Source organism: Acetobacter fabarum (assembly GCF_011516925.1).
Classification (GTDB): Bacteria; Pseudomonadota; Alphaproteobacteria; order Acetobacterales; family Acetobacteraceae; genus Acetobacter; species Acetobacter fabarum.
In genome coordinates, this window is the sequence record NZ_WOTG01000011.1 from 1 (window position 1) to 55,036 (window position 55,036).

61 protein-coding genes and 1 pseudogene (1 of these 62 cut by a window edge) are annotated in these 55,036 nt (G+C 54.2%); 38 read left to right on the top strand and 24 right to left on the bottom strand.

Annotated features, from left to right (window positions below; genetic code table 11):
* A pseudogene (locus GOB83_RS11285) lies at positions 1-304 on the top strand (hypothetical protein); the annotation flags it as partial.
* A 64-nt stretch (positions 305-368) separates the two neighbouring features.
* Here GOB83_RS11285 and GOB83_RS11290 read toward each other — a convergent pair.
* Complete coding sequence (locus tag GOB83_RS11290) at positions 369-1,274, bottom strand: hypothetical protein (protein WP_233129088.1); 906 nt, start codon at positions 1,272-1,274, stop codon at positions 369-371.
* Positions 1,275-1,602: 328 nt separating this feature from the next.
* Between GOB83_RS11290 and aspT the strand changes: the two genes are divergently transcribed.
* The 7 genes from aspT to GOB83_RS11325 all read left to right on the top strand — a co-directional run bounded on the left by aspT (position 1,603) and on the right by GOB83_RS11325 (position 12,233).
* Positions 1,603-3,285, top strand: a complete 1,683-nt coding sequence (aspT, locus tag GOB83_RS11295) for an aspartate-alanine antiporter (RefSeq protein ID WP_165926123.1) — start codon at positions 1,603-1,605, stop codon at positions 3,283-3,285.
* A gap of 33 nt (positions 3,286-3,318) precedes the next feature.
* A complete protein-coding gene (locus GOB83_RS11300; RefSeq protein WP_086646031.1) occupies positions 3,319-4,911 on the top strand; it encodes a bifunctional aspartate transaminase/aspartate 4-decarboxylase in 1,593 nt (530 codons plus the stop codon).
* Positions 4,912-5,379: 468 nt separating this feature from the next.
* On the top strand, positions 5,380-8,433 hold the full coding sequence (gene fdnG / locus GOB83_RS11305) for a formate dehydrogenase-N subunit alpha (protein ID WP_165926124.1): 3,054 nt from the start codon (positions 5,380-5,382) through the stop codon (positions 8,431-8,433).
* A 9-nt stretch (positions 8,434-8,442) separates the two neighbouring features.
* Complete coding sequence (gene fdxH / locus GOB83_RS11310; RefSeq protein ID WP_086646030.1) at positions 8,443-9,378, top strand: formate dehydrogenase subunit beta; 936 nt, start codon at positions 8,443-8,445, stop codon at positions 9,376-9,378.
* On the top strand, positions 9,378-10,031 hold the full coding sequence (locus GOB83_RS11315; protein ID WP_086646029.1) for a formate dehydrogenase subunit gamma: 654 nt from the start codon (positions 9,378-9,380) through the stop codon (positions 10,029-10,031). The genes fdxH and GOB83_RS11315 overlap by 1 nt, the downstream gene beginning before the upstream one ends.
* Positions 10,031-10,951, top strand: a complete 921-nt coding sequence (gene fdhE, locus GOB83_RS11320; protein ID WP_165926125.1) for a formate dehydrogenase accessory protein FdhE — start codon at positions 10,031-10,033, stop codon at positions 10,949-10,951. The genes GOB83_RS11315 and fdhE overlap by 1 nt, the downstream gene beginning before the upstream one ends.
* Positions 10,952-10,970: 19 nt before the next feature.
* The gene (locus tag GOB83_RS11325) at positions 10,971-12,233 is read left to right on the top strand and encodes a molybdopterin molybdotransferase MoeA (RefSeq protein ID WP_264802468.1); all 1,263 of its coding nucleotides are present in this window, start codon (positions 10,971-10,973) and stop codon (positions 12,231-12,233) included.
* A 17-nt stretch (positions 12,234-12,250) separates the two neighbouring features.
* Here GOB83_RS11325 and mobB read toward each other — a convergent pair whose 3' ends face one another.
* Positions 12,251-12,781 (bottom strand): molybdopterin-guanine dinucleotide biosynthesis protein B, encoded by a 531-nt coding sequence (gene mobB / locus GOB83_RS11330; protein WP_165926126.1) that lies wholly within the window; start codon positions 12,779-12,781, stop codon positions 12,251-12,253.
* Between the two features lie 96 nt (positions 12,782-12,877).
* Between mobB and mobA the strand changes: the two genes are divergently transcribed.
* Positions 12,878-13,516, top strand: a complete 639-nt coding sequence (gene mobA, locus GOB83_RS11335; protein WP_165926127.1) for a molybdenum cofactor guanylyltransferase — start codon at positions 12,878-12,880, stop codon at positions 13,514-13,516.
* The gene (gene fdhD, locus GOB83_RS11340) at positions 13,509-14,339 is read left to right on the top strand and encodes a formate dehydrogenase accessory sulfurtransferase FdhD (protein ID WP_165926182.1); all 831 of its coding nucleotides are present in this window, start codon (positions 13,509-13,511) and stop codon (positions 14,337-14,339) included. The genes mobA and fdhD overlap by 8 nt, the downstream gene beginning before the upstream one ends.
* Positions 14,340-14,364: 25 nt before the next feature.
* Here fdhD and GOB83_RS11345 read toward each other — a convergent pair whose 3' ends face one another.
* The 4 genes from GOB83_RS11345 to GOB83_RS11360 form a co-directional block, all read right to left on the bottom strand.
* On the bottom strand, positions 14,365-15,507 hold the full coding sequence (locus GOB83_RS11345) for a major royal jelly family protein (RefSeq protein WP_264802470.1): 1,143 nt from the start codon (positions 15,505-15,507) through the stop codon (positions 14,365-14,367).
* Between the two features lie 76 nt (positions 15,508-15,583).
* Positions 15,584-16,930 (bottom strand): amidohydrolase family protein, encoded by a 1,347-nt coding sequence (locus tag GOB83_RS11350; RefSeq protein WP_165926183.1) that lies wholly within the window; start codon positions 16,928-16,930, stop codon positions 15,584-15,586.
* Between the two features lie 22 nt (positions 16,931-16,952).
* On the bottom strand, positions 16,953-18,146 hold the full coding sequence (locus GOB83_RS11355; protein ID WP_165926129.1) for an arabinose transporter: 1,194 nt from the start codon (positions 18,144-18,146) through the stop codon (positions 16,953-16,955).
* Positions 18,147-18,283: 137 nt separating this feature from the next.
* Positions 18,284-19,501, bottom strand: a complete 1,218-nt coding sequence (locus GOB83_RS11360; protein WP_165926130.1) for a cation:proton antiporter — start codon at positions 19,499-19,501, stop codon at positions 18,284-18,286.
* Between the two features lie 204 nt (positions 19,502-19,705).
* Between GOB83_RS11360 and hmpA the strand changes: the two genes are divergently transcribed.
* Positions 19,706-20,920, top strand: coding sequence for an NO-inducible flavohemoprotein (hmpA, locus tag GOB83_RS11365; RefSeq protein WP_165926131.1), 1,215 nt, complete (start codon positions 19,706-19,708; stop codon positions 20,918-20,920).
* Between the two features lie 366 nt (positions 20,921-21,286).
* A complete protein-coding gene (locus GOB83_RS11370; protein ID WP_086646020.1) occupies positions 21,287-21,520 on the top strand; it encodes a hypothetical protein in 234 nt (77 codons plus the stop codon).
* Between the two features lie 9 nt (positions 21,521-21,529).
* Here the strand turns inward: GOB83_RS11370 and GOB83_RS11375 are convergent, their stop codons facing one another.
* Positions 21,530-22,459 carry a LysR substrate-binding domain-containing protein gene (locus tag GOB83_RS11375; RefSeq protein ID WP_165926132.1) on the bottom strand — a complete coding sequence of 310 codons (930 nt, stop codon included), beginning with the start codon at positions 22,457-22,459 and terminating at the stop codon, positions 21,530-21,532.
* Positions 22,460-22,583: 124 nt separating this feature from the next.
* On the opposite strand from GOB83_RS11375, the gene GOB83_RS11380 reads away from it, so the two are divergent.
* From GOB83_RS11380 to GOB83_RS11395, 4 genes are all read left to right on the top strand, one after another.
* Positions 22,584-23,453: a pirin family protein gene (locus tag GOB83_RS11380; protein ID WP_165926133.1), complete on the top strand. Its 870-nt coding sequence runs from the start codon at positions 22,584-22,586 to the stop codon at positions 23,451-23,453.
* 57 nt (positions 23,454-23,510) lie between these two features.
* Positions 23,511-24,080 carry an NADPH-dependent FMN reductase gene (locus GOB83_RS11385; protein WP_165926134.1) on the top strand — a complete coding sequence of 190 codons (570 nt, stop codon included), beginning with the start codon at positions 23,511-23,513 and terminating at the stop codon, positions 24,078-24,080.
* Positions 24,081-24,295: 215 nt separating this feature from the next.
* Complete coding sequence (locus tag GOB83_RS11390) at positions 24,296-24,568, top strand: hypothetical protein (RefSeq protein WP_165926135.1); 273 nt, start codon at positions 24,296-24,298, stop codon at positions 24,566-24,568.
* The gene (locus GOB83_RS11395; protein WP_165926136.1) at positions 24,565-26,010 is read left to right on the top strand and encodes a PepSY-associated TM helix domain-containing protein; all 1,446 of its coding nucleotides are present in this window, start codon (positions 24,565-24,567) and stop codon (positions 26,008-26,010) included. Before GOB83_RS11390 ends, GOB83_RS11395 begins: the two co-directional genes overlap by 4 nt.
* Here GOB83_RS11395 and GOB83_RS11400 read toward each other — a convergent pair.
* Positions 25,975-26,313: a hypothetical protein gene (locus GOB83_RS11400; protein ID WP_165926137.1), complete on the bottom strand. Its 339-nt coding sequence runs from the start codon at positions 26,311-26,313 to the stop codon at positions 25,975-25,977. The genes GOB83_RS11395 and GOB83_RS11400 overlap by 36 nt on opposite strands.
* 105 nt (positions 26,314-26,418) lie before the next feature.
* On the opposite strand from GOB83_RS11400, the gene GOB83_RS11405 reads away from it, so the two are divergent.
* The gene (locus GOB83_RS11405) at positions 26,419-26,694 is read left to right on the top strand and encodes a metal-sensing transcriptional repressor (protein WP_165926138.1); all 276 of its coding nucleotides are present in this window, start codon (positions 26,419-26,421) and stop codon (positions 26,692-26,694) included.
* 15 nt (positions 26,695-26,709) lie between these two features.
* Complete coding sequence (locus GOB83_RS11410) at positions 26,710-27,819, top strand: S-(hydroxymethyl)glutathione dehydrogenase/class III alcohol dehydrogenase (protein ID WP_165926139.1); 1,110 nt, start codon at positions 26,710-26,712, stop codon at positions 27,817-27,819.
* Positions 27,820-27,882: 63 nt separating this feature from the next.
* Here GOB83_RS11410 and GOB83_RS11415 read toward each other — a convergent pair whose 3' ends face one another.
* Genes GOB83_RS11415 through GOB83_RS11430 form a run of 4 tightly spaced genes read right to left on the bottom strand, consistent with a single transcriptional unit; the run spans position 27,883 to position 30,239 of the window.
* Positions 27,883-29,457 carry a PepSY-associated TM helix domain-containing protein gene (locus GOB83_RS11415; protein WP_165926140.1) on the bottom strand — a complete coding sequence of 525 codons (1,575 nt, stop codon included), beginning with the start codon at positions 29,455-29,457 and terminating at the stop codon, positions 27,883-27,885.
* The gene (locus GOB83_RS11420) at positions 29,454-29,753 is read right to left on the bottom strand and encodes a hypothetical protein (protein ID WP_165926141.1); all 300 of its coding nucleotides are present in this window, start codon (positions 29,751-29,753) and stop codon (positions 29,454-29,456) included. The genes GOB83_RS11415 and GOB83_RS11420 overlap by 4 nt, the downstream gene beginning before the upstream one ends.
* The gene (locus GOB83_RS11425; RefSeq protein WP_086646011.1) at positions 29,746-30,027 is read right to left on the bottom strand and encodes a hypothetical protein; all 282 of its coding nucleotides are present in this window, start codon (positions 30,025-30,027) and stop codon (positions 29,746-29,748) included. The genes GOB83_RS11420 and GOB83_RS11425 overlap by 8 nt, the downstream gene beginning before the upstream one ends.
* Positions 30,027-30,239, bottom strand: a complete 213-nt coding sequence (locus GOB83_RS11430; RefSeq protein ID WP_165926142.1) for a hypothetical protein — start codon at positions 30,237-30,239, stop codon at positions 30,027-30,029. Before GOB83_RS11430 ends, GOB83_RS11425 begins: the two co-directional genes overlap by 1 nt.
* 450 nt (positions 30,240-30,689) lie before the next feature.
* On the opposite strand from GOB83_RS11430, the gene GOB83_RS11435 reads away from it, so the two are divergent.
* The 3 genes from GOB83_RS11435 to GOB83_RS11445 all read left to right on the top strand — a co-directional run bounded on the left by GOB83_RS11435 (position 30,690) and on the right by GOB83_RS11445 (position 34,096).
* Entirely contained in the window at positions 30,690-31,802 is a 1,113-nt protein-coding gene (locus tag GOB83_RS11435) for a L,D-transpeptidase (RefSeq protein ID WP_194301383.1), read from the top strand.
* A 77-nt stretch (positions 31,803-31,879) separates the two neighbouring features.
* Entirely contained in the window at positions 31,880-32,863 is a 984-nt protein-coding gene (locus GOB83_RS11440) for a bifunctional enoyl-CoA hydratase/phosphate acetyltransferase (protein ID WP_198912005.1), read from the top strand.
* Between the two features lie 27 nt (positions 32,864-32,890).
* Entirely contained in the window at positions 32,891-34,096 is a 1,206-nt protein-coding gene (locus GOB83_RS11445) for an acetate/propionate family kinase (protein WP_165926143.1), read from the top strand.
* Here GOB83_RS11445 and GOB83_RS11450 read toward each other — a convergent pair whose 3' ends face one another.
* The gene (locus tag GOB83_RS11450) at positions 34,097-35,038 is read right to left on the bottom strand and encodes a helix-turn-helix domain-containing protein (protein WP_095348812.1); all 942 of its coding nucleotides are present in this window, start codon (positions 35,036-35,038) and stop codon (positions 34,097-34,099) included.
* Positions 35,039-35,275: 237 nt separating this feature from the next.
* Between GOB83_RS11450 and GOB83_RS11455 the strand changes: the two genes are divergently transcribed.
* From GOB83_RS11455 to GOB83_RS11470, 4 genes are all read left to right on the top strand, one after another.
* Positions 35,276-36,241: a thiamine pyrophosphate-dependent dehydrogenase E1 component subunit alpha gene (locus GOB83_RS11455; RefSeq protein WP_086646004.1), complete on the top strand. Its 966-nt coding sequence runs from the start codon at positions 35,276-35,278 to the stop codon at positions 36,239-36,241.
* A gap of 25 nt (positions 36,242-36,266) precedes the next feature.
* A complete protein-coding gene (locus GOB83_RS11460; protein ID WP_086646003.1) occupies positions 36,267-37,298 on the top strand; it encodes an alpha-ketoacid dehydrogenase subunit beta in 1,032 nt (343 codons plus the stop codon).
* A gap of 3 nt (positions 37,299-37,301) precedes the next feature.
* Positions 37,302-38,423: an acetoin dehydrogenase dihydrolipoyllysine-residue acetyltransferase subunit gene (locus tag GOB83_RS11465; RefSeq protein WP_165926144.1), complete on the top strand. Its 1,122-nt coding sequence runs from the start codon at positions 37,302-37,304 to the stop codon at positions 38,421-38,423.
* Between the two features lie 379 nt (positions 38,424-38,802).
* Positions 38,803-39,639 (top strand): transporter, encoded by an 837-nt coding sequence (locus GOB83_RS11470; protein WP_242005844.1) that lies wholly within the window; start codon positions 38,803-38,805, stop codon positions 39,637-39,639.
* Positions 39,640-39,669: 30 nt separating this feature from the next.
* Here the strand turns inward: GOB83_RS11470 and GOB83_RS11475 are convergent, their stop codons facing one another.
* Positions 39,670-41,001 carry an Nramp family divalent metal transporter gene (locus GOB83_RS11475; protein ID WP_165926146.1) on the bottom strand — a complete coding sequence of 444 codons (1,332 nt, stop codon included), beginning with the start codon at positions 40,999-41,001 and terminating at the stop codon, positions 39,670-39,672.
* A 279-nt stretch (positions 41,002-41,280) separates the two neighbouring features.
* On the opposite strand from GOB83_RS11475, the gene GOB83_RS11480 reads away from it, so the two are divergent.
* Positions 41,281-41,778 carry a peptide deformylase gene (locus GOB83_RS11480; RefSeq protein WP_165926147.1) on the top strand — a complete coding sequence of 166 codons (498 nt, stop codon included), beginning with the start codon at positions 41,281-41,283 and terminating at the stop codon, positions 41,776-41,778.
* A 268-nt stretch (positions 41,779-42,046) separates the two neighbouring features.
* Here GOB83_RS11480 and GOB83_RS11485 read toward each other — a convergent pair whose 3' ends face one another.
* The 6 genes from GOB83_RS11485 to GOB83_RS11510 all read right to left on the bottom strand — a co-directional run bounded on the left by GOB83_RS11485 (position 42,047) and on the right by GOB83_RS11510 (position 43,856).
* Complete coding sequence (locus GOB83_RS11485; protein WP_165926148.1) at positions 42,047-42,286, bottom strand: helix-turn-helix transcriptional regulator; 240 nt, start codon at positions 42,284-42,286, stop codon at positions 42,047-42,049.
* The gene (locus tag GOB83_RS11490; protein WP_165926149.1) at positions 42,283-42,576 is read right to left on the bottom strand and encodes a helix-turn-helix domain-containing protein; all 294 of its coding nucleotides are present in this window, start codon (positions 42,574-42,576) and stop codon (positions 42,283-42,285) included. Before GOB83_RS11490 ends, GOB83_RS11485 begins: the two co-directional genes overlap by 4 nt.
* Positions 42,576-42,809 carry a hypothetical protein gene (locus GOB83_RS11495; protein ID WP_165926122.1) on the bottom strand — a complete coding sequence of 78 codons (234 nt, stop codon included), beginning with the start codon at positions 42,807-42,809 and terminating at the stop codon, positions 42,576-42,578. Before GOB83_RS11495 ends, GOB83_RS11490 begins: the two co-directional genes overlap by 1 nt.
* Positions 42,806-43,063 (bottom strand): hypothetical protein, encoded by a 258-nt coding sequence (locus GOB83_RS11500; protein ID WP_165926150.1) that lies wholly within the window; start codon positions 43,061-43,063, stop codon positions 42,806-42,808. Before GOB83_RS11500 ends, GOB83_RS11495 begins: the two co-directional genes overlap by 4 nt.
* The gene (locus tag GOB83_RS11505) at positions 43,060-43,389 is read right to left on the bottom strand and encodes a hypothetical protein (RefSeq protein WP_165926151.1); all 330 of its coding nucleotides are present in this window, start codon (positions 43,387-43,389) and stop codon (positions 43,060-43,062) included. Before GOB83_RS11505 ends, GOB83_RS11500 begins: the two co-directional genes overlap by 4 nt.
* Positions 43,390-43,478: 89 nt before the next feature.
* A complete protein-coding gene (locus GOB83_RS11510; RefSeq protein WP_306309862.1) occupies positions 43,479-43,856 on the bottom strand; it encodes a helix-turn-helix domain-containing protein in 378 nt (125 codons plus the stop codon).
* Between GOB83_RS11510 and GOB83_RS11515 the strand changes: the two genes are divergently transcribed.
* On the top strand, positions 43,782-44,123 hold the full coding sequence (locus GOB83_RS11515; protein WP_165926153.1) for a helix-turn-helix domain-containing protein: 342 nt from the start codon (positions 43,782-43,784) through the stop codon (positions 44,121-44,123). The genes GOB83_RS11510 and GOB83_RS11515 overlap by 75 nt on opposite strands.
* Before the next feature lie 80 nt (positions 44,124-44,203).
* Here GOB83_RS11515 and GOB83_RS11520 read toward each other — a convergent pair whose 3' ends face one another.
* Positions 44,204-44,701 carry a WYL domain-containing protein gene (locus GOB83_RS11520; protein ID WP_165926154.1) on the bottom strand — a complete coding sequence of 166 codons (498 nt, stop codon included), beginning with the start codon at positions 44,699-44,701 and terminating at the stop codon, positions 44,204-44,206.
* 104 nt (positions 44,702-44,805) lie between these two features.
* Here GOB83_RS11520 and GOB83_RS11525 point away from each other — a divergent pair, with 104 nt between their 5' ends.
* The 4 genes from GOB83_RS11525 to GOB83_RS11540 all read left to right on the top strand — a co-directional run bounded on the left by GOB83_RS11525 (position 44,806) and on the right by GOB83_RS11540 (position 47,754).
* A complete protein-coding gene (locus GOB83_RS11525; RefSeq protein ID WP_165926155.1) occupies positions 44,806-45,387 on the top strand; it encodes a hypothetical protein in 582 nt (193 codons plus the stop codon).
* On the top strand, positions 45,384-45,875 hold the full coding sequence (locus GOB83_RS11530) for a phage regulatory CII family protein (RefSeq protein WP_165926156.1): 492 nt from the start codon (positions 45,384-45,386) through the stop codon (positions 45,873-45,875). The genes GOB83_RS11525 and GOB83_RS11530 overlap by 4 nt, the downstream gene beginning before the upstream one ends.
* Complete coding sequence (locus tag GOB83_RS11535) at positions 45,872-47,050, top strand: hypothetical protein (RefSeq protein WP_165926157.1); 1,179 nt, start codon at positions 45,872-45,874, stop codon at positions 47,048-47,050. The genes GOB83_RS11530 and GOB83_RS11535 overlap by 4 nt, the downstream gene beginning before the upstream one ends.
* Before the next feature lie 215 nt (positions 47,051-47,265).
* Positions 47,266-47,754 (top strand): hypothetical protein, encoded by a 489-nt coding sequence (locus GOB83_RS11540; RefSeq protein WP_165926158.1) that lies wholly within the window; start codon positions 47,266-47,268, stop codon positions 47,752-47,754.
* On the opposite strand, the gene GOB83_RS11545 is transcribed toward GOB83_RS11540, so the two are convergent.
* The 3 genes from GOB83_RS11545 to GOB83_RS11555 form a co-directional block, all read right to left on the bottom strand.
* Positions 47,672-48,328, bottom strand: coding sequence for a hypothetical protein (locus tag GOB83_RS11545; RefSeq protein ID WP_165926159.1), 657 nt, complete (start codon positions 48,326-48,328; stop codon positions 47,672-47,674). The two genes, GOB83_RS11540 and GOB83_RS11545, sit on opposite strands and share 83 nt — an antisense overlap.
* An 82-nt stretch (positions 48,329-48,410) precedes the next feature.
* Positions 48,411-49,100 (bottom strand): BRO-N domain-containing protein, encoded by a 690-nt coding sequence (locus GOB83_RS11550; protein WP_165926160.1) that lies wholly within the window; start codon positions 49,098-49,100, stop codon positions 48,411-48,413.
* Positions 49,097-49,537, bottom strand: a complete 441-nt coding sequence (locus tag GOB83_RS11555; RefSeq protein WP_206752416.1) for a hypothetical protein — start codon at positions 49,535-49,537, stop codon at positions 49,097-49,099. Before GOB83_RS11555 ends, GOB83_RS11550 begins: the two co-directional genes overlap by 4 nt.
* Positions 49,538-49,961: 424 nt before the next feature.
* Between GOB83_RS11555 and socA the strand changes: the two genes are divergently transcribed.
* The 7 genes from socA to GOB83_RS11590 all read left to right on the top strand — a co-directional run.
* Positions 49,962-50,525: a type VI toxin-antitoxin system SocA family antitoxin gene (gene socA / locus GOB83_RS11560; RefSeq protein WP_165926162.1), complete on the top strand. Its 564-nt coding sequence runs from the start codon at positions 49,962-49,964 to the stop codon at positions 50,523-50,525.
* Complete coding sequence (locus GOB83_RS11565; RefSeq protein ID WP_165926163.1) at positions 50,497-51,240, top strand: hypothetical protein; 744 nt, start codon at positions 50,497-50,499, stop codon at positions 51,238-51,240. Before socA ends, GOB83_RS11565 begins: the two co-directional genes overlap by 29 nt.
* Before the next feature lie 16 nt (positions 51,241-51,256).
* Entirely contained in the window at positions 51,257-51,955 is a 699-nt protein-coding gene (locus tag GOB83_RS11570; RefSeq protein ID WP_165926164.1) for a hypothetical protein, read from the top strand.
* 105 nt (positions 51,956-52,060) lie between these two features.
* Entirely contained in the window at positions 52,061-52,468 is a 408-nt protein-coding gene (locus GOB83_RS11575) for a hypothetical protein (protein WP_165926165.1), read from the top strand.
* Between the two features lie 148 nt (positions 52,469-52,616).
* Positions 52,617-53,492, top strand: a complete 876-nt coding sequence (locus GOB83_RS11580) for a tyrosine-type recombinase/integrase (RefSeq protein WP_165926166.1) — start codon at positions 52,617-52,619, stop codon at positions 53,490-53,492.
* 5 nt (positions 53,493-53,497) lie between these two features.
* Positions 53,498-54,121: a DUF3164 family protein gene (locus GOB83_RS11585; protein ID WP_165926167.1), complete on the top strand. Its 624-nt coding sequence runs from the start codon at positions 53,498-53,500 to the stop codon at positions 54,119-54,121.
* 362 nt (positions 54,122-54,483) lie between these two features.
* Positions 54,484-55,036: the 5' portion of a hypothetical protein gene (locus tag GOB83_RS11590; RefSeq protein WP_264802476.1), read on the top strand. It continues 116 nt past the right edge of the window; the window shows 553 of its 669 coding nt (coding positions 1-553); its start codon is at positions 54,484-54,486; the stop codon falls past the right edge of the window.

The following is a 55,036-nucleotide window of genomic DNA, read 5'->3' on the forward strand; positions in this document are numbered from 1 at the left end:
CAATCTGCTCAAAACGCAGACCGGATGCCATCGCAAAAACCGTCAATCAAATCGCCAAAAGCCAGAAATTACCCGCCAAGCACATCAATCAACGGTTCTTCGATCCCTCCACCTGAAAGGCATTGCAGAAGCAGCCTCCGAACAGGCTACGGCTTTGCAGGAAGTCAATAATGCAGTTTCCACCATTGATCAGGGCACTCGCCAGAACGCGGCAATGGTGGAAGAAACCTCAGCAGCAAGCTCCGGCATGGCACAACAGGCCCGCCAGCTTAAAGGATTGCTGAACGAATTTACGCTGGCGTAATTCGCTCGGCTCTCTGGCTCGCGCCAAGGCATCTCATTTACGTAATGAGATGCCTTTTTTATTTTTAGTAAATCATGTTCACCGCAAACTGCGGCGAAACTTTAACACCTGTATTGTGGCCAGCATAATAGATTGCAGAGCCAACAATGACCCCAAAACGAGGGCTCCAGCTATATTCCACAGCAGGCGCGATCTGCCAGTCACCACTGCTGGAGGCAATACGGTCAACATGCTTGCCCGTCGCATTGGTGCCCCATATGCGAGAACCGTTTGCCCAGTCTCGCGCCAGATCCATGGCCAGAACCCACGAATGGTTCAGCCCATATTCCAGAGAAAAGCCAGTCTGCCCACTCATTCCAGGGCGACCACGACCATGGAAGCCGTTGCCAGTGCCATAACTCGTCACATCTTCCAGATGTGTAGAAGCAAGCGCATGGCGGAACCACCCCCATGTGCGCAAACGCAAGGCATGGCCACCATTTATAACGTAAGTAGATTGCTCAGTAATGGCCATACGGAACACATAGGCCCCCGTACCACTACTGTCCTGTTTGTGCTGTAGTTTGTTATAATCCCCCGTAGGGAAATACACCCCAGCAAAAAGGTTAAAGGCCGGAATGTATTTTTTAGGATTAGGATCCACAAACCGCCAGACCATATCTACTGGAAAATCGCCGAATTTAGGCCCGGAAGAGTGACCTTGCCCACGCTCCCAGCCGTAATTAACCACGGTATGTGCCTGAATACTGATATGGTCAGTAATACCGTACTTCCACATGGTGGAGTTGCTAAACGTCTGTTGCCGTGGATGCTGCGGATGGCTGGTGCCGTCCGACGCAAAGCGGCCAATCGGCTGTGTGTAGCTATAATAGGGTTCAATACCAATAAGACCCGCATGCGCTTCTGCCCCGGAAGGGGAGACGAGTGAGCCTGTGTACCACTGCCCATCTGCCGCGCGCGCTGTTCCCATGTAAAAAGTCAGCAGGACCCCGGATGCAGCAAGCAATTTCTGATAATTTATTGTTGTTCTACCTATCATTTTTATCGTTCTTTGCCGCACTTAATACAGATCATATGGGGGTCGCCCGTATAACATCGGCCAACGAAAAAATCCATACAGTATGGAAATAATACCGATTAAAACACGAATATTTACTTTGTAGTCATACCGTAACAATCCGGCATTGAAACTATTGTTGCCGGTATTATTTGCAATCCCTCAAAGAGTCACTTGACAGCACAGCCTGTCACAACAGAAATGTAGGCTTTGAAAACCAGAGAAGCGAAGTTCCTACTGCATGGAAATAACGAATTTTGTTAAAACGCTGCTCAATTCATGCCCAGAAATTGCGCTGTTTCTGGCCATTGCAATTGGCTACGCTATAGGAAAAATCCGCTTTGGTTCCTTCCAGCTTGGTGGGGTAGCTGGATCACTGCTTGCCGCTGTTGCAATCAGTCAAATTGGTATTCACATTGATTCCGGCATTAAGGCCGTGCTGTTTGCACTCTTTATTTATGCCGTTGGTTTTCAAAGCGGTCCGCAGTTTTTTCGCTCGCTGGGGCGTCAATCCATGCGTGAAGTGCTTATGGCTGTTGTTCTGGCCGTAAGTGGCCTGCTGACTGTTGTAACCGTTGCCCGTATCTTCCATCTGGACAAAGGGCTGGCTGCTGGCATTGCCGCAGGCGGTCTCACGCAGTCCGCCATTATTGGAACAGCCAGTTCCGCCTTGGAAAAAATGGGGCTTCCGCTGGCTCAGGTCCAGCAGATGCAGGGGAATGTCGCGGTTGGATACGCGGTTACCTATATTTTTGGCTCTTTGGGCCCCATTATTCTTTGCGTTAATATTCTGCCTTGGCTCACAAAGCGCGGTATTCGTGAAGACGCCCTGAAGGCCGAAGCCGCACAGATGGGCGGTGTGCATATTTATGCAGACGGTGAACAATCTGCATTGCCGGAACTGGTCGGGCGTATTTTTACCGTTGCACAAAGCGGACAAACGGTTAGCCAGATAGAAACACCCGCAGTTACAGTGGAGCAGATACGCCGCAACGGCAGTATCCTCGGTCTTGCGCCAGACACACAGCTTGCCGCAGGGGATGTTGTCCTGCTCTTTGGGCACCGGGCCGATGTTATTGCTGCCGGGCAGACGCTGGGCAAGGAAATGCGTAATGCAGACGGCATGGATGTCACCATGGTGCGTCGTGACATTGCCCTGACCAACAAGGCATTTTTTGGCAAGACGATGCCAGAATGTGTGCAGCAACTCGCAGCATCCGCACGGCATGGCGTTTACCTGATGGGTGTCAGCCGGAACGGAAAGCCCGTTCCCCTGAATGCTGACCTGCGTGCCGTATCGGGCGATATTATCTCGCTCTATGGCACCAGCCAGGATGTACAACGCGTTGCAGCCCAGTTGGGGCCAATCCTGACCAGCAGCATAAAAACCGACCTTGTTTTCCATGGCTGCGGCTTGGTTCTGGGCCTGTTGATGGGGCTGGTGGTTGTGCGTCTGGGTTCTGTTCCCCTGACTTTGGGCAGTGGTGGGGGCGCTTTGCTATCCGGCCTTTTGTTTGGCTGGTACCAAAGCAAACATAGCACAAAAGGGAATATGCCGGTGGCATCTTCCGCTCTGCTGGTGGACCTTGGCCTTTCCGGCTTTGTTGCGGTCACTGGGTTGCAAACTGGCCAGCAGGCTGTGGCAACCATTGTCGAGCACGGCGTTACGCTCTTCATGCTCGGGGTTGTTGTAACGCTTGTGCCGCTTGTGCTGACCATGCTGTTCGGCCGTTATGTGCTGCGTTACGATAATACCGCCATTTTTGCAGGTGCTCTGGCTGGCTCACGCAGTGCCAATCCGGCTTTTGGGGAAGTCCTGAACAAAGCTGGCAATTCTGTTCCAACAACCCCCTTTGCCATTACTTATGCCGTGGCAAACGTGCTGCTGACCCTGCTCGGGCCTTTGGTTGTTGCTTTTTCCTGACCCTGTTTTGCATTTTCTGAAAGCGAGAACACGATGGCTATTGATTACGCCAAGTTCAAAGATCTCAGCCCGTTTGAGCTGAAAGACGAACTCATTCGTCTGGCATCCAGCCATACAGACCGCGCCATGCTGAATGCTGGCCGCGGCAACCCGAATTTTTTGGCCACGCTCCCTCGCTCGGCTTTTTTCCACCTTGGTCAGTTTGCCGTTTCGGAATCTGAACTGTCATTTTCCTACATGACGGCTGGTGTGGGCGGTCAGGCACGTGTGGAAGGTATTGAAGAACGCTTTGAGCGTTTTCTGGCTGACAACCGTGACAAAAGCGGCATTTTCTTTCTGGGTCGGGCACTAAGCTATGTGCGCGACCAAATGGGGCTTTCCGCTTCCGCCTTCCTGCATGAAATGGTTGAGGGCATTCTGGGGTGCAATTACCCGACCCCACCACGCATGCTGAGCATGAGCGAGCAGATTGCAGGCCACTACGTGCTGCGTGAAATGGTGGGCAGCGCCCTGCCGGTTGAAAGCACGGACTTTTTTGCAACCGAAGGCGGCACTGCTGCCATGGCTTATATCTTCAACACGCTCAAGCAGAATGGCTTGGTGAAGAAGGGAGATAAAGTCGCTATCGGTCTGCCCGTTTTCTCGCCTTACATTGAAATCCCACAGCTGGACGAATACGGGCTGGAAGTGGTTTCCATTCATGCCGACCCGAGCATGAACTGGCAGTATCCTGCTTCTGAACTGGAAAAGCTGAAGGACCCGGCGGTTAAAATCTTCTTCTGCGTCAACCCCAGCAATCCGCCATCCGTTAAAATGGATGACACCTCGCTGGAACTGATTGCATCCATTGTCAAAAATGATCGTCCTGACCTGATGATCCTGACTGATGATGTGTATGGCACTTTTGCAGATGACTTCCGCTCGCTTTATGCGGTGTGTCCGGCCAACACCATTCTGGTTTACTCCTTCTCCAAATATTTTGGGGCAACCGGCTGGCGTCTGGGCGTTATTGGCGTTCACAAGGACAACGCCATTGATGGCCTGCTCCGCGCTCTTCCCGAAGGCGTGCGCAAAGACCTCGGGCGGCGTTATTCCAGCCTGACAACAGATGCCGGCGCACTCAAGTTCATTGATCGTCTTGTGGCAGACAGCCGTGCAGTCGCCCTGAACCATACAGCCGGCCTTTCCACCCCCCAGCAGGTGCAGATGGTGCTGTTCGCCCTTTTTGCCCTGATGGACGAAACCGGCCACTACAAGGCTTCTCTCAAGGCAGTTATTCGTCGCAGGGAAGCAACGCTCTACCGCGAACTTGGTGTTGAACCCAAGGAAGACGCCAACGCAGTTGACTATTATACGCTCATCGACCTGGAAACAGTTGCGCGTGAGCTGTATGGTAAAAAATTCGCCAAGTGGATGCTCAAGCGTGCCAGCACGGGCGAAATGCTGTTCCGCATAGCTGATGAAACCGGCATTGTTCTTCTGCCTGGCGAAGGCTTTGGGGTGCAAAAGCCCGCAGCCCGTGCATCTTTAGCGAATCTGAGCGAATATCAGTATGCAGCTATCGGGCGTTCTTTGCGCAAGATGGCAGACGAATATTACCAAGAGTTTTTGAAAAGCGACGCATAATTCCAAATACCTAGAGACGAGATAATTTTTCTCTAGGTATTGGGAACACGTTTCATACAATAGTGTGGTGCATATTACTGCACCACACTATTTTTATATCCGCTATCCATCGCCCGCTCTACCAATGAATAATCTGATGGCTGGCTCCTTCCATCCCCCCACCTCATGAAGAGCAGGGAAGTCGCTTCTGGGATTGCAGTGCCATTGTGCAGATTAAGTATAATTTAAAAATATCCCGCCATATATCTATATACTTATAAATATAGATAACTGTTGCATTTTGCCCACTTCGGGGTCGGTTGGCACGTTTCGTGCTTGCAATTGTGCCACACTCCCCGGCATTTATGCATAAAAGCACGAATATCTGGCCGTACAGCACGCCAATGTGATCCTGATCAATGCTTTAATTTGCAAAGTATATATACAGGTTCATTATTACTATTTCTTTACAAAACCGGGATGGTTCAGATGGCTCTGGGGCGCAGAGAGTTTTTAAAAAGTGCAGGAACGTGCGTGGGGGGAGCCAGCGCCATTGCCCTTGGTTTCGCCCCACCACAGGCTTTTGCGCAGGAAACGCGGCAGTACAAGCTGCTACGTGCAAAGGAAACACGGAACAACTGCACATATTGTTCGGTTGGCTGTGGGCTGCTCATGTATTCTCTGGGTGACGGTGCCAAAAACGCCAAGCCCAGCATCTTCCATATCGAAGGCGACCCAGACCATCCTGTAAGCCGTGGTTCGCTATGCCCCAAAGGGGCTGGGCTCGTGGATTTCATTCACAGCGAAGGCCGTCTGCATTATCCTTCCTATCGTGCCCCCGGCAGCAAGGAATGGACCCGGATCAGCTGGGAAGAGGCTACGGACCGTATTGCCCGCCTGCTCAAGGATGATCGTGACAAGAACTTCATAGCGAAGAACGAAAAAGGCGAAACCGTTAACCGTTGGCTCACAACGGGTATGCTGGCGTCTTCCGCCGCCAGCAACGAAACCGGTCTGCTGGATTTCAAATTCGCCCGATCCATGGGTATGCTGGCTCTGGACTGTCAGGCCCGCCTATGCCACGGCCCCACCGTTTCTGCCCTTGGTCCAACCCTTGGCCGCGGTGCCATGACCAACAACTGGGTGGATATTAAAAACGCCAACGTTGTGCTGATCATGGGCGGCAACCCGGCCGAAGCGCACCCGGTTGGCTTTAAATGGGTCATGGAAGCCAAAATCCGCAACGGCGCCAAGGTTATGGTGGTGGACCCCCGGTTCAACCGCAGTGCAGCCGTAGCAGACTTTTATGCCCCCATCCGCGCAGGTTCGGACGGCGCATTTTTGCTGGGGGTGATCAACTACCTGCTCACCCATGACCAGATCCAGCATGAGTATGTGAAGTCCTACACCAATGCATCGTTTGTGGTGCGTGAGGACTTCAGCTTCCATGAAGGGCTGTTTAGCGGTTACGACGCTGAAAAGCGGAGCTACGATAAGTCTTCCTGGGCCTATGAGCGTGACGCGCAAGGGTATGCCGTTACCGACCCAACGTTGCAGAACCCGCGTTGTGTCATCAACCTGCTACGCGAGCACGCCGCACGCTATACACCCGATGTGGTAACGCAGATTACCGGCACGCCAGAAAAAGACTTCCTGCATGTCTGCGAAACCCTTGCAGCGACCAGCGCACCGGACCTGACGTCAACCATCCTGTTCGCACTGGGCTGGACACACCACACCAACGGCACGCAGATCATCCGCACCGCCGCCATGATTCAGCTTCTGCTTGGTAATGTTGGCATGCCCGGTGGTGGCCTCAATGCCCTGCGCGGACATTCCAACATCCAGGGTTATACCGACCTCGGGCTGCTGTCGCTCCGCCTGCCGGGTTATATGAACCTGCCCAAGGACAGCCAGCAGACGCTGGATACCTACCTGCAAGCCGTAACCCCCCATGCGGACGAACCGGGGCAGGTCAATTACTGGCACAATACGCCCAAATTCTTTGTCAGCCTGATGAAAACCCTGTGGGGTGACCACGCAACGCCCACAAACAACTGGGGTTATGACTGGCTGCCAAAATGGGACCGCAGCTACGATATGCTGGCCTATTTTGAAATGATGCATCAGGGCAAGGTTAACGGTTACATTGCGCAGGGCTTTAACCCCCTTGCCGCCATGCCGGATAAAAACCGCATGCGTGATGCGCTTTCCAAACTCCGGTTCCTGATCACCATGGACCCGCTGGATACGGAAACAGCCAACTTCTGGCAGAATGAAGGCACCTTTAATGATGTGAAGCCTGAGGACATCCAGACGGAAGTCTTCAGGCTGCCTGCATCCTGCTTTGCGGAGGAAAACGGGTCTATCGTCAATTCTGCGCGCTGGTTGCAATGGCACTACGAAGGCGCCAGACCACCGGGCGATGCGTGGAACGATGGCCGTATTATCGGCACCATTTTTACCAAGCTCCGGGCGCTGTATGCCAAGGAAGGCGGCATAAGCCCCGAACCTGTCCTGAATATGCAGTGGAACTATCAGGACCCTGAAGACCCAACGCCTGAAGAAGTCGCCAAGGAAGCCAATGGCTACGCACTGGCCGACATAACGGACGACAAGGGGCGGGTTGTTGTGCGCAGGGGCGAACTGCTACCTGATTTTTCGGTCATGAAAGATGACGGCACCACAGCCAGCTACTGCTGGATTTTTGCCGGCTCCTGGACCGAAGCAGGGAACCAGATGGCCCGGCGCGACAATACCGATACAGGTCTGGGCACCACGCCCGGCTGGGCATGGGCATGGCCTGCCAACCGCCGTATCCTGTATAACCGCGCTTCGCTTGACGTACAGGGGCGTCCATGGGACCCCAAGCGGCAGATTATTGCCTGGGACGGGCAGCGCTGGGGGGGAGGCGATGTGCCGGATTACCCCGTCACGTCTCCACCCAATAGCGGTGTTGGGCCGTTTATCATGCACAGTGAAGGCGTTGGCCTCTTGTTTGCCGGTGGTGACAAGCTGGTTGATGGGCCATTCCCGGAACATTACGAACCAACCGAAACCCCGGTTCTGTCCTCTGCGCTGGGTAAAACCACGCTTCGCAACCCGGCGGCACGCTTTTATGCGGACGAAAAGCCCCGTATGGGTGACCCGGCCCAGTACCCGTATGTGGCCACGACATACTCCATTACGGAGCTGTTCCGGCACTGGACAAAACACTCCAGACTGAATGCCATCATGCAGCCTGAACAGTTTGTGGAAATTGGAGACAAACTGGCAGGCAAGCTTGGCATTGCGGCGGGCGATATGGTGCGCGTTTCCTCCCACCGGGGGTATATCGAGGCCAAAGCCGTGGTCACAAAAAGACTCAAGCGCCTGAGTGTTATGGGCAAGGATCTGGATCAGGTCGGTGTGCCTTGCCACTGGGGCTTCAAGGGCGCGACCCAAAAGGGGTATCTGGCAAACACGCTTACTCCGGCCATTGGGGATGCCAACTCCCAGACGCCTGAATTTAAAGCTTTTCTTGTTAATGTTGAGAAAGTCTGAGGTGCGCTGATGGGTATGCAGTCACAAGACATTATCCGCCGCTCCGCCACCAACGGACTGACGCCGCTGCCACAGGCCCGCAGTCATGAACAGGAAGTGGCCAAGCTGATTGACGTCTCCCTTTGCACCGGGTGCAAGGGGTGTCAGGTCGCCTGTTCGGAATGGAATGACCTGCGGGACGAGGTCGGGCACAACGTGGGGGTGTACGACAACCCTGCCAACCTGACACCGGAAACTTGGACCGTTATCCGCTTTGATGAACGTGAGGATGAAGCGGGCAAACTGGAATGGCTGTTACGCAAGGAAGGCTGCATGCACTGCGCCGAGCCGGGCTGCCTGAAGGCATGCCCGAGCCCAGGTGCCATTTTGCAGTTTGCCAACGGCATTGTGGATTTTCAGTCCGAACAGTGCATTGGCTGCGGTTACTGCGTTGCGGGCTGTCCGTTTGATATTCCCCGCATCAGCAAAAAAGACAACCGGGCCTACAAGTGCACTCTCTGCGCCGACCGGGTTGCCGTGGGGCAGGAGCCTGCCTGCGTTAAAACCTGCCCGACTGGTGCAATCTCCTTTGGCTCCAAAGCCGAGATGATCGACCTTGCGGACACTCGGGTGGAAGAACTCAAAGGGCGTGGCCATGAAGGCGCAGGGCTTTACGACCCCGCCGGTGTGGGGGGCACGCATGTTATGTATGTTCTCACCCATGCGGACCAGCCCAGCCTGTACCACCGCCTGCCAGATGACCCGCATATCAGCCCCGTTGTCCGTGGCTGGAAAGAGTGGCTTAAACCCGTAGGCGCGCTTGGGTTTATTGCAACTCTGGCCGGGGCTTTTGCCCACTATATGGGCGTTGGTGCCAACACGACTGACGAAACACCGCCAGCTGAGCCAGAAAAAGAACTGGAAGATGCAGGGCAGGGCCCGAACGACAACGGGAGGGATGCATAATGGACAACAGCAATCTGGTCTTACGTACCAAGCTTATTGACCGCCTGTTCCACTGGAGCATGGTGTCGTGCTTTATGCTGGTCGCTCTTTCAGGGCTGTCCTGGTTCTTCCCGAGCCTGAACTGGCTGGGTTATGTGCTTGGCCCGCCACAGCTTGCCCGTGTGCTGCATCCCTTTTTAGGCATTGCCGTTTTTGGGTTGCTTATGTGCATGTTTGTCCGCTTTGTGCACCACAACCTTTTTGTGCGCACGGACCTGACATGGTTCAAGCATATTGTGGATGTGCTGTTGAACAAGCACGGGCAAAAACTCCAGATCGGCAAATACAATGCGGGGCAGAAGATCCTGTTCTGGGGCATTATGTCCTTGATCAGTCTGCTGTTTGTTAGCGGTTTGATGATCTGGCGGGCGTACTTTGCCGCTCTGTTTCCCATCCCTGTTCTCCGCCTTGCACTTCTGGCGCATTCCGTTGCCGGGCTGGCACTTATCCTGCTGGTTATCGGGCATATTTACATGGGCATCTGGGTGCGTGGCTCCATTGGCGGCATGATCAGTGGCTATGTCTCACGCGCATGGGCCCGGCAGCATCATGACCGCTGGTATGAAGAAGAAGTCGCGCCGACCAAACCCCTGCCATCCAAAAGGCATGGCTGATGCTGAGCAGTTCAGATATTGTCGCTCCGGATAAACGCACCCCCGGGGTTGTGGCGATTGATCCAGCCATTTACCCCATGCTGGACAAGCTTTATGCCCGCCGTATTGAACGGCTGAAGGCACAGGCTCTTTTGCAGGGCGAGAACGGAGAGTATTTTCGTTTTCTAACGCATCTGGTGCAGGCCCAGCAGGATAGTCTTGCGCAAGCACCTCTTGAGCAAGCTGATGTAGAGGCCATTCACAACCTGCTCAAACAGGGCATTTCCGACACAACACAACTCGAACACAGCCTTGGCAACATACAGTGCTGGCAGGCTGCCTACGCAACACTCGCGACACAGCTTGCACCCATGCTTCCGCAAAAAGTGGCTCAGGCACTTGGCACTCTGTCTGCTGACAAAACGGAGCTTGTCAAAGCCGCCACGCACCTTTTGCAGGCCGATTATGCACAGGTTGATGCCGGTGTTGCCGTTGTGCTGTGGGCAGCCCTTTCTACCTGCTGGGCGCAGGCTGTCGCGCGCAAGCAAGGGGAGGGCATTACACAACCTCTGGCGCATGCCACACACTGCCCATGCTGCCATGCCCCACCGGTTGCCAGCCTTGTTATGGGCGGCGCGCGCGAAGGGTTACGCTACCTGCAATGCAGCCTGTGCGAAGTACGCTGGCACCGGGTCCGAGCTGTTTGTGTAGCCTGTGACGCCAGCGGGCAGATAGATCACTGGATGCTGGATGATGCAAAATCTGCTATCCAGATCGAAACCTGCGGGGACTGCAAAAGCTACATTAAAACGCTCCGTCTGGATTATGACCCGGAACAGGAAGCCGTGGCTGATGATCTGGGGAGCCTGCTGCTGGACAGTGCTATGGAAACAGAAGGCTTTATGCGTGTAGGTATTAACCCGTTCTCCTTCCCTGCATAACAACGTTACGGACTGTCGCGTGCACTTACTTCAACCATCGGCTGCTACTGAACACACACCTGTCCCGGCCATGGTAAGCTACGAGCACGCGCAACGTATTTTATCGGCGCTGGTTACAACGCTGCCCGCCCCGGAAGTTGAATACGTCCCCATCCATCAGGCCGATGGGCGCGTTCTGGCCACAGCATTACATGCGCTGTCTCCACGCCCAGAAGCCGATATTTCCGCCATGGATGGTTATGCGTTCTGTTGTGCTGATATTGTGGATACCGGCCAGACGCGCTGCACCATTCCCTTGCGGGATTACGTTGTTGCCGGGGACCAGCCCGCACCCCACAATAAAGGCACTGCCGCGACCATTCTAACAGGTGCCCGCCTCCCCACAGGGGCAGACTGCATAATCGCGCGTGAACGGGTGGAAGTGCACGACGGTTTGCTGCACCTTGCCCTGTCCGACATAGCCGTTGGCAAAAACATCCGCCAGGTGGGGGAAGAGTTTGCCGCTGGTTCTACCCTGCTTACCGCTGGCCAGAAGCTTGACTGGCGGCATATAGCACTTCTTGTCAGCCAGAATATCAAACAGGTTCCGGTTTACAGGCCTTGTCGGGTGGGTGTTATTGCCAGTGGGGCCGAGTTTGCTCTCTCCGCCCCGGATAGCCGGGCGGAAATTAATACCCCACTGCTCCATGCAATGCTAACGCGGCAGGGGGCAACTGTAACAAGCCGCATTGTGCGTTCTGACAGCCGTGAGGACCTGCAAGCGGCCATATCTGAACTGGCAGAACACTCGGATATTCTGGTTACCACCGGGGGTATTTCTGTTGGGCAGACAGATAATGTGCTACCGGTTATGGAACAGCTTGGCGCAGCCTGCCTGTTCCGGCGTGCCAAAATCCGGCCGGGCAAACCGTTTACTCTTATGCGGCTAGGCCCGGTGCCCGTATTTTGCCTGCCCGGCAATCCGGGGGCTACGGCTATATGTGCGCAGGTTTTTGTTCTGCCATTCATCCGCTCATGGATGGAGCACAGACCAACCCTCGCACTCTTCCCAACCATACAGGGAAGAAGCAGTTTTTCTTTTTCTGCTCTGTCAGATGCAACTGGCTTTATGCCGGTTACCTACGCCCAAGTTGGTAAGGAAGGGGTGTTCTCTCTTGTACCTTCACAAGGTGCATCTGATGTTCTCTGTTTTTCCCGTGCTGATGGGATTCTGCAAGTTTCTCCCGGGCAAGCTATAGAAATTGGAGATTGGTGTTCTGCAACGCTGTTTTGCAGTGTATAGAATGTGACTGCATATTTTTACGTTATATTCCACAAAAAAGTATTACTCTCAATATAATCAGCAATAGATTGTGTATCATCCAAGGGAAGAAAAACCTTTTTTTCTTCTGGGTTTTTCATAGGGATATTATCTGTAGCAATAACCTGAATATGAGGGTTATTTATAAATAGCGGCTCTTTCCCGGTTATAGGGCGCCAGACTTCTACACAGGCCGGAACATCGGCATGGAACCCTTCCACCAAAATCAGATCAACTGGCTGCATGGCCTTGAGCAGGTCATTCAGCTTGGGTGGGGTCGGGCTTTGGTGCTGTAAAAACCAGCGCGCAGGTGTTGCAAGCATAACTTCCGCCGCCCCACTTTGCCTATGCTGGAATGTATCTTTTCCCGGTGTATCCATATCCACCCCATGATGGGTATGTTTGATTGTGGAAACACTTAGCCCGCGTTGGCAAAAACAAGAAATAAGGCGGCTAACAAGGTGCGTTTTACCCGAACCACTCCGCCCGATAATGCCAAAAACCCGTTGTTTGCGGTAAAGGGATGTCACGAGCAGGCCAGTCCATACTGTGTTGAAATGAGCCGTTGCTTTTTAAGCGGACACACGCACAATAACCAGCACAAACGGGTAGAGACACAGCTTATTATGCAACATACGTTAAAAATAGCAGGACTGGTGCTGGCAGGCGGGCAGGGCAGGCGTATGCATTATGCGGACAAGGCTTTTATGGACATAGAGCATAAACCCTGCATCGACTGGGTTATTACCCGCCTTGAACAGCAATGCAGCGGCATAGCCATAAGTGCCAATGGCAACCCACAAAGGTTTAGCGCCTGGCACTACCCGGTTCTGCCTGACACATATTTTGACGTAGGCCCTCTGGCCGGGCTGTTAAGTGGTCTGGAATGGGCTGAATCCGCAGGGTTTGATGCGTTGCTCAGTGTGCCAGTTGATACGCCTTTTATCCCGCATGATCTGGCTGGCACTCTGCTCCCCGCACCATCTTATGCAGTTTATGCGGAGCAGCGTCATTCTCTGGTCGCATTATGGCCTGTTACCCAAGCCCGTGCAGTGTTGGCCGCACAATTGGCCAGCGTAACAGAGCAGAACCGAAAACAGACAACACGGGTTTGCACTCTGGCTTATGCCCTGCATGCGCAGGCAATAGATTTTTCTCACCTCTATCCGTCAGATCCATTTGTAAACATCAATACCCCCGAAGACCTGCATGAAGTCCGCTCACTAGGGCAGGCCCAGTCCGGGAGTAACTGCCGTGGTGCATGAGCAAACATCTTTTGCCGTTTCAGAACCCTGCCATGTCAAAAGAATAATCTGGGAAAATGCGCAGGACTGCGCGCCCCAGACCGTAAATGAGACATTAAATCTGGCAGAAGAAGTGCCACTTTCTCTGGTCTATAACGGTATAGACTATGCCGTTATGATGATAACTCCGCAGAATATTGATGATTTTTCTATCGGATTTTCAATAACGGAAGGTCTTGTTAAAAACGTTTCCGAAATCAGGCATATCGCCATATCTTCTATACCCGGTGGGTTAAAGGTGGATATGCGCATAAGTGCTGATGCGCTCCGCACGGTTCTGGCGCGCAGCAGGCGGCCGATTGCAGGGCGCACTGGCTGTGGCATCTGTGGGTCTGACATGAGCAGCATTGCCGCCCGCGACCAGAACACAGTTGAGGCTTATACACCGGACCTGTCTGCCATACGCCACGCATTACGGCACCTGCGGGACCACCAGACACTCAATGCTGGTATAGGCATGCTCCATGCAGCTGCCTGGTGTGCCCCTGATGGGTCCATTACAGCAATCCGGGAAGATGTGGGGCGGCACAATGCGCTCGACAAGCTTATCGGCCATGGCCTTAAAAACACTCCGGGTTTTACAAACGGGTTTTGTCTGCTCACCAGCCGCTGTTCTTACGAAATGGCCAGCAAAGCCATAGCCGCAGGCATGCGCGCCCTTGTCTCGCTTTCCGCCCCCACAGCCATGGCGCTCAGAACAGCACAGCAGGCCGGGCTTACGCTTATCTCTCCCGCCAAGCCAGACAACATGTGCCTTCTCCCCCCATCACCGGAAGGAATCTGATACAGCCCCCACAATCGCTACTTTTTTAGGGGGCAGTAATGGGGATTCTGGCAACCAGAAAAGGCGGTTTGCGCATGTCCTGCCCGTTATGCAAACGGGGCAGGCGGCTCCATTGACCCAAAACCACGTAAACGGCCTGATGATCTGCAAAAATGCCATCGGGCCAGACAAACCGTGGGTCCGAGGCCAGCAGTTCAAATGTGCCATCCGGGTTGCGACGGAACACGGCATCATGGTCGGCTGCTGTGGTGTAAATCCGGTTCCATGGGTCGGTTGCCAACCCATCCGCCGCACCTTTTTCCCCTTCATCTACAACCAGAGCCGCTAACTGAGAGGAAGTGAGGGAGAAATCAGCCAGTTTTGCCGTCGGCAGGCTATATAACCGTCGGCTGGCCAAAGGCGCATAATAAACACGCTCAGCCCCGGCAGACAGGGTAATGCCATCCGCCCCACCCGCGGGAAAAGTCGGATGTGCCGGGTCATAATGCAGCACGCGCCCGTCCAGCACAGTCTGGTACCCCGGATCAGGCAGAACAGAGACCGTATTTTCCAGCACGCGGCGCTGCCTACCTGTGGCAAGGTCCAGCACCACCAGAGCCGGGTGCCCGTCAAACGAACTATCCGTAATGTATGCAGTGCTTTTTGCACCGTGTGTCAGGTCTATACGCAGGTCGTTCATATGGCTTTGGGGCAGCAATGCAGTTGTCAGGGGCACATTGGCAATAATCTGCCCTGTTATGGGGTTGATCCCAACCACTTTGGCGCCCCCTGCTGGAATGGGCTGCCCTTTAATTTTGCCGTCATCAATAACCCACAGGTTTCCCTTGGTGTCTGTTGTCATTCCATGGGGCGAAATCAGCCGTGCCTGTGGTGCCCCGCTTGATGCAGCGGAAAACGTGGCTGTGGGAAAAGGAACCAGACGCCCATCTTTCCATTCTGCCAGCACCGGGCCTGTATGGTCACCATCATGCTTGGGAAAGGTCAAAAACAAGCGTCCATTCACTACAGCAATGCCAGAAGGGTCTGGCGTGGGTATGCTGGCAATAATCTGGACCTGCCCGTTACGGCCAAAAGCAGGGTCATTGTTATCTGTTATGGTCTGCGCCTGCATGGGCGTGGGGAACAACTGGCCTGCCCATAAACCGGCAGCCAGCAAAAAAGGTCCCACTCTGTTCATTCCTGCATCCCCCGCTCTGTGTGCCTAACCTACCCGTTTCCTGGCGTAATTTGGTATCCGACGGTCCTTACCGGAGTGTGAGCGGTATGGGGCCGGCTACGGCAGAGCCATTTTCCCACGTTTCCACCACACGGTCGGTATCAGAAATTACATTGGCGGGATTGCCTGCCACAACCAGCAGATCAGCCCTTTTACCTGCTGCAATAACGCCTCGGTCATGCAGGTCGAGTAATGCTGCGGCTGCCTCCGTTGCAATATGCAACGCCTGCAGGGGAGGCAGACCGGCTTGCACCATCAGAGCCAGTTCCCGATGCTCCGCAACCCCGGCAACCCGCAGGGGTGTTGCTCCACTATCCGTGCCAAAGCCAATTTTAACGCCTGCGGCCCACAATATTTTCAGGTTCTGCAGGTTGGTTGCAAGGGAGTGACGGGCAAAATCGGCTTTGCTGCTTGTTCTGTTTTCCTGCTGCCAGACGGGATTATTGATCTGCTGCTGCAAGGGGGCAGACAGGCCAGCCTCAACAAATGGGGTTTTCACCCACGCAGGCTGGTCAGCCCATGCTGTTGTGGCTTCATCCAGCTCCAGTGTGGGAATGTACCAAATCCCCCGTTCCTTGAGCATGGCCACAAAAGATGGGGGTACAAACCTGTCACGCACACCATGGGCCAGAATATCAACTCCGGCTGTTACCACATGCTCCGCATCGTCCAGGTCATGAATATGGGCAGCCACGCGCAGGTGTTTTTGGTGCGCTTCATCCACAACGGCCTTGATAATGGCCGGGTCCATTTTAACGGGAAGAGAGTGGTCAAAATCGTCCACCCATATTTTAATCAGGTCTGTGCCTTCGGCTGCCATGGTATCCACCGCCTGCCGGGCCTCTGCCTCCGTGCGAGGCCTGAAGAGCTGATCCGGAGCAACATGAACCGGCGGGGCCCCCTTAGGCACACCAATCCCCTGATCAACCCCAAACAGGTCTGCCGGTAGTAGCCCCATATGGGCATCCTTGCGCATAGGGTCAAACACGCGCGGAACATTATTCCCCAGCGCGGTAACGGTAGTCACCCCATAACGCCGGTACTGCGCCAGTTCAGCTGTAATGGTATCTGCCGTATAAAACTGCGGCCCTGTCTGCACCCCCTGCAACTGACCGATATGGCTGTGATCGGAAATTAGACCGGGCAAGACACTCATGCCCGAACGATCCAGAACACGGGTATTTGGAGGAAGAGGTATATCCCGACCGGCTGCAACAATTGCGCCGTCCTGCATGAGAACAGTTCCATTCTCAACCGGGGGAGCACCTGTGCCTTCTATAATCCGGATATGGGTCAGCGCCACAGGCGCAGTCTGGGCATGACCTGCTACGGGCAAGCCAAGAAGAAGGGCGGCGACTATAACGCGGGGTTTCATACGCATATCCATCCTGTTGTTTCTAGTCCGCCGCCACTGCGGCGCGCTCATGCCAGGCCAGACGGGCAGACAACAGAAGCCCACCAAGCCCCGCCATGCTCCCGACCATAAAAATGGCACCGTCTCCCGCCCATTCAGCCAGCAGGCCGGTCAGGGGGCCGGTAGCCCCATAGGCAAGGTCCTGAAAAGCTGCAAAGCCACCCATGGCTGTTCCCCGCATTTGCGGAGATACCCGCCGGACAACTTCCACCCCCATGGAGGGGAAAATCATGGAACAGCCACAACCAGTTAAAAAGGCTCCAGCCAGCGCAACGCTTGGGCCGGAGGCCTGCCACAGTAGAATCTGCCCACCAGTTTCCACCACCATGGACACAAAAGCGACACGTGCTCCCCCAAGCCTATCTGGCAGATGGCTGCACAGAACCCGGACCAGCACAAAAGCTACACCAAAAAAGGTAAGCCCCAGAGCAGCATGGGGCCAATGCCTGTGCAGGAACATAAGCGGCATAAAGGCACCTATGGCCGCAAACCCAATTCCTTGAAAAAAGACCACCAGACCAAGGTCGGAAATCTTGTTGATAATCCGGCCAATTGGTTGCCGCTCTCCCCCATGGGGAGGTACAGCCACAACGGGTGCAGCCATGGCAAACCCAAGCAGTGGCGTAACCATGCAGGCAAGGGCAACCAGTGCGTAGCCTCCCTGATCGTACAGGGCCAACCCTACTGGGCTACCAGCCGCCAGAGAGCCATACATCCCCATTCCCACAATGGACAGCACCCGCCCCGAGCGCTGATGCCCCATCAGCCCAATCCCCCATGCCAGCAGGCCAACAACAGTCAGGCTTTCCCCCAGCCCCAGCATCAACCTTGCCAGCATAAGCATGCCAAAAGCGGCCCACGGCGCTGGCAGCCAGGAAACCATAAGGGCCAGAGCACCACTTACGGCATAAAACGCCAGACCAAACAGCATGCAGCGCTTGCCGCCTTTATGGTCAGCAAACCGGCCGGCAAAACCACGGGTCAGAATGGTGGAGACAAACGCTACACCAACCGCCAGCCCAGCAAGGGCATTGCCCATATGCAGCGATGTTGCCACATAAACCGAGGTTGTGGGCATAGACATGGCAACAGCCAGATAAGACAGAAAAAGCGCAACCGCGAGCCACACCAGCAAACGCGGTGCCTTGTCCTGTTCTGCTGTGGGAGCGCTGGGCATTAAGGTTCCAGCTCCTTCGCCATACTGGCCGTGCCTGTGCACGGCCTTTAACCTTGTTCAGGTCTTGGCCAAGTCAGGCTTTTTGCCAAGACCTGTCTGCATGACAATGCTGTGAGGGGCGCTGTAGGCCCCGCCTGTCACGCAGCTCCGGATTTGCGAGGAGCAAACAGCCTGAATAATGGACCCGTGAGTGTGGTGGAAATAACGGCCAGAACCATAAGGGATGCAAACCCGAAGTCCGATAGCATACCCTGACCATGTAAAATGGTTGCGGCCACAATTTCCATCAGCCCCTTGCACTGGAGCAAGGCACCAACGCCCAGCGCCTGCCTTGGTTTAAGGCCGGCCGCGGGTGGGTAAATATAAACGGCTGCAATTTTGGTCACCATGGAAATAACAACCAGCGACAGGGATGCCACAACAGAGGGCCATGTTAAGGCATCCCCGTTAATATGCAGCCCGCTATGGCCAAAAAACATCGGGGCGAACCAGATCAGGGCAAACGTTCCCACAGCTTCCACCGGCAGGCGGCGCACCCAGCTCGGTGGCATGATCGCACCGGCAAAATAGGCACCGATCAATTCATGCAGGCCAAGCTGCATGCTCGCCCAGGACCCAGCCGCCAGATAAACCGGCACGGCAAGCCAGATAACCACCAATGGCGGATGACGGAAATGGTGAGAAGCCCAGTACCCCCCGGCAGCCAGCCCCACTAGCAAAAGAACAGCCAGCGCTTCCAGCCCTGTCCAGCCGTGCAGGGCGGCAGAACCACGGGCGGCAAACTGCAGGGCCGCCAGCCCGATCCACAATGCTGCGTCATCCACAACGGCCAGCTTGAGCGCTAACTGCCCCAAAGGTTTTTGGGCGGTATCAAGCTCCCGCACAACACCGATCAGAACCGGCAGGGCGCTCACTGCAATGCACAGGCCAATAGATGCCGCCGCTACCCAAGGTGTTGCGTCTGGTGCCTGCCAGCCATGAAGATGCAGAAAAACCGTGTAAGCCAGAAACGTACCAACACAAAAGGGAATACCCAGTGCTACGGCAGCCCCACCAAACAGCCGACCAATTGTAGGCTGCGCAAAGTCCTGCCCTGAAGGTTCCCCACCGGGATGCTGCCACATTTCCAGCCCGGCGGTAAAAGCCAGCACCAGCACGGCAACCCAGCCAATTGTGTTCCCGTAAACGGAGGGAATACCCATTTGCTGCACGGGCACATGCCATACGGCAAGGGCAATACCCACAAGAATGGGCAACACGGCTATTGGCAGCGCTTTTTGCATGAGCCGCCACAGAGCCCAAGGGAAAAACACAAAGATTGCGGCGTCGGTCAAAAGCGCTGTCAAATTTGCCATATTGCATCCTTTTTTGTTGAATTTTGTCCCTTGTAACGGATTACCCGCACGATATGCAAGTTTTGCATGCCTAGGTGCTTTTTATTCATAGCACTCATGGCTTTGGCTGCACATATTCATCAAACATAAGATGTATTTTGTTGACACCTTATGTAATCAGCCTTACTAAAGGTATCTGTATTTTACATCTTTTGGATGCGTCCCATGAGCACAATGCTTGATGACAAAACCCGGTCAATTGTTTCCGCCTGCGTTCCCGCCCTTGAAGCCCATGGGTTGGATATAACGCACGAAATGTACCGGAGGCTTTTGGCTAATCCGGAAATTCGTGATTTATTCAACATGTCACACCAAAAGGATGGGGAGCAGCCCAAGGCCCTTGCCCTTGCCGTGCTGGCATATGCCCGCAATATCAATAATCTGGGCGCGCTTGGCGCCATGGTTGAACGTATTGCCGAAAAACACGTTGGCCTCAACATTCTGCCAGAGCACTACCCCTTTGTAGGGGAAGCCCTGCTGGGTGCCATTGCCCACGTACTGGGCGATGCCGCAACGCCGGAAATTATGGATGCATGGGGCAAGGCATACTGGTTTCTGGCGGATGTTCTGATCGGCCGGGAAAAGCAGATCTATCAGGAACACGCAGACACTCCCGGAGGCTGGACCGGATGGCGCAGCTTTACGGTGCGCAAAATTGTGGTGGAAAGCAGCACAATCCGCTCGTTTGAACTCGTACCAAGCGACAATAAGCCCGTTATGCAGCACAAACCCGGCCAGTATCTGAGCTTCAAGCTTGATATTCCCGGCCATGGGTCCCAGCGCCGCAACTACAGCATTTCATCCGCCCCGGCATCCGACCATTATCGCCTGAGCATCCGCAAGGCCGATGGTGGCGTGGTTTCCTCCTGGTTCCATGACACAGTCAGGGAAGGGGACGAATTGCAGGTTTCTGCCCCTGCGGGTGATTTTGTTTTCACATCTGAGCCAAACACAAAGAACGTGCTCATCAGCGCGGGCGTTGGGTTGACACCCTTTATTTCCGCTTTAGGCGCAGTTGAAAAACTTCCCCACGGTCCGATTCACTTTGTGCATGGTGCGCATGCCCCCGACACGCAGGCTTTTGCCCCCTATGTGCAAAAACTGGTGGCTGAAGGTGTTATCAAGGCCGATATTTTTTACAGTGCAGGCGCACCGGCAGAAACATCTCCACTGCCCGGGCTTGCTTTGCACTCTGGCCGGGTAACAGCCGAATGGCTGGCGACGCAGGTTCAGCCAGACGCGCATTACTGGGTCTGCGGGCCTGAGCAGTTCATGCTGGATACTATTCTGGCGCTTAAAGCGCAGGGCGTTGCCCCGGCACAGATTCATTACGAGTTCTTTGGTTCTGCATCGGATGCGCAGTTGCTCGCCGCAGCCTAAAGCGGGTTGCACGCAATACACGTTGCTGAAATGTTTATAACAGGGCTGCCCACACATTTGTTTATGTGGGCAGCCCTGTTGCCTTGTGGGCCTGCCTTACCTGCACGGTAAAATATCCGTGCTTTGCCGCCATCAGGGACACAACAATGTGCGGCGGCAACAACCATGAAAAACTTTCAGCACGGCCCCGCGTTGAATTATAAATAAAAATAATAAATAGGATAATCATTACCTTTACGCCCGGTATCAATACGCTATTTGCCACATAGCTAAAAAGTAATTAGATAGCGTTTATCGCTCTGTTTCATATGGGCGAAGGTCAAAACCAAGTGCCTGAACCAAATACATCCTGCAAGGATATGAAACATGAGCAAGAGCACAAAAGAATTTATTTTGTGGTTTTCAGCATTTCTGATTGTTGGTGGGATCATGTGGGGCGGGTCTAAGGTCCTGCATAATTACCGCCAGCAACAGTGGGACCAGTTTGTTCTGGAACACCATTGCGTCATTACCGGCACGCAGCCGTCCACTGGATTTTTTACATCTGACCAAACCATTTATCAGTGTGACAACACCGGCATTTATTACCGCAGTAAATAGTTCAGCCCCTCACGGGTTCTGGGCCAGAAAGGTGGAAGTCGCCATGTGCCGTTGCTGGCGACATTCCTCTGCCATAAAGTCAAGCAAGGCCCGCACTGCTGGCATAACGCCTTTGCGTGATGGAATAACCGCATGCACAAGGCCTGCACGGGGTGTCCACTGCGGCAGAGCCTGCATAAGCCGTCCGGCCTGAACATCCTTCCACACCATAATCGTTGGAAGCTGCACAATACCAACGCCTGCCAGCGCGGCCTCCCGCAGCACGGCCAGATCATCCGTTACCAGCCGTGGTGTATGAAAAACCGTGGCAGACTGCCCCTGCTCATTTTCCAAACTCCAGCAGTGTTCTGCGGGGTTGGTATGAAAGTCCATGCTGGGGAAAGCAGCCAGATCGGCAGGAGTTGCCAACTGTGCCGCCAGTATGTCAGGCGCACCAACCAGACACTGCGTACTGGTATCCAAGACCCGCATGACAAGATCGGATGGAGCAATGGGGGGAAACCGCACCCGCACCGCAAGGTCATACCCCTCCTGCAGAACATCAACCCGCCGGTTTGTGCTCTCCAGTTGCAACGTAACGGAGGGATAACGCACCAGAAACCGGGATAAAATAGCCCCGAACTGAAAATTGAGTAATGCCACAGGGCAACTCATACGTATTAAGCCGCATGGCTCTGCTTGCAACTGTGCAATGGACTGCTCCGCCAGTTCCGCTTCAGCCAGCATGGCTTTGCAGTGCTCGTAAAACCGCAGCCCTGTTTGAGTGAGGGAAAAATGACGGGAAGAGCGTTGCAGCAGTCTGGTGTTCAAAAACGTTTCCAGCACAGCAATCCGGCGGCTTAACAGCGATTTTTGCACACCAATTGCTCGGGCGGCAGATGAGAAGCCCCTATAGTCTACAACCTGAACAAAATAATAATAGTCGTTGAGGTCTCGCATCGTCCTGCTCATGCAACGCAATGTTTCATTTGCAACTCTTTATAGAACATTACACGACTTCTATGTTGAAGATAAGCAACAAGGGGCGGGAATTGCTGCCTGTTCCAACATCAGGAGGAAAACCATGCACAAAAAAGTTCTGGGGCGTTACGGCAACGACCGCGGGCATTGGGTGGGAAATGGTTTTCCCGTCCGTTCCCTTTTTTCCTACTCCACTCTGGGTCAGCATCTTAGCCCGTTCCTGCTGCTTGATTATGCTGGTCCGCACCAGTTCCAGCCAACAGAAGAGCGCCGCGGGGTAGGGGAACACCCGCATCGGGGGTTTGAGACCGTCACAATTGTTTATGATGGAGAAGTCGAACACCGGGATTCCTCAGGTGGAGGCGGCACCATCGGCCCCGGCGATGTACAATGGATGACCGCAGGTAGTGGTATTGTGCATCAGGAATTTCATTCCCCTGTCTATGCTGCCACCGGAGGTGCGTTCAGGATGGTCCAGCTCTGGGTTAACCTTCCGGCAAAGGACAAACAGGCTCCCCCTGCGTACCAGACGCTACTGGCCAAGGATATTCCCACAGTGGAGTTGCCTGATGGCGCTGGGTCCCTGCGCGTTATTGCGGGCGAATATGGGCACACTCAGGGGCCAGCCCGGGTGTTTTCCCCGCTGAATGTATGGGACGTGCAACTCGCACAGGGGGCATCGGTCACCCTGTCTCTGCCAGAAGGGCATAACGCGGCCGTTGTCTCTCTTGAAGGGCAGCTCAGTATTAATGACGCACAGGAACTTGGCAGTACGCAACTCGTTCTATTGGAACACAAAGGGACAGAGGTGAGCATTCATGCGCATGTGCAAAGCAGCCTGCTGGTGCTGACCGGAGCCCCCCTTAACGAACCCATTGAAGGGTATGGTCCTTTTGTCATGAATACCCGTGCAGAAATCCGGCAGGCTATTGAAGACTTCAACAATGGCCGTTTTGGCGGAATCCCCAGTTAGGCGGCCTTAACTCTTGGCCAAAAACACTCCGTTGCTTTGCAAAAAAGGACAAATCGCATGACCCCTTCTGCAAACCTGCATTTTGTAACGCTTCTGGGGAGCCTACGCAGTGCTTCCCTTAACGCGGCCATTGCCCGTAGCCTGCCCCAACTTGCCCCAGAAGGGGTATCTATTTCCGCACTGGGTAGCATTGCCGATTTTCCCCATTACAGTCAGGACGTGCAGGAGAAGGGTTTCCCTCCTGCGGTGCTGAACATGGCGGAGCAGATTCAGGCTGCAGATGGCGTCATTATTGTGACACCTGAGTATAATTACTCCATACCCGGTGTGCTCAAAAACGCCATAGACTGGCTCTCACGCATAACGCCCCAGCCTTTTGCCAAAAAACCCGTTGCCATTCAAACCGCATCACCCGGGCAGATTGGGGGCGCACGGGCGCAGTATCATTTACGCCAGAGCCTTGTTTTTCTGGATGCTTTTGTTCTGAACAAACCTGAAGCCATGATCGGGCTTGCCACAAGCAAAATTGACCCACAAACACTGGCCCTGACAGATGAACCCACCCGTGAGTTCCTGACACGGCAGATTAGCGCACTGGCGGATCTGGCCCGAACACTACAGCGGTAGTTTTTTATATGGCGGTCGAGCCAAACATACCCCTCACACGCTTGAGGGTGAGAGTAATTCGCATTACAAGGCGGTGCATTCGGATCTGTTCCAGATAAGGAAAGCCCGCCACCCATGCCTGTCGCGCCTTTAATGCCACCTCGCTCACGCAGAGCGCGCTTTATGGTGCCCTCACACGCAACGTGGAACAGGGCAGGGGGGCAGGCAGGCATTTTATGGGCAAGCGTGTGAAAAACTCCCACGCTTATGCCTACCGCATTACGGCTGCGCTGCTGGTCTGGCTTGCTCTGGTGCTGTGGGGGTCTGCCCTTGTGGCCTTGTCCCCAGCAATATCTCAAGCCACCATTCCGGGGTATCGTGTTCTGGCCAGCGCGCTAGCGCCTTTTGGCATGGTATGGGCATTTTGGGTCCAAAGCCCCCTTTATGCTCTGTGTGGAAGTGCCGGGCTTGCAGCCTGTGGCGGGCTTTTTCTGGTGCTGCACGCATGACCCCCGCACGCCGCTCCCGCTTGGCATGGCTGCACCGCTGGGCTGGGCTTGTAAGTGGGTGGGCAGCCTTTGCTATTTTCCTGACAGGCACGCTCGCACTATTTGACACCGAATTAACGCGCTGGATGCAGCCAGAAACCGCGATTATTCCCGACAAAACCTCGCCCACTCCCACCGCCATAGAGCATGCGCAGCAAATCCTGCGCGATGATGAGCGTGCAGGCGCGCCGCCTTCCTTTTTACTGTTACCAGATGCGCGTGACCCCACCTTACGCGTCCTGCATTATGATGGTCATAGTTTTGTTGGACCGGTTCTGGCCCCGCACACAGGCCAGCCAATTCCTGTTCGGCAGACAGAAGGGGGGAATTTTTTCTTTAACTTCCACTATACGCTGCACCTGCCAAACCCGTGGGGTGAGCGGTTGGTTGCAATGATCGCCTTTGCGTTTGCTGCCTTGGTGCTTTCTGGTGTTCTGCTGCATCTTAAACGCCTTGTGCCAGATTATTTTACGCTCCGGCTCAAAGCTGCCCTGCCACGCAGCCTGCTGGACCTGCATGTTCTTACAGGGAGTGCCATGCTCCCTTTCCATATCATGATCACATGGTCCGGCCTGATCTTAACAGCGGAAAACGCACTACCCGTCCTACAACTTGAGCAAGAAGCACCGACACAAGCTGAAGCTCCCCCGCAAAGTCCCACGCATTGGGCACCGCGGGCCTCTCTGGCGGTCATGCTCCAGCAGGCACAGGCCCATTTGGGTTCGATGCCGTCTTATGTGTTGTTTGATGATGGCAAAACCATTTTCTCCGCCATTCAGCACGACAGCCTGAATGCAAATGATCTGTCTGCCGAGTTCGATAGCCAAACGGGAGAGTTCCTGAGCCAAAGCAAAGAGCCATCACCTATCGAAAATGCGTTTTATACCCTGAACGGCCTGCACCTTGCCCGCAGTATGGGACTACTGTTGCGTTGGCTCTGGTTTGCCGGCGGTCTGGCATCCAGCATTATGGTGGCCAGTGGCCTTGTCTATTATACAGCAAGGCAGAAAAAACAGACCACACATGCCTTTGGTCTGGCAAAGCGTTTGAACATTGCACTGCTCGGAGGGCTTATTACCGCCTGCCTGAGCTTTTTTGTGCTGAACAGGCTCATCCCCGTCCAGTGGCAGGCTCGTGCCGCGCTGGAAGTGGCTGGCTTTTTTGGCGTATGGGCGAGTTGCCTTCTGCTGGTTATGCTCATACCCATTAGCAAAAGCGCGCGCATAATCGCCTGGGCAACCGGTTTGATAGCTCTTGCGCTCCCGGTCATTGATGGTTTGAGCATGCCTTTACAGGCGTGGGGGTCCATGCTGCATCTGACCGTTAACGGCACGTTCCTGTTAACGGGGCTAAGTGCCATGGGGAGTTTACGCTTTCTGCCCGTCTGGCGCAGCCATGACTGAAACAGTTTTGGGCCTGACCGAGAGCATAATTATTGCCGCCTGTATGCTCTGGGCCTGTAGCCTTGCTTTTGTGCGGAACAGGCTGGGATTTACCCGCAGCCTTCTACCCAAAAACCAGAGTGTTGCGTTACGTCTGTTTGCTCTGATCACATTCGGTTGTGCAATCAAAGTCAGTTTGGCGGCCCCAGCGGTTCCTGCGCTGGCAGTCTGTATTATGCTGCTCTCCGTAAACAGCGTCATCTTTGCAGTTATTTTCTGCTTTCTTGAAAAAAAACGATAACTGCAAACCGCTAAAACCAACATGCAGGGGCGCTCCCCATACGGTGGCCATGCGGCACAACACAAAGCCATAGCCAAGCACGCGGCAGGATACTATACTCCCCTATAGTAAAAGGACGAACATGCAGAATGCCCCATACACCAGAAGATAAGAAAAAAGCGCTTACCCGCCTGCGGCGGATCCGTGGGCAGTGCGACGCGCTGGAACGGGCCTTGGAGGCTGGGTCGGACTGTGCTCCCGTGCTTCAGCAACTTGCGGCAATACGCGGCGCGGTTAACGGCCTCATGTCCGAAGTCATGGGGATGTATGTGCATGAGGAGTTTGGTTCTGGCCAAGACCTTAATGCGGAAAAAAAGAAAAGCATCGACACCATTCTGTCCCTCGTACGCACCTATCTGAAATAACCACAAGGAACGATCATGAAATCCCGTGCTGCTGTTGCCTTCGCTCCCGGTGAGCCCCTGAAAATTGTGGAAATTGATGTCGCTCCCCCCAAAAAGGGGGAAGTTCTGGTCCGTATTACCCACACAGGAGTTTGCCACACGGATGCGTTCACCCTCTCGGGCAGTGACCCCGAAGGTCTGTTCCCCTGCGTTTTAGGGCACGAAGGGGCAGGCGTGGTTGTGGAGGTTGGCGAAGGCGTGACCTCCGTCGTACCCGGAGACCACGTTATTCCGCTTTATACGGCTGAATGTGGGAAGTGTGAGTTCTGTACTTCAGGCAAAACCAACCTGTGCATTGCCGTGCGCGAGACACAGGGCAAGGGGGTCATGCCCGATGGTACCAGCCGTTTTTCATACAACGGCCAGCCTTTGTACCATTACATGGGCTGCTCCACTTTTAGTGAATATACAGTTGTGGCTGAAGTCTCACTTGCCAAGATCAACCCCCATGCTGACCACGAACATGTCTGCCTCCTCGGGTGCGGTGTAACAACCGGTATTGGCGCTGTACATAACACGGCCAAAGTGCAGCCGGGTGACAGCGTTGCCGTTTTTGGTTTGGGTGGTATTGGGCTTGCAGTTATTCAGGGCGCACGGCAGGCAAAGGCTGGCCGGATTTTTGCCATAGACACCAATCCGGACAAGTTTGAACTCGCCTCTTCCATGGGAGCAACAGACTGCCTGAATCCGGCAGACTACGACAAACCCATCCAGCAGGTTATTGTGGACATAACGCGGTGGGGGGTGGACCATACGTTTGAATGTATTGGCAACGTAAATGTCATGCGTGCTGCACTTGAATGTGCCCACCGTGGCTGGGGGCAGTCCGTTGTTATTGGTGTTGCTGGCGCAGGGCAGGAAATTTCCACCCGCCCATTCCAGCTTGTTACCGGGCGTACATGGAAAGGCACAGCCTTTGGCGGTGTTAAAGGCCGCACCCAGCTACCCGGCATGGTGGAAGATGCCATGGAAGGCAGGATCGACCTTAAACCTTTTGTGACCCACACAATGGGGTTGGAAGATATTAACCATGCATTTGATCTGATGCATGATGGCAAATCCATCCGGTCCGTTATTATTTACTAAGTTTATCGCGTCCCTGTTTCTCCCTTTATTTCTTACGAAACTGAGGGAGAAACATCATACTGGTCAGGCAGACAGCCTGCACGTGGACCGCTTGACCGAGCGCAGCAAAAAGCAGCCCAGCACCAGCGCCACCATGCCAACCCCAAGAGAGGGTAAAATTGCTCGTCCCTCGACCATGGCAATAAGCACGGCCGGGACAATGGCAATGTTGGCACACCCCGCCACACAGAACAGTAATGGATCACGCTGGTTTTCACGCAGGAGAAAAGCCAGGCTCATACATAACAAAAACACCGTATAATATACGAGCGATGCCTGAGCATAAGTGCCCCCCAAGGGCCAGAATGGTGCGCATAGAAGTAAAATGGCAATGCCTGTTATGCACCCCGTAATACATCCGGTTGTCAGGCAGGAAAGCAGCCATGTGGCACGTGTTTGCGGGTTGCCGGCCTGCTGTTCGCGTTTTTGCCGCGCAATAATCCACAACCGGCAGCCAGTATAAAACAAAAAGGCCCCCCCCAGCCCAAGGCAATAGTAACCCCAGCGCACGGGAAGGCCGCCATAACTCCCAAAATGCAGGGCGACAAACGCGGTCAGTGCCGCAAATCCGGCAGACTGATGGCCCGGCAGATAATCTGCCGATAGAACCTTGCCACTGGCCGGGTCCACTACAGCAAAACCATTCGAGGCTCCACGTGTGGGGTAACGCTCATCATGCCCTGTGATTCTGAGCGTTGTTCGGCTTTTTCCTCTGTTTGACTGCGTTGTATACTCCAGCGTATCGGCAACAAATCCGGGGGCCTGCTTCTGTAATTCTACCAGAATGGCTTGTGGTGGCATCTGGCCTTCAAAGCTTACGGTACGGGTTCCGTTGCCTTTGCTTCTATCCCCAGCGTGACCATGCTGTTGCGCAGGACCATGTGCCACCGGCTGCCCCTGCTGGAACAGTTTGCCTTGCAGGGCGAAAATAGGCTCGTGAAACGCAAAGACAACGGCTGTTGCCGCAATAATAAAATGAAAGGGCAGTGAAAAGACCCCAACAAGATTGTGCAGGTCCAGCCAGACCTTGCGCGTTGCACTGCCGAACCTGAGGGCAAACAGCATTTTTTTGAGTGCTGGCAAAAATGCGATCACGCCGGACACCAGTGCCAGAAAATAGCCTACAGCCACACCCCCCATCGTGTAACGCGCTGCCGTATGCGGCAAAGGCAGACCGATCTGTTCATGCAACTGGTCAATAAAAAAAGGGATTTCTGATGGACGGCTGACAAGCGTGTGCAACTCCCCGTCAGGCGAGAGCGCGGCAAGCACATAATCCTGCGGACCGTGGCCCCTATGCGTTGGATCCTGTGGCCACATAAGACGGGCAGGGCGTGCGTTATCCGGATTAACAACTACTGTATAATGGCTGCTTGCATCCGGGTATTCGGCAAAGGCTTTTTGCAAAAGCTGGGGCGTATCCGCCAGTTCCACTGGTTGGGGCAGAGAGGGAGCGGGCGTAAGCCAGACCTGTAAGGGCTGTTCAAACATGCTTATGGAGCCCGCATAAAACGCCACAAACAGGAACAGACTACAAAGAATACCGACCCAGCTATGAACCTCCCGGTAAACCTGCACAATATCGGGGCGGATTTTCATGCCGTCGTAACTTTCGCCAGTATTTCAAACAGACCCCAGACAAGCATGGCCGCTCCGCCCAGTACGACCCATGCGCGCAGGCCAGAACGAAACAGGAAACAACTCCCCATAACGCCAAGCCACACCAGAACGGCCAGCCACATTAAAAACTGGGCTGAAGCCGTCCGCGGCTCCCCCGCGGTGCCGCACAGCAACCCCACTATCGCCATGCAGCCAAAGGAGAACATTATTCCCGGCACAATGCCTGCCACCAGCTTGGCAAGCCACTGCTTGTTAGTGAGCGGCAAGTCAGTCATGACCGTTTTTTCCAGACTGGAGCATGGCCATAACCAGCGGGAAAAAGCTGCAAACCACCATGAGAAGGAGCACGACCATAAAACAGGCACTCATCGTGCTTTCCACACCTCCAAGCATGCACACCGCCAGCACACCCAACCCCATGGCGGCAGACTGGCAAAACCGTGCATGAGGTCTACGCGTGAAAATACGCTGGTTTTTGGATGAAAGGTAAAACAGCACTCCACACAGCAGAGTGCAGCCTCCGGCGCCAAGCAGAAGCAGGGCAGACATCACTTTCCTCCATCCGCCAGTTTCAGCGGCAAACCGGCATACAACTGGTAATCGCCCACGGTTTTCACCCAGCTATGCAGCGGAGCATACCTGCTGGCCAGACCAGCCACCTGCGCACAAAACAACAGAACCCCGGCAAAGCAGGAGAGCGGGTGCTGACATAGCAGTATGTCCGGCCTAACAAAACGGGCCAGCAAGGTCATGTGGCTCATAGGTCTATTCCACCACATCATGTGAATAGCGGAGGTATATGCAATTAATAATTACTGTCAATAACATCCATACCGGATAACCTGTGGTTAAATCATCCTGTTGTGTTTAGGTCACAATCCGGTGCAAGTTCTATTCAACCTGCCCCAACCTGAGTTTGCTGAGGGAAGGGGATGCCTTCGTTCACGGCCGGATCAGCCACCGGGGTGTCCAGGCCAGCTCCGCCTACAACCCGTGGCAAACTGCCAGTTCTCCCGCTTGTATATACTCAGTTGGCCTTGTTTTTAATGCCAAGGCTCAACTCAAGCGCAGCCCTTGCATGCAGCATAGTGGTAATAAACCCATCATCTTGGATATTCCGCTTGCCAGCAAGAAGTGCCATAGTTACCAGCACTTAAAAAACAGGAGAACAGAACCCGGTGTACGCGGCGAGACATTTAATCTTTCCGATTATGTTTGGCTGCCTATTTGCCGCTCAAACTCTTCAGGCAGCACCGTATTCTGCCAGTGCGGATTTTGCAGAAGAACTCTCCAAGGCTGTAGGGGAGTCCTCGCCTCATGTTTTTTTCCCCAATGGGGACATAGCGGCACCCCTGCATACTCCGCCTGCCAAAAAAGCTCCTGCTGCGGCTCCGCAGGCCAAAGCTACACTGGCAAACCCTGTTAAGACTGCGTCTGTTGCCCCTCTGGCCAAGCCGCCTGTGCCTGATAACGCAGCACCAGCACCAGCACCAGCACCAGCACCAGCACCAGCACCAGCACCAGCAGTCGTAGAGTTGGATGAGAAGCAGGTACAAGCGGAAATAGACCGGCTCCGGATTCTTTTCCAAAAAGACGTACCCGCTGCATTTACCCCAACCATTACCCAGAAAGACACATGGCTAGCCCTGGCACGCCAGCAGATCAGCCAATCCGGCTATGTTGTTCAAACACCCCAGGCAGTGGTGGTTGCAGACCGCAACCCCTCCGTGCAACGTGCCTGCGTTATTGTGGCCCGCCCCGATACGCCAGAGTGGACCATTATTGGCTGCACACGCATATCCACCGGCACAATCGGTCGTAAGCACCACTATATTACGCCCGTTGGTATTTTTACCAATACGGCAGAAAGGCTAGGCTACCGGGCACAGGGCACCAAAAACGAAAACGGGATCATGGGGAATGGCACCAAAGGCATGCGTGTCTGGGATTTTGGCTGGCAGGTTGCTGAAAAAGGGTGGCTCTCCAGCCGCGAACAAGGCCCCATACGGCTGGAAATGCACGCAACCGACCCTGTTTTTCTGGAACGCCAGCTAGGCCATATGGCTTCGGCCGGGTGTATTCGTATCCCGGCGGCACTGAATATCTATATCGACAAAAACGGCCTGCTGGACGTGGAATACGAGCGCAAGGCCGCAACCGACAAGCGTTTTCGTGCTCTTCTACGCACAGACAGAACACCATCCTCCCTTGCCGGAATGGCCGTTATTGTGGTGGACAGCGCCCCACCGCCCAGCACGGCACCAGCCCGCACGCCATCACCCAATCTTGTATCTGCCAGAATACCCAATTCGCCTATTCATTAGGATGAACGTAGCCGAATGGCGCGTTTTTCAGCCATGTTGCAAAACCGGTGGAACATACGGAGCGGGCCATACCTGATATGAGACACACTTCCCCCCTTTTTGCAGGGGCCATGCCTCCACCACGCCAGCCAACATCCCACCAGCTTTTTGCAGATCTGATAAACCGCGCCCTGGCACATGAACCGGTGCCTTACGGGCTTGTCTGGCCATGCGAGGACCACGCTCTGGCAGGGCCACTGGATGCCGCACAAAAAGGGATTATCCTGCCTGTTCTGATCGGGGATATGCCACGTATTCAGGCCATAGCGTGCAAAAATCAGATAGACCTAAGCCCCTACCAGATCATACCTGCACCAACACCAGAAGCCGCCGCCCAAAAAGCTGTGGAGCTGGCCCGGACAGGTCATGTGCAGGGGTTGATAAAAGGCAGCCTGCACACCGATACACTCATGCATGCCGTGGTTTCTCCCACCAATGGTTTGTGCACTAGCCGCCGGATCAGCCATGTTTTTCTGCTTGCTGTGCCAGGCTATGAAAAACTGCTTTTTGTGACCGATGCCGCCATTAACATCTTCCCCGATCTTTCAACCAAGCGCGATATTGTCCAGAACGCCATAGACCTGCATACGGGGCTTGGGCTGGGAGTGCCCAAAGTGGCCATTCTCTCCGCTGTGGAAGTGATCAACCCAAAAATCCCTAGCACAGTGGATGCTGCAAGCCTGTGCAAAATGGCCGAACGCGGACAGATAACAGGGGGAATACTCGATGGCCCTCTGGGTATGGACAATGCCATAGACCCAGAAGCGGCCAGAATAAAAAACCTGTCATCCCCCGTAGCCGGGCAGGCGCAAATTCTGGTCACGCCGGACTTGGAGGCAGGCAATATGCTGGCCAAAAACCTGATCTTTATGGCTCAGGCGGACTCTGCGGGCATAGCACTTGGTGCCAAGGTTCCCATTGTGCTGACAAGCCGGGCAGACAGCGTGCAGGCCCGTCTGGCATCCGCCGCGATAGGCGCATTGTATGCCAGACATCTGGCACAACAGAATACCGCGTTTTAAGTCGCCCAGCTTTGCGGAAAACCACCCATGTCAGACGTTGTTCTTGTTTTTAATGCCGGGTCATCCAGTCTCAAGTTCACGGTTTTTCAGGTCGGCCAGAACCCGGCCATACAAAAACTGATCAAAGGACGGCTTGAGTATGATGTGGACACATTCCATTTTTTCGCATCCGACCAGAACGACCAGCGTCTTGACCGCGCAACCTACCCACTCAGCCAGAAAAAACCACTCGAGTACCTTCTGGACTGGCTGGCCGACCATGAGCAGGGCCAGCACAACATTGTAGGGGTTGGCCACAGGATTGTGCATGGAGGGCCAGATTTTCTAGCTCCCGTACAGGTTACGCCAGAAATCCTGCGCCAACTGGAAGCCCTGACACCTTTTGCGCCACTCCACCAGCCGCAAACCCTTGCCCCGGTCCATGCCATCATGGCTTACCGGCCAAACCTGCTCCAGATTGCCTGTTTTGATACGGCTTTCCACCGCACCATGCCAGAAATCGCCCGGCTTTTACCGCTTCCTCGCCGGTATGGAGGAAAAGGTATCTGCCGGTATGGCTTCCATGGTCTTTCCTACGATTTTCTAACCCAACGTCTGCACCAGATAGACCCCACATTGGCAAAGGGCCGCACTATTCTGGCGCATTTGGGCAGTGGTGCCAGCCTGTGTGCATTAAAGGAAGGCAAAAGTATTGAAACCACAATGGGCTTTTCCGCCCTGGATGGATTAATGATGGGCAGCCGCTGCGGAATGATAGACCCCGGCGTACTGCTCTACATGCTGCGGGAAGAAAAAGCGGACTGGAACACTATGGTCAACACCCTGTACCACCAGTCCGGGCTACTTGGGGTTTCTGGCGTATCGTCTGACATGCGCGTTCTGCGTGAGCATATGGGCACGGAGCAGGACCCCACATTGCAAGAACATATTCAGCAGGCTCTTGCCTTGTCCGCCTACCGGATTGTGGAAGAAGTTGGCGCTCTTGCTGCTATTATGGGCGGACTGGATGGTCTGGTCTTTACCGCAGGCATAGGCGAACACGATGCCCTTTTACGTCAGGATGTCTGCCTGGCTCTTGGCTGGCTGGGTCTCAAGCTGGACCATAAGGCCAATGAGAACCATGCGAGCATCATCAGCAGCCCCGATAGTGCAATCCGCGTGCGTGTAGAACCAACCCATGAGGAACTGGTCATCTGCCAGAACGTCCTGCCCTTTGTGCAGGGCACCCCATAACTACCCGGTTATGGGGGCCGGGGCAGGGGGCAGGTTCTTCAGTTTTCGGTAAAGGGTGGAGCGGCTTACACCCAGCAGGCGGGCGGCGGGGGCGATTTTGCCCTGCACCATAGCCAGAGCACCTTCTATGACCGTTCTTTCCGCCTCCTGAAAATCCGGCACACCGGCAGCTCTGGCCCCCAGATCAAAACAGACACTTGCCACCTCCGGGCTGGCTATTCCAAGCATGGAGCGGGCAGCGTAGGTCGCCCCTACCACAATGCGTTTGTCATCCAGAGCGATCATGGGCAGGGATATGCCGTTCCCTTCACCCAGCAGCAAGACTGTCCTGTTCCGGAAGGCTTCCAGAAAACTCCGTCGCTCCAGCCTACGTGCGGCATCAACCAGCACGGCTTCCATCATCAGTGCCACACGGCCAGAAGGGTCCGAACGGATGGAACTGGCATCCAGCGCCCCGGCAACACAGCCATCAGGCCCATAAAACGGTACGGCAGAGCAGGTAAGGTATCGTAGTTTTGTGCACCAGTGCTGGTCCCGGTGGACGGTCACCGGTTGCCCCTCTACCAGACAGGTGCCTATTCCGTTGGTGCCGGCTACGGCTTCTGCCCAGTTGGCGCCGGGCCACAGATGCCAACGGCGACACCCTTTTTCAAACGGTGGCGCACCACGGCGGGCGACGACAATCCCCGCCGGGTCAGCCAGCAGCACGTTATAATCCAGCGTAGAAACAATACCATGCAGCCGATCCAGTTCCGGGTCGGCTATTTTCATGGTCACGCCCATGCGCTCGCGTGCCTGCCGCAGTTCGGCCGAGCACAGAATATCCGTATCCAGCGTTGTATCCGTGGGGATGGCATATTGCTCGGCGCAACGACGCCACGAGTTGCGGAGCAGGGGGGATAATCCGGACCACACGCCGGGGGACAAAATGAGTGAGTTCATGTGCGCCTGTCCATCCACAAAAAATGTCTCTGGCGTGTATTACGTTTCGGATATGCGACACTTCGCATTCTGCCTTCTCAAATACACGTGAGCCGAATTATCCGTTGGGTTCACCCTTTGGCATATCTCCCCATAACTGAGCGCATACCCGCTTCGCTCTGTTTTTTCGTGCGGAATGGGACGGAATAATTCCGTTATTTCTTCCAACCCACACGGCAGTATTGCCCGGGGGCAGACATGCAGATTGCACACGATATTCTTCTGCGTTCCTACCGTTCCATGCGGACCATCCGCGATTTTGAGGAACGCCTTCATGTAGAGTTCGCAACCGGAGAAATTCCGGGATTTGTTCACCTGTATTGTGGTGAAGAGGCATCCGCCGTGGGTGTCTGCGCTCATCTGAGCGATACGGATACAATTGCCAGCACGCACCGCGGTCATGGCCACTGTATTGCCAAAGGTGTTGGCGTAGAGGGCATGATGGCCGAAATTTATGGGCGCAAAACCGGGGTATGCCACGGCAAAGGCGGGTCCATGCATATTGCGGACCTGTCTCTGGGCATGCTCGGTGCAAACGGCATCGTTGGGGGAGGGCCACCGCTGATCTGCGGTGCTGCCCTTTCGCACAAAGTGCTCAAGGATGGTGGCGTTGCCGTCGCGTTTTACGGTGATGGTGCTTCCAACGAGGGCACAACGCTGGAAAGCCTGAATCTGGCCATGGTCTGGCAGCTACCCGCCGTTTTTGTCTGCGAAGATAACGGCTATGGCGAGGCAACGGGAGCATCCTACGCCTGCGCAGGCACACAAAAAGCGCGCGCCGCAGGCTTTGGCATGCCTTATTTTGACTGCGATGGCACGGATTTTTTTGCCGTGCATGAAGCCGCCGGGCAGGCCATAGCCCATGCGCGCGCAGGCCACGGCCCGGTGATGCTGCATGTTCATTTGGCCCGCTGGTACGGCCATTTTGAAGGCGATGCCATGACCTACCGCGCTAATGGCGAAGTAGCCCGAGAAAGGGCCGAGCGTGACTGCCTGCAGAAGTTCCGCACGCATGTCACAGAGACCAGCCTGCTCGACCTGTCCGCACTGGATGACATTGATACCAGCGTGAAGGACGAAATCGAGGCCGCCGTAAAAGCCGCCAAAAACGCCCCATTGCCTGAACCTGCCGACCTGCAGGCAGACGTTTACGTTTCTTACTGAGCCACGCGCAATACGGAGTATTCTCATGTCCAAAAAAAGCTTCCGTCAGGCCATTAATGAAGCCTTGCGTCAGGAAATGCAGCGTGACCCACGCGTTATTCTCATGGGGGAAGATATTGCTGGCGGGCAGGGTGGTTCTGCTGGCGTGGTAGACGCATGGGGCGGCGTACTGGGGGTTACCAAAGGGCTTTATACCGAATTTGGTGCCGAACGGGTGTTTGATACCCCCATTTCCGAGGCATCCTATATCGGGGCAGCCGTTGGGGCGGCCGCAACCGGCCTGCGCCCGGTGGCTGAACTGATGTTTGTGGACTTTGTAGGCTGCTGCCTCGACCAGATCATGAATCAGGCCGCCAAGTTCCGCTACATGTTTGGTGGTAAGGCCCGCACACCACTGGTTATCCGGGCCATGTATGGCGCGGGCTTTAATGCGGCTGCACAGCACAGTCAGGCGCTTTACCCGCTTTTCACCCATATTCCGGGACTTAAGGTTGTTGTTCCCTCATCCCCTTACGAAGCAAAAGGGCTGCTGATCGAGGCAATAAGGGACGATGACCCCGTTATCTTCCTTGAAAACAAGGTCATGTATGATGATGAAGAGGAAGTGCCCGATGAGCCTTATTCCATCCCGTTCGGGGAAGCCAACCTGACGCGGGAAGGCGATGATGTAACCATTGTTGCCTTTGGCCGTATGGTCAATTTTGCCAACGAAGCCGCCGACAGGCTGGAAAAAGACGGCATAAGCTGCACGGTTATAGACCCCCGCACCACATCCCCGCTGGATAGCGCCACCATACTGGAATGTGTGGAAGATACGGGGCGGCTGGTCATTGTCGATGAATCAAGCCCGCGTTGCAACATGGCAACCGATGTGGCCGCACTGGTAGCGGAACAGGCGTTTGACGCGCTCAAAGCCCCCATACGCCAGGTTGTGCCCCCGCACACGCCAGTCCCCTTCGCAACCGTGCTGGAAAAACTCTACCTCCCCGATGCTGCCCGCATTGAATCGGCGGTTCGCTCCGTCATGGCCTATAAAAAAGCAAAGCAGGATGCCTGAGCAATGACAGACCTTATCACCCCAATCACAATGCCCAAGTTTGGTCTGGCCATGACCGAGGGAAAAATTACAAGCTGGAACATTCCCTCCGGCGCGCAGGTAGAAGCCGGGCAGGAAATTGCAGACATAGAAACCACCAAAATCACCAATGGTTACGAAAGCCCGGCCTCTGGCACGCTGCGCCGCCAGATTGCAACGGAGGGAGAAACCCTGCCCGTAGGCGCTCTTTTGGGTGTTCTGGCCGAACCTGCCGTGAGCGATGCGGATATTGATGCATTCATTGCCAAGTTTCAGGCTGATTTTTCATCCGACAGTGCTGCCGACACGCAGGCTGATCACGCAGAACCCATTATGGTCAGCGTTGGGGATCTGACACTCCGTGTGCAGGAAGCCGGGCAGGGCGATGCTACGCCTGTCCTGTTCATCCACGGTTTTGGTGGGGACCTGGGCAACTGGATGCTCAACCAGAATGCTCTTTCCACCGACCGGCGTACCGTTTCTTTTGACCTCCCCGGCCACGGAGGGTCATCCAAAAATGTGGGAGATGGAACTCCCGCAGGCTTTGCGGCAACAACTGCGGCTTTGCTGGATAAGCTGGAAATAACGAGCGTTCATGTTGTTGGTCACTCACTCGGAGGGGCTATTGCACTGGAGCTTGCCAAAACCTGCCCGCAAAAAGTGGCGTCCCTTTCCCTCATTGCTCCTGCGGGCTTGGGGCAGGGTATTAATATGGATTTTATTGACGGGTTTATCTCCGCAGATCGTCGCAAAACCCTTGAGCTTGTCCTGAATTATCTGGTGCATGACAAAACCCTGATTTCTCGCAAGATGGTTGAAGACATTATTCGCTTCAAACGTCTGGATGGAGCGCTTCAGGGCTTGCAGACAATTGCCAAAGCCTGCTTCCCCAATGGCAGGCAGGCGGAGGACCTTAGGCCCGTTCTGACCAGTTTTGCTGGGCCAGCCCAGATCATCTGGGGGGAGGCGGACGAGATTATCTCACCCAATGATGCCAGAAACCTGCCGGATACCATACCCGTAACCCTGCTCCCCCAGACCGGTCATATGCCACAACTGGAAAAAGCAGCGGACGTAAATGCAGCACTCATAAAGCTAGCAAAATAAGTCACAGCGTCTTTCCCCTTGCAGCTCCATTTTGCTGCAAGGGATTTTGGCCAGCCTTTTAAAACCCTGCCTTAGCTTGTCTCTTACAACACGTGCTCTGAGCATTCTGTTCCGGGAATGAGACAGTTTTTATAGCTTGAGGACACAGCCACGTGAACTCATGCGTTTTTCAACTATATTATATCTGCTTATTTTATATATCTCTTTCAAAAGCCCAACCCCATGCAGCGTAACGGTTGGCGATCAGGACTGATTATTCAATAACCCCAACACGCTGCGCCTGTTTTTACAACGGCAGCCTCCTTGATGGAGATCCCTCATGCTGTTTGGCAAAAAGCCGAAACGGCTCCTGCTGACCTTAAGTCTGTGTGGCGCCAGCATGCCTTTATTAACACCCGGACTCGCCTATGCGGCGGATATTACTCTGGGGATCATTGGCCCGCATGAATATGACCTGCCTGTGGACTACAAGCCATTTAACGTATTGGTCCAGTATGGGAATGGAAATGCGTCGGGCAACACCTATAACAGCACCGGCCAGCGCGTACCGGCCCATGGAGGAAGCCACACATGGTCCGGGCTTACCAAATACGTGCATTTTCGCACATTTGATGCGCTCCCGCATATTGGCTTTGCTTTTGAGGTCATCCAATCTGAAAACTATACTCTGGCTGGCGGCACAAATTACGGTGGGCTAGGGGGGACCATTGTGGGGCCTGCTGCGTGGTTTAAACCCAATACACACAGCACTCTTGGTTTTCAGACATTCCTGCAAACACCTTCTGGTACGCGGGATACTTTGGCCACGGGGTACTGGGCCAATATATCGAGCATTATTTTTGATTATGAATGGAAGCATTTTAGCTTTGATGGCGATGTAGGCACTGTTGTTGGTTCAACAAAACATAAAACCGGTCAACATAGCTATTCGCCCGGCGTCGTTTTTTACAGCAATTTACGCTTTAGCTGGAAAGCAACAAAACTGATCGAGCCATACTTTGCCTTTGACTGGCAGAATGTTGGCGGAACTTATGACCAGAGCATTCATTCAGACCTGAGCAACTCCAACAGCCGGGAAATAGCCCCCGGGCTGGGCGTTATGTTCAATATCAGCCGGACAATCAGTTTTACCGCGCGTTACGCACATTCCATAGAAGGCCGCAACACGCCGGAAACAAACGCTTACTACGTAAAATTCCTCTACCTGTGGCCATAGTACAGAATACCAGCAGACTTGTTCCGGACATTACAGGGCGAGTGTGTCGTAAAGTAGTTTAAAGTTCAGGATAAGAATAACCCCGGCGACAAACCAGGAAAGAACCGCAAAGGGGCGGGAAATGGCAAAAGAGCCCATCATTTTGCGGTCTGAAACAAACAGAACCAGAGGAATGACCGCAAAGGGCAATTGCATGGACAGCACAACCTGACTGGCCATGAGCAACTGACCAACACTTGCGTTACCATACAACACAATGCAGACCATGACCGGAACAATTGCCAGCCCACGGGTTAAAAGCCGCCGCGCCCAGTGTGGCAGTCTGAGATGCAAAAACCCTTCCATCACAATCTGCCCGGCCAGCGTTCCCGTAATGGTCGAATTTGTGCCCGCAGCCAGCAGAGCCAGCGCAAACAGGGTAGAAGCAACCCCCAGCCCCAGAAGAGGGGAGAGCAGGTGGTAGGCATCCTGTATTTCCGCCACATCCTGATGCCCTGTTGTATGGAAGGCTGCGGCAGCAACAATCAGAATGGCGGCGTTAATAAACAGGGCCAGCATAAGCGCGATTGAACTATCCCATGTGGCCCAGCGTATGGCGTCCTTACGGCCCCGCTCCGTCCGCTCATAGGCACGGCTTTGTACTATGGAGGAATGCAGGTACAGGTTATGGGGCATAACGGTCGCCCCTATAATGCCAATGGCAATATAGAGCATTTCGCTATTCGTCAGGATTGAAAGCGAAGGCTTCATACCTGCCAGCACAGCCGCCAATGGAGGGGCCGCAGCTATAAGCTGCACGGCAAAACACAGGGCGATAATGCTTAAAAGCCCAATGATGAATGCCTCCAGATACCGAAACCCACGGTTCATGAGAAACAGCACCAGCAAGGCATCAAGGCTGGAAATTAACGCACCGCCAAGCAGGGGAATATGGAAGAGCAGCTGCAATGCAACCGCGGTGCCGATAACCTCCGCCAGATCACACGCAATAATAGCCAGCTCGCAGGCAACCCAAAGCAACGCATTAAGCGCAGGATGAAAACGCTGCCGGCAAGCCTGAGCAAGATCCAGCCCTGTTGCAATACCCAGACGGGCAGAAAGAGCCTGCAATAAAATAGCCATGAAATTGGATAACAGGATAACAGACAGCAATACGTAGCCGAACCGCGCCCCCCCTTGCAGGTCCGTTGCCCAGTTGCCGGGGTCCATATACCCGACGGACACCATATACCCCGGCCCCACGTAGCTTAAAAAGCGCCGCATCCAATGGGTATCATCCCTCGGCACGCGGATACTGGCGAAGGCCTCCGGCAAGGAATGCCGGCTATCGGCATGATCGGGATGAAAGACAGGTGGCTGCATTATTTCTGGCACTCAGGCAATCCAGCTTGTGTGGCATAGGCGACGCCCTGCCCAGAGGCACAAGACCAGATTTCGGGAATAAGTACTTTATTGGTCCTCATTCCAGGACTGTGGCAACAGATCTGCCATTGGGCAAGCCCCCAACGCGTTCTTGAACACAACGGTTCACCTGTAAAATCCAGCCGGGCTGTGCTCCCAAGGTTTATGCTGTGTATACTAACGCGCTACAGGTCACGCCCGACCGCAAGCGAACTGCTTTATTCTGTCAGAAGATACGCCATGACCGTACAGCCTGTTGTCCTTTTCCCCGATCAGCGTTTGCGTGAGGTTGCCGTGCCAGTCACCGCGTTTGACAGCACATTGCGCCCCCTTGCAACGGACCTGCTGGACACACTCCGCGCTGTTCAGGGGCTAGGCATAACCGGCCCACATATTGGCGTTGGCCAGCGCGTGGTTGTTCTTGATCTGCCAGATTGCGATGAACCGGAAACCTACATTAATCCAGAAATTATCTGGCTGTCCGAAGATACCGTCATGAATGAAGAGGGCAGCATTTCCATGCCAGGCATATCCGCCACAGTTATGCGCCCCGCAAAGCTGAAGGTCCGGTATGCAGACCTGAATGGCCATATGCAGGAGAGGGAGGCAGATGGCCTTCGTAGTGTCTGCTTACAGCACGAGATTGACCAACTGGATGGCGTGTTCTGGCTGCAAAAGCTCTCCAGCCTCCGGCGTAACCGCCTTATGGCACGGTACAGAAAACTCCAGCAGCCATGAGCCGGATAGCAAGGAGCAACTAGCCAGCCACACCCGAGTACACATCTGCACCAAGATATTAGCCAGTGCTGATATGCCCTTTGACGCAACGACTTGCGCTGGAAACATACACTTAACATTTTGAGGGGGAGTGGAGGTCCGGGCGTCTGTCGATCATATTATTTAGCGCAATGTTTAATAAGGGTAAAAATTTATGATTTGCAGATTATACCCCCAAAAATACCCCCATATTTTTTTGGTGCCGGGGGTATTGGGGGGGGGTGTTTATTCATCGAATCGCTGAGGTTAATGAAGCTGTAGCCTGGGGCATCTCAAGACTTGATATCCAGCTTTTTACATCCTGCTCCCTCCAACGAACGCAATTTTCGCTGAACTTTACCGGTCTGGGGAAATTGCCACTATCCATCCGTCTGTAGAGGGTACGAGTCGTAACCTTTAGGCACTTTGCGACCTCCTTAGCGGTAAGAAATTGTTCCAATGGCTCGGCCTGAGAGAGTTGTGAGCTCATGCGTCTGAACTTTCAAAAAACCATGTGACTGGCACGGCCAGCGTTTCTGCCAGCACAGGCACCAGTGCGGCTTTGATTGCGTTGCGGCCCAGCTCGTATTTTTGAACCTGCTGGTAAGAGCAGCCCACGGCCTCGGCCACGCGGTCCATGCTCATGCTGAGTTGGGTGCGGCGGTGGCGGATGCGTTTACCCAAAGCCTTATCCCACCTGATGCGCTGTGGCTCCTGCCGGGGGATGACTACTTGCTTGGTGCCAAGCAGCTCCTCCAGGTCAATCTGGTTGGCGGTCATTATGCGGCCCTCATTTCACCAAGAATGAACTGGCGGATCCGCGCGGCTGTCGTGCGGTGCGCAGTGTGGGCGTGGTGGAGGCGGGTTGTGGCCTCGGCTTCCTCCGCCTGCATGGCTGCGGCCATGTGCTTGATGTGTTGCAGCATGGCGCTGGCAACGTGGTCGCTGGGGGCGTGGGTGTGGACCAACTGCTCCAGCTTGGCCCGGTGGGTGTTAAAGTACTGGCTGTTCATCGCAGGTTCTCTTGCAGAAGGTCTATGCGGCGGACGTATTCGTGCGCTTCGTTCCGGGTATGATTGGCCAGGCGCTGCCATGTGCCTGCGCCATCGGGGTTGTTGCTGGCCTCGCAGGCCTCCCGCCACCGCTCCTGCTCATCCGCACGGATGAACAGGGTATCGGCCATGGCCTGAAACAGGCCGATCTTGCGTTGGGTCGCGGCTTTGCGCTGGCGCGTGGCCACAAGCTGCGCGCTTAAAGGGCAGGTCATGCTGCCTCCTGATTATGCTGCTGGAAGCGCAGGCGGATGGTCGGCGGGAAGTAGCCGGTGCCTACGCTCAGGTTTTTGCGAAGTAGGGAGAGGTCGGACAGAACCTGCTCAATATTGGCGCGCTCCATGGCGTCCAGATTGAGCGGACGAGCGCGCAGATGGCACTCCCGCAGCAGGGTTCCCGTTACGTCGAAGATGCGCTTGCGGACCGCCCGGTCCTGCCCGTCGCGTGAGTGTTCGGCTACACGGATGCAGATACGCCTTATGCGCTCGTTGTCCTCATAGGACACGCACAGGGTCTGTGCTGGGTCTGCCGGTTTCGGCATGGGGTTTCTCCATCACGGGTTGTGATGGAGGGTTATTCGCACTATGCGAAATATTCTGTCAAATAATTTTTCGCGCTATGCGAAAAAAATTAAGCTTCCGGTTTTTTAGAAACAATAGCTTTCCCCAGCTCTAGCCAAGCTTTGGCATGTTCTGGGGACATATCTTCGATTAAATTGCTGGCTTCTTTCATGGCTTCAAATTTTGGGCCACCAGGAGGTGCGAATAAGAGAGCGGCAGGGTCCACGCCGTAGGCATCAGCCAATTTTTTAAGATCGTCTAAATCCACCTTACGGCCACCCGTCTCCCAGCCCGAAATGGTATTGGGCTTTGATCCGATCATGTTCGCAGTTTGTTCTAGTGTCAACCCGCGATGCTTACGCCATGCGCGAAGATGAATATGCAAGGTGAATTGAGTGCCAGCCATGGTTCTATTTTCGCGCATTGCGCACAACTTAATCAGACCCATTTTGCGAAATTACGCTTGATTAAATTTTCGCACAGTGCGAAAAAATCCGACATGGATATACGAGCGTATCTCAAGGGCGAAAAAATTACCCTTTCTTCCATGGCGAAGGAATTGGGATGCTCCGTCACGACCTTGCACGGATACGCAAGTGGTCGGCGCAGTGTCCCTCTTCGCATTGTCCTGAAGGTTGAAGAGTTGTCAGGCGGGCAGGTTAAACCTGCCGACTGGCTGTTTGAGGCTGGGAATAACAATGGAGTGGCAGCATGATGGTCTCTCATGTGGCCAATCATGCTGCTGGTGGTTCTGTATGTCAGCCGAACCCGGTTCGGCTGTATGGTTTGGCTGTATCAACTCTTTCCGGGGTGATCCCACAACAGCGCCCCAATGTTGCTGATCACCTCTCCGGTATCGGCGTTGTAAGCGCCTTCGATCCGGTCGTAACGGAAAAGACGGGGAGCTTTGCGCATCTCGCAATATGCATGGATGTATTTGATCTGGACCATGCCGTTAGGGTCAGTTGTGTATTCAAGCAGATCGGGCCGAATGGTTCGCTCCGTTTCGTCCAAACTACCATCCATGTAGCGGATAATAACTCGGATGCCCTCGACTGTTCGGCGGGAGAGTCCTTCCGGCGCTCGGTCGGTCGGGACCTTTATGGCTTTGGTTGTTTTGCTGCGCGCCTGAGGAGCCACTTTGTTGAGGGCATTACCAATGGCCCCCAGCACGCCAAGAGCAAGCACACCCCAAACGGCAATGTTAAAGCGGGCATGGTCCGATACGCCCAGATAGCCTGTGCCGTAGTAGATCAGGCCTATAATGGCGATAACGCCAATCAGAAATTGCATTCAAGAGTTCTCACGGTGGTTCGGTCTAGCAACCTCATCGTGAGGCGTACGGGCCGGTGTGGCAATACACCGGCCCGTGTTGCGCCTATGCAGGGAGTGGCGGCATGAAGCCGGGAGATAAAGGCTCTTTTGAAGATCGTGCTGAAGCCGTTTCTCTGGCGATTAAACTGTACCAGAAGGTCGGTGCCCCACCAGGGCAGTTACTCGTTACTGCTGAGGCAATCCGCCAATATATTGCAGGGGAAATTGTTGTCCCTTTGACATCAGATGATGGGGAAGAGCTATTTCCCATCAACCGCAGTAGTCGCCAATTTGATAACGCTAAGGATGTAGTCTCTGTCTGCGACAGGCCTGTCTGCAAGCCTTCCTCTGCCGTGATGGAAAATGCCGTCGGTGAATTTGTCTTCGCTTCGGGCAATACTGGTAGCAATCTGCCAGATCAGGGCCTCACGGGTAGTGGGGATATCGTTAGCCATAGGAATTCATCCTCGGTTGTTGGTTTGGACGACTCAACCATGGATGAGGCTGGTGGCAGTGGCAATGCTGCCACCAGCAGAGTTGAAGTGCTGCAGGGCCAATGTGGCCCTATAGGTTTTGATGCCAGAGAAGCATCCCTATTGGCGCAGCACCTAGCCGCTGTTGAGCAGTTTGGCTGTTCTGACGAAAAGCAGGGAGAAAAGGCATGAAACAGCCATTTTCCGCTGCGTGTGTTCCTGCCATCAAAACTGCCACCAAGCAGGCTATTGCCCATGTGGGCGGCATCGATGCCGCTGCCTGTATTGGCAGGGTAGGGCGCACGCAGTTTTCCGATTACTCCAATCGCGCGCGGGATGCAGTTATTCCGCTGGATGTGGCGCTGGATCTGGACCACTGCGCGGAACACCCGTTTTTGTTGCATGCCATGGCGCAGGCGTTGGGTTATGCGGCCATTCCGTTGCATGTCGGCCCAGGTGATTTTGGGCAGGACATGAGCGAATACGCCATTGCCTCGGGAGACATCATGGCCACGGCCATGCGCATTCTGGAAGATGGCGTTGTGGACCGGCAGGAGGCGCAGGAAATCGCCCCCAAAATGATGCATGCCAAGCAGCTGCTGGACCGCGCTCTGGCCTTTGTTCACAAGGTACAGGAGCAAAGCCGCCCTATCGTTGTTGCCGGTAAGGAGGCTGGATGATGCGGCCTGTTCTTGCTGAGTTTGACCCCTCAACCGTAACCCCGTTCAAAATGCTGCGCTCCATGCCCGCAGATCTACGCGGGGTTGTGACCAACCTGCATGATGCGCTGAAGGAACTGCGCTCAACCGTGTTCCGCGCTGGCCAACTAGTGCTTGCAGACGGGCAGGTGGCAACACAGGCATGGCTGGAAGGCGATGTGCTGGCCCGTACGCTGCCCAGCATCCTCCAGTCCGGCTTTATGGCGCGGGATGATGAGGGTGCGCTGTTCAGCCCCCACCTCTATGCTAGGCTGCTCCGCAAGGAAGAGCGCGAGGCCCGCAAGGTACTGGCCGATGCACAGTGGGAGCAGTGGCAGGAAAGCGGGGATTTGCCGGAAGGCATGAGCCGCAAAGTGGTGACCGCCCGCCAGAATGGTGGGGCAGGTGGCCGCCCGCGCAAAGGCGAGAGTGCTGAGCAGGCCCGGGCCCGCCGTGCGCGGGAAATGGAACAGCAACAGGCCCAGCGGCATATGCCTTTGGTGGCTACTGTTGCGGGTGGAAAACCTGCTGCTGAAAACCCAAACAAAAAACCGAATGGGTTTTCGGTTATGGAAAATTCGGTTTCTCCGGTTTCCATAGATCTAGAATTAGAGAGAGATACATATATTTCTTCTGGTTCTATTTCTGGCGAAACCGAAAAACCCAAAACCGAACTGGACGATGCTTCGGTGCGCCGGGTTGCTGCCCGCATGGTCTCGGTTTCGGGCATGAGCGACCAGGTATCCTTTGCAATCTCGTTTGCCCGCCGCTGGATGGGCTTGGGGGCAACGGAAGAAACCATAATCTCCGCCATTCAGAAGCATCAGGCCACCATACGCAACAATGGCGAGGAACCGCGCCGCCTGAAGGTGTTTGAGGATGAAGTGCTGCGCGGCATTGAAGCGCAGCAGGTTATGGAGGCCATGCCCTCGGCCCCGCCAGAAAACGCCCACAAAACCGAGGATATGCGCCAGCTTGAGGACGCATGGGGCCGGGCCACGCAGGTCTGGAAAAAAGCCTTTGCCGACTGCCGGGACTATGGCGCGGTTACCCGCCAGTGGCCCGATCTGGCGCAAGAGCATGGCTTGCCAGACGTGCCGTATGACCGGGCAGCCTATCAGCAGTTTTTCAGCGGCACAGAGGCGGTGGCGGCATGAGCCTGCGAAACACTCCTGCGAAACCTGAGGTTGCGGGCTGAAGGCAAGTCCAACCCGATAACAGCATTTGAGGAATTGCGGGCGACACTTGCCCAGGAACAAAAACGGCGGGCAGAGGCGGAATTGGAAGCCTGCACCCTGCGCCGCCGTTTGTATGCGTATGAGAAACCCCGTGACGCTCAAGGAAGGTACACCAAACCACACGGGGCAGCAACGTGCACAAAACAGTCAACGCCACACCGGAACGCCTTGCCAAAGGTGACGTAACCGAAGTTTACGTTCAGGAACACCAGAGCCTGCCGCCCGAAAAGCGCCTGCGGTCATCCGGGGCGCTGTATGCCTTGCGCCGTGCTGGCACCATTACCGATGCCCACGTAGCCGCCGCCGAACACTGGGCGCGGGATTATGAGACAGGTGTGCTTGGCGCCAGAGACCCGGAGGCTGGCCGCAAAGGCGGCGTGCCCGACCCCCACACCATAATGCTATCCCGCGCAGCCGCCGTAACCCGGTGCGAGTATGTGCGCAAAGCACTGGGGCAGGTGGGCGAGACCTTCCTGCGCCAGATGATGGTGGATGGGATGAGTGTTCAGGCTATTGCTGGAGCCAAAGGCACCCACAAACTCAGGGTGTCGGGGGCGATTGATCTGTTGCTGGAGCAGTTGGTTGAGGCTTATCAGGTGATGCCGGGAAAATGGTGGAAATAGGAGGGTATGATTTTCTTTTTAGAATATCAGGAAGAAATATTTTCAAAATATGTTTTATTTTACGTAATTCCTCATTTATTTCTTCAACTTTTTCATCATAAATCGCTACCTTTTTTGCTGAGTATAATTCAAAATCTAAATTTTCATCTCTAAAATCAGCAAGTTTTGATAGTAAATATGATGTTTTTCTAAATATATGATGAAGGTTATTGCTGAAAAAAATATGATAATATGTACTATAAACTAAGAAATCCTGAGATCCACTTTTAATATCTTGTTTTGTCAAAGCAGGCGTTAAAAGTATGGTGAAAAACTTATCATAAGCAAGTACAACGTTGTATATTTTATCAAAGGCATCAATTTCGAGTTTATCTTCTGCTATTTTTTTCTGCTGTGTCGCAATTTCGCGAGCTCTGTTGGCTAATAAACACGTCATCCCAATGCCTACAACAGACACTAAAGCCGTTAAAACTGGCAAGTACGGTGCGATCTGTTCCCACGCTGTCTGACCTTGCTTGAGTATAATGGTGCCCGTTAGTGGATTGTCTGAAGGGCCAGAAATCACCCAGTACATAATTAATTCTCCCAATATTCAGAATTTCAATGTCATTAATCAAAAAGCTCAATGATTTACTAATGCCAAAAAAGAAGGGGGCCTAAGCCCCCTTGTGTGTTGCGTATGTGACCACGACCGCGCTGGAGCCGTCTGGTGCTGGTGTGATCTCCTTATCCACCATATGGAAGCGGCGTAATCGGGCCTGTTCGGGTGTTTCGTCCTTTCGGGGGCGGCCGCCTAGTGCGCCGTTGTGGCGGTTGGTTATGGCCTTGGTGGATGGAGCGGGCAGTAGGTGGGGCGGCAAGTCCAGCGCTGCCTCCATAAGCATACGGATGGCGGGTTTGCGCGGCATGGGGCAGGGTAGGGCGCACGTTCCCCATTCCTGCCGGGCTGCGGCCTCGCCCACTGCATCCCACAGGCACAGAATGCGGGCAAAGCGGTTGAACCACTCTGTTTTATCCGTGGGCATAGTGTAGCTGCCCGTCTTGCGGATGCTCAGCAGCACTTCGCCCGTTACCCATTTGCGGAACCGCTTAGCTTCGGGCTTGCGACTGGTGAAAATGAGGTTGTAAAGGCCGCTTTCGTTGATGATGTTCATCTCTTGGGGGCCACCTAGGGTCGGAATAGTAGTCCGCCCCTTTTCATCGTCATCCAAGCGTTCGAGAGTCTTGTGAGGAGAACCTAAGTCTAGCACATCGCACACATCAGCCAGCACAAACCACGGTTGAGTGTCTTGTGTGATTACTCGCACCGCATGGTCTTCAAAGCTAAAAGGAATGATGTTGCTCATGCTGCGGCCTCCCGCGTGAGGTCTGTCAGTAACGAGACTTCCAGCCAGGTCATGCTGTCTCCCAGTTCCTCCTCACCCGGCGCAATCTGGTCACGCAGCATGGTCAGTGCGGCAATGGCTTTGGCCTGCTGACCGGCATGTGTTGTGGCGGGCAGGGCTGCCATGGCGGCAACAAGCTCATCCTGTTCAACAACGAGCGCATTGAGTTTATCTTCGTGCAACCGTTCTTCCGGCGTTCCGAAAATATGATTTTTTGCCACACAATGTGCGTCTATGCGCCTGCGGCAGTCCTGAAACTGGTTAAACGCGGCCAGCAAAGCAGCATCGGCATGTAGGTATGCTTCTGCATGAGCAGTTGCTGCCAGAAATGGCACAGCCATGATTCCAGCGAGCAACGAGCGGCGGTGTGTGGTAGATAAGGCATCAGCCATAGGCATGGGGTTCTGTCCCTTGCTTCTCGGCTTTTTGGCGCTATAAAATCATTATGTCAATAGATAGCGCTATAAAACCAAAAAAGGGACGTCCAAAGGTTGATTCTGAAGCGGTTAATGTCCGTTTCGAACGTGCTGTTTTGGATGAGGTGGACGCATGGATAGCCGCAAATGGCCCTCCATATGTGACGCGCCCGGAAGCTATACGGCGGTTGGTTCAGTTGGGATTGAGTAAGGAGGAATAACCCTCTGGCGTTGCCTACATTCCCTATTTTTATCCCTTTTCCCCCTAGCAATTTTGGGCTCACAGTATAAACCACCGCCGTAGGTTCCTACGGAACTTATCGCGGTAGCCAGTGCGTGATTTCTCACGGTGAGAACTCACGGGGTTCCGTGCGTTCCAAGCAACAGGAAAGGGAGGAATTGCTTTATGACCAATGCGCCATATGATCCTCGCGCTGTTGCAAACTGCATACTGGACGTTGCACGGACGATGATGGTTAACCAAGATACCATTACGCCACTTGCACTTCAGAAACTCTTATATTTCGTTCATGCACATTATCTTGCCGCAACAGGTAATCCGGCTGTTAAAGGTGCTTTTGAAGCTTGGCCTTATGGTCCAGTTCACCCGACAGTATATAAATCTTTTAATGAGTTTGGGAAAAATCCGATCACTAGGCGGGCTAAGGCTAAAAACCTGCTGACAGGAGAAGAACGCGACCTCAATCCGCCAGAAGATTGGCAGCTTAATCGTGCAATAATGTGGGTATTGGTATCATTTGGCCACCTCCCGGCTGGTCGATTGGTAGATCTGTCCCATGTTCATAATGGCCCATGGCATTATGTGTCTGAACAAGTCAGGAAGGGCGAAGTTGTCACTCGCCAAATACCAGATAAGGTGACTCTTGAACGTGGACGTCGTATGTTCTTGGTTAGTACTAACCAAGTAAGCGATTCTACATATGGCGAAGAAGTCCCTCCCCAGCACTGAATTTGCTAGATTTGCAGCCCTACCTAGGGGAGAAATTAGGGATCGTGCCATAAAAATATTTGTTAGGAGTCAAGCGTCTTGGTCGTATGAGCCCACGCGCTCATATCTCCCAGAAATTTTACGCGATCAGGCATGTTTTAATTTACCAATAGCAGATGCCCCTTGGGATGTTGTTCAGGCAAATATCCTTTCTAAATGCAGTAAAATTGCAATTCAAAGAGAACAAAATTGTTTAAAAGCAAAAGCACTATTTGATTTTTGGCGGCATGAAGGTTGGACTTCAATACGAAATACAGATTTACCACCCGGTATGATAAACCCGTCTCATGGGTATACGCGGTTTTGGGATGATCGTCTTTGTGTAATTAGTGAAACGGAACTGTTCGTTCCTTTCATTGATTTTCGTAGTTCAAATACGGGCCTAAATGCAGATGCGCGCGAAGTCGTTTTTAGTGTTCAAGATTGGCTTATTCGCCAATCGTTACCTGAACTAGAAGACGTAATTCTTTCTGTAATTCGCTTTGAAGGTACAAAAGAAACTGGTTTTACAGTAACTCCGTATTTTCATGCAGGTGCTGTACGTTGGTCGCCAGATGAACTATCAGAAATGATGATTGAAGTTTATGCCGATTGGGTGCGCGTCGCTACTGAGCATGAACAAACAAATCGACGAACCGGCACCAACGATGGTCGGAACTTTGAATTAGATTTATAATAATTGGATTATATAAATGAGTGGAAAAAAAGAAAAGAAAGTATGTTTTGTCATCGGTCCAATTGGTGCCGCTGAGTCAAAGACGCGCGTTAATGCTGATTTTCTTTTAGATGGCATTATCAAGGAGGTTCTTGAAAAAGAGCCATTCAATTATATTGTAAAAAGAGCAGACAAAGATGTTAGTCCCGGCTCTATTAACACTTCCGTCATTAATGATATTATTCATGCCGATCTTGCTATTGCTGATTTGTCTGAACGTAATCCAAATGCATTTTACGAGTTAGGTATTCGTCATGCCTTCCATAAGCCAGTTATACATATGATTCGTGAAGGCGAGGTGTTACCTTTCGATAACTTAGATCAAAGGTGTATATATTTCAGTACAGAATCTTGGGACGGAATTTTAAGAGCTCGTGAAAAACTTCATGAAGTTTTTCAATATGTGGTCTCAGAAAATTATAAAATATCTAGTCCAGTTACTATTGCTAATGCCGTTCAGAAAATGTCTGAACAGGGAGATGAAACTGGCGTTTTGATTTCGTCTTTATCGGAAAGAATGCAGAATATAGAGAAGAATATTAACAAATATGGAAATATTTCTGCGCCTATTGATGATAATAGAAAAACTCAAAAGACAGAAAGTTTTGTGAGATTTAAACCTGTCTTTGACCAAAAGCTGGGATTTATTGGACATAAGAAATTTCACGAAAATTAATTTGACACTTACCCCAAATTAAATCTATACTCTCATAATCTTCGAAGCCGTGTGTCCATTAGGGTCCACGGCTTTTTTATTTCCTAAACAAAAAATGGCGGTTGCATGGGTAAAGGGCAGAGTTTCTGCCGTGGCCAGATTGCACTGCATGGGAAAAAGCCTGTTCTAATACTGGCGCTGGATGGTGCGGTTTGCCTAGTGGCAAAGCTATACCTCCCACGCACAGCCCGGCATCGCTCCGATATTGATCGGAGCGAGACGCCCCTTCTTTTACGCAACACAATTGTGCGCGCGGGGGATTTGCTCCGCTGCCGTGTTACGGATCTGCGGCCTATGGCTGACGGGTTGCTTTGCGTTGGGGAAGACATTTTGCAGCGTGTGGAACGTGCCGCACGGCGTGAGATGGAATGCCAGGCCAGTGAACAGCTCCCCGCAGGTGTGGTTCGGTCCACTTGGCGCGCTCCCCGATGGGGGAGTTGTGGTCGGAAAATCGGCGGTGTTCCGTCCGAATAATCCGCAATGATAACCCGGAGTTATCTTGCACCCGCTAGTGCGGCACCTGCAAGATAACCCGCAGATACCCCCATAAACCCGCAAGATAAGTGCAGTTATCACGCGGATTTTGAGGGGGCGAAATAGACCACTAATGTAGGAAAATCATATGGTTAGCGGAGATCGTGCAAGATCGCCCGCGCCGGGGGCTGCAAAAGCGGCCTCAGTTTCTGCTGATAATCTCGTGCTGAGAACGTGGCTTCACAACCGTGGGGAGAACACCCGGCGGGCTTATGAGCGTGATGCCCGCGAGCTGCTGGCGCATGCGGGTAAGCCACTGGCTGAGATTGTTCTGGCGGACCTGCAAGCATGGTACGACAGCATGGGCGATGCGTCCGATGCCACACGGCGGCGCAAGTTGTCCGCTGCAAAATCCCTGCTGGCTTACGCGGCGGGGACGGGCGTTCTCACGCACAATGCCGGGGCAGCGTTCCGGCTGGAGCGCGGGCGCGACACGTTGAATGAGCGCATTCTCACACGCGAGCAGGTTCTGGCCATGATCGAGGCCGAGATGGAACCGCGCAAGCGGGCGCTGCTGGATGTGCTCTATCGGATGGGGCTCCGTATCTCAGAGGCCTGCGCGCTACGGTGGCGGGATGTTACGCGCCGCCAGCAGGGTGGCGTGGCCTCTGTGTTCGGCAAGGGCAACAAGACGCGGGCCGTTCAGGTCCCTGCAAAGCTTTACAAGCAGCTCGTGGCGCTGCGGGTTGATAGCGGGCCGGATGCGCCCGTTGTCCCCGGCCACGATGGCCGCCCGCTTTCGCATGATGCGGCCCACCGCATCGTCAAGCGGGCGGCGCGGCGTGCCGGATTATCTGGGGCTGTTTCGGCTCACTGGCTCCGGCACGCCCATGCATCGCACGCGCTCGATAACAATGCCCCGGTGCATGTGGTGCAGGCCACGCTGGGGCACGCATCGCTCGCCACGACGACACGATACAGCCACGTCCGAGAAGGGGATGGCTCCGCAAACTATTTGGATTGATCACCATGACGACTGCTTCCGATACCGTGCCCGAAGGCTACATGAAGGACACCAAGGGGCGACTGGTGCCGCTTGAGGCCGTCAAACCCGAACACCTTCTGGAAGATGAGCTTGTGCGCCGCCTGCATGAAGCGGCCGCGCAGCTTGCGGAGCAGCTTGCCGCCTTCAAGCGCGCCGGGTTTGCTGATGTAGCTGCCCTGCAATCCCTCCTGCATGAAAAGTATGGGGTCAGCATGGGCGGCCAGAAGGGCAACATCACGCTCAGCACCTATGACGGCCGTTTGCGTGTGACTGTTGCCATGGGCGAGAGCATTACGTTCGGCCCGGAAATCCACGTCGCCAAGACACTGCTGGATCAGCTCTTTGAACGCTGGACTGAGGGGGCAAATGCCAGTCTCCGGGTCGTCGTCATGGATGCGTTTGACGTGGGCAAGGAAGGGAAGATGCAGACCAGTAAAATCCTTGGTCTGCGCAGGCTTGATGTGCCGGATCCTGAGTGGAAGGAGGCCATGGAAGCGATTGCCAATAGTATCCGCTCCGACTGCACCAAGTCCTACCTCAGGTTGCATACGCGGGAAACGCCGGATCAGGCGTGGAACATGGTGCCGCTGGATCTGGCCAAGGCATGAGGCGCTGGCTCACGGACCTGCTTTCAGGCCGGCGGGACAACTTCAGGCTTAGGCGAGAACTGGGGCGCAAAGAGAGGCTTCTGCGAGACTGTCACGTGGAAATTCGTCGTTTGCATGAACTGATGATCAAGGCCGGTCGGTCTGTTGAGAGGAAGAAATGAAGCAGCAAGGCAACAGTCATTCCAACAGACGCCCGAAGCGCAATCGCCCGTTTCATGGAAGCAAGCAGACGTCAGACCACTCGGTATGGCTACGGGCCGCCCAGCACTATGCCTACATGGCCCAAAGCGACCGGCGTCCTGGTATCCGTGTATGGGCTGCAGACCGGGCTGATGAGTGTATAGAGCGGGCGAACAGGGCCTGTGGCTGACTTTCGTATCAAGGTCGATGTGAAGGCTGCTCAGAAGCAGCTTTCAGACATGGCCAAACAGATCCCATTTACTGCCTCTGTTGCGTTGAATGACCTGGCCTTGCAGGTCATGCGCAAAGAGAACTCGGCCATGTCTGATATCTTCAAGGACCCGAGGCCTTTCACCCAGCGTGCCACACAGGTTGAGAAGAAGGCGAGTAAGTCAGATCTGACTGCGGTGGTTTCAATCAGGCCTGCACAGGATAAATACCTGTCTCCATATGAAACGGGTGGTGACCATTGGGTCGGTGCGAAAGGTGGGGACGGGGATCTGCTCGTGCCTGTTGATGGCAAGACCGATGCCTATGGTCAGATACCAAGAGGGCTGATCAAGCGTCTGGTAGCGCGGCCTGATGTTTTTGTTGGGACTGTGCGTGGTATTCGCGGGATATGGCAGCGTCCGCCAACAGGTAATCAGCGTAGTGGCCAGCGCGGTACCAAAGGAAAGCTTGGGACTGTTGGTGGAAAAAGGACGGGGCTGAAGCTGCTCTATGTGTTCAAGTCCA

Coding starts and splice junctions, on each gene's coding strand:
- GOB83_RS11290 (WP_233129088.1), bottom strand. CDS start 1,274: ATGGGAACAGCGCGCGCGGCAGATGGGCAGTGGTACACAGGCTCACTC.
- aspT (WP_165926123.1), top strand. CDS start 1,603: ATGGAAATAACGAATTTTGTTAAAACGCTGCTCAATTCATGCCCAGAA.
- GOB83_RS11300 (WP_086646031.1), top strand. CDS start 3,319: ATGGCTATTGATTACGCCAAGTTCAAAGATCTCAGCCCGTTTGAGCTG.
- fdnG (WP_165926124.1), top strand. CDS start 5,380: ATGGCTCTGGGGCGCAGAGAGTTTTTAAAAAGTGCAGGAACGTGCGTG.
- fdxH (WP_086646030.1), top strand. CDS start 8,443: ATGGGTATGCAGTCACAAGACATTATCCGCCGCTCCGCCACCAACGGA.
- GOB83_RS11315 (WP_086646029.1), top strand. CDS start 9,378: ATGGACAACAGCAATCTGGTCTTACGTACCAAGCTTATTGACCGCCTG.
- fdhE (WP_165926125.1), top strand. CDS start 10,031: ATGCTGAGCAGTTCAGATATTGTCGCTCCGGATAAACGCACCCCCGGG.
- mobA (WP_165926127.1), top strand. CDS start 12,878: ATGCAACATACGTTAAAAATAGCAGGACTGGTGCTGGCAGGCGGGCAG.
- GOB83_RS11350 (WP_165926183.1), bottom strand. CDS start 16,930: ATGAAACCCCGCGTTATAGTCGCCGCCCTTCTTCTTGGCTTGCCCGTA.
- GOB83_RS11355 (WP_165926129.1), bottom strand. CDS start 18,146: ATGCCCAGCGCTCCCACAGCAGAACAGGACAAGGCACCGCGTTTGCTG.
- GOB83_RS11360 (WP_165926130.1), bottom strand. CDS start 19,501: ATGGCAAATTTGACAGCGCTTTTGACCGACGCCGCAATCTTTGTGTTT.
- hmpA (WP_165926131.1), top strand. CDS start 19,706: ATGAGCACAATGCTTGATGACAAAACCCGGTCAATTGTTTCCGCCTGC.
- GOB83_RS11370 (WP_086646020.1), top strand. CDS start 21,287: ATGAGCAAGAGCACAAAAGAATTTATTTTGTGGTTTTCAGCATTTCTG.
- GOB83_RS11375 (WP_165926132.1), bottom strand. CDS start 22,459: ATGCGAGACCTCAACGACTATTATTATTTTGTTCAGGTTGTAGACTAT.
- GOB83_RS11380 (WP_165926133.1), top strand. CDS start 22,584: ATGCACAAAAAAGTTCTGGGGCGTTACGGCAACGACCGCGGGCATTGG.
- GOB83_RS11385 (WP_165926134.1), top strand. CDS start 23,511: ATGACCCCTTCTGCAAACCTGCATTTTGTAACGCTTCTGGGGAGCCTA.
- GOB83_RS11390 (WP_165926135.1), top strand. CDS start 24,296: ATGGGCAAGCGTGTGAAAAACTCCCACGCTTATGCCTACCGCATTACG.
- GOB83_RS11395 (WP_165926136.1), top strand. CDS start 24,565: ATGACCCCCGCACGCCGCTCCCGCTTGGCATGGCTGCACCGCTGGGCT.
- GOB83_RS11400 (WP_165926137.1), bottom strand. CDS start 26,313: ATGTTGGTTTTAGCGGTTTGCAGTTATCGTTTTTTTTCAAGAAAGCAG.
- GOB83_RS11405 (WP_165926138.1), top strand. CDS start 26,419: ATGCCCCATACACCAGAAGATAAGAAAAAAGCGCTTACCCGCCTGCGG.
- GOB83_RS11410 (WP_165926139.1), top strand. CDS start 26,710: ATGAAATCCCGTGCTGCTGTTGCCTTCGCTCCCGGTGAGCCCCTGAAA.
- GOB83_RS11415 (WP_165926140.1), bottom strand. CDS start 29,457: ATGAAAATCCGCCCCGATATTGTGCAGGTTTACCGGGAGGTTCATAGC.
- GOB83_RS11420 (WP_165926141.1), bottom strand. CDS start 29,753: ATGACTGACTTGCCGCTCACTAACAAGCAGTGGCTTGCCAAGCTGGTG.
- GOB83_RS11425 (WP_086646011.1), bottom strand. CDS start 30,027: ATGTCTGCCCTGCTTCTGCTTGGCGCCGGAGGCTGCACTCTGCTGTGT.
- GOB83_RS11430 (WP_165926142.1), bottom strand. CDS start 30,239: ATGAGCCACATGACCTTGCTGGCCCGTTTTGTTAGGCCGGACATACTG.
- GOB83_RS11435 (WP_194301383.1), top strand. CDS start 30,690: ATGTTTGGCTGCCTATTTGCCGCTCAAACTCTTCAGGCAGCACCGTAT.
- GOB83_RS11440 (WP_198912005.1), top strand. CDS start 31,880: ATGAGACACACTTCCCCCCTTTTTGCAGGGGCCATGCCTCCACCACGC.
- GOB83_RS11445 (WP_165926143.1), top strand. CDS start 32,891: ATGTCAGACGTTGTTCTTGTTTTTAATGCCGGGTCATCCAGTCTCAAG.
- GOB83_RS11450 (WP_095348812.1), bottom strand. CDS start 35,038: ATGAACTCACTCATTTTGTCCCCCGGCGTGTGGTCCGGATTATCCCCC.
- GOB83_RS11455 (WP_086646004.1), top strand. CDS start 35,276: ATGCAGATTGCACACGATATTCTTCTGCGTTCCTACCGTTCCATGCGG.
- GOB83_RS11460 (WP_086646003.1), top strand. CDS start 36,267: ATGTCCAAAAAAAGCTTCCGTCAGGCCATTAATGAAGCCTTGCGTCAG.
- GOB83_RS11465 (WP_165926144.1), top strand. CDS start 37,302: ATGACAGACCTTATCACCCCAATCACAATGCCCAAGTTTGGTCTGGCC.
- GOB83_RS11470 (WP_242005844.1), top strand. CDS start 38,803: ATGCCTTTATTAACACCCGGACTCGCCTATGCGGCGGATATTACTCTG.
- GOB83_RS11475 (WP_165926146.1), bottom strand. CDS start 41,001: ATGCAGCCACCTGTCTTTCATCCCGATCATGCCGATAGCCGGCATTCC.
- GOB83_RS11480 (WP_165926147.1), top strand. CDS start 41,281: ATGACCGTACAGCCTGTTGTCCTTTTCCCCGATCAGCGTTTGCGTGAG.
- GOB83_RS11485 (WP_165926148.1), bottom strand. CDS start 42,286: ATGAGCTCACAACTCTCTCAGGCCGAGCCATTGGAACAATTTCTTACC.
- GOB83_RS11490 (WP_165926149.1), bottom strand. CDS start 42,576: ATGACCGCCAACCAGATTGACCTGGAGGAGCTGCTTGGCACCAAGCAA.
- GOB83_RS11495 (WP_165926122.1), bottom strand. CDS start 42,809: ATGAACAGCCAGTACTTTAACACCCACCGGGCCAAGCTGGAGCAGTTG.
- GOB83_RS11500 (WP_165926150.1), bottom strand. CDS start 43,063: ATGACCTGCCCTTTAAGCGCGCAGCTTGTGGCCACGCGCCAGCGCAAA.
- GOB83_RS11505 (WP_165926151.1), bottom strand. CDS start 43,389: ATGCCGAAACCGGCAGACCCAGCACAGACCCTGTGCGTGTCCTATGAG.
- GOB83_RS11515 (WP_165926153.1), top strand. CDS start 43,782: ATGAATATGCAAGGTGAATTGAGTGCCAGCCATGGTTCTATTTTCGCG.
- GOB83_RS11510 (WP_306309862.1), bottom strand. CDS start 43,856: ATGGGTCTGATTAAGTTGTGCGCAATGCGCGAAAATAGAACCATGGCT.
- GOB83_RS11520 (WP_165926154.1), bottom strand. CDS start 44,701: ATGCAATTTCTGATTGGCGTTATCGCCATTATAGGCCTGATCTACTAC.
- GOB83_RS11525 (WP_165926155.1), top strand. CDS start 44,806: ATGAAGCCGGGAGATAAAGGCTCTTTTGAAGATCGTGCTGAAGCCGTT.
- GOB83_RS11530 (WP_165926156.1), top strand. CDS start 45,384: ATGAAACAGCCATTTTCCGCTGCGTGTGTTCCTGCCATCAAAACTGCC.
- GOB83_RS11535 (WP_165926157.1), top strand. CDS start 45,872: ATGATGCGGCCTGTTCTTGCTGAGTTTGACCCCTCAACCGTAACCCCG.
- GOB83_RS11545 (WP_165926159.1), bottom strand. CDS start 48,328: ATGTACTGGGTGATTTCTGGCCCTTCAGACAATCCACTAACGGGCACC.
- GOB83_RS11550 (WP_165926160.1), bottom strand. CDS start 49,100: ATGAGCAACATCATTCCTTTTAGCTTTGAAGACCATGCGGTGCGAGTA.
- GOB83_RS11555 (WP_206752416.1), bottom strand. CDS start 49,537: ATGCCTATGGCTGATGCCTTATCTACCACACACCGCCGCTCGTTGCTC.
- socA (WP_165926162.1), top strand. CDS start 49,962: ATGACCAATGCGCCATATGATCCTCGCGCTGTTGCAAACTGCATACTG.
- GOB83_RS11565 (WP_165926163.1), top strand. CDS start 50,497: ATGGCGAAGAAGTCCCTCCCCAGCACTGAATTTGCTAGATTTGCAGCC.
- GOB83_RS11570 (WP_165926164.1), top strand. CDS start 51,257: ATGAGTGGAAAAAAAGAAAAGAAAGTATGTTTTGTCATCGGTCCAATT.
- GOB83_RS11575 (WP_165926165.1), top strand. CDS start 52,061: ATGGGTAAAGGGCAGAGTTTCTGCCGTGGCCAGATTGCACTGCATGGG.
- GOB83_RS11580 (WP_165926166.1), top strand. CDS start 52,617: ATGGTTAGCGGAGATCGTGCAAGATCGCCCGCGCCGGGGGCTGCAAAA.
- GOB83_RS11585 (WP_165926167.1), top strand. CDS start 53,498: ATGACGACTGCTTCCGATACCGTGCCCGAAGGCTACATGAAGGACACC.